Source organism: Kineococcus sp. R86509 (assembly GCF_042466365.1).
Lineage (GTDB): Bacteria > Actinomycetota > Actinomycetes > Actinomycetales > Kineococcaceae > Kineococcus.
Genome location: NZ_JAXHCE010000001.1, coordinates 571,946 through 629,616, shown reverse-complemented (window position 1 = coordinate 629,616; position 57,671 = coordinate 571,946). Strand labels below are relative to the sequence as shown.

The following is a 57,671-nucleotide window of genomic DNA, read 5'->3' as shown; positions in this document are numbered from 1 at the left end:
CTCACCGGCCTCGTCGGCCTGGCCGCCGGGATCGTCGTCGTCCGCCGCGCCGGGGAGAGGCCCCTCGTCCTCTTCGCGACGGCGCTGGCCGGGGCCGTCGCCGGTGCCCTGCTGGCCGCCGGCCTCGCCACCTCGCTGCCCCCCACGAACACCGAGAACGCCGCGCACGTCACCCTGCAGGCGTGGGTCGCGCTGCTCGTGCAGCCCTTCGTCGTCGCCGCCGTCGTGGCGCTGACCACGTTGGTCCAGTCCCTGCTCGACTGGACCCGGTCACCCTGACTGAGACCCCCTGAGTCGTACCGGCGGAGCCCGCACGCGGACGCGCCGCGGTCCTTGGCGCGGTTCTCAGGGCGGGCGTCCCGTCGCCGGAACCGTGGGGTAGTACATCGGCGTGACTGTCCGTGGTGTTTCACGACACGCCGGGATGAACGAGTGAGTTCCCCCGGACGGCTCAAGGGGGCCGAGATCACCCCCGAAGTACTAGGGCATGCCCCCCTTGTCCCGTCGTCTGCTCCTCGCCTTCGCCTCCACCGCCGTGTTCTCCTCCTTCGCCGCACCCGGCGCCGCGCAGGCGGCCACCCCTCGCCTCCGGCTCGGGCTCATGGGTGGTTTCGCGCCGGGCCAGTTGCGGGCGGTGGCGTCCGCGGGTGTCGAGCGCACGTTGCTCGAAGTTCGCTGGGACCTCGCGCAGCCCGCTGAGGGCCGCTTCGACCAGGACTACCTCGCGGGGATCCGCGACGAGGCCGTCGCCATGCGCGCCGCCGGCCTCACGGTGTCCCTGAACACCGGTCTCATGGACGCCCCGGCGTGGTTCCTCGCGAAACCCGGCGCGCGCTACAAGAACTCCGCCGGCCGTGAGTACACGGACCTGCCGATCCCGAACCTCGTCTTCGGCATCAAGCACCGTCCGTTCGTCCAGTCGTACCTGAACGGGTTGTTCGCGGCGATCGGCAAGGACTTCGACCTCGTGCGGGTCGGCGGTGGGATCATGGGTGAACTCAGCTACCCCTACGAGATCGCCGCCGACGGCAGCGCGCGCTACGACTGGTGGGCCTTCGACTCCGCCGCGATGACGCACAACCCGGTGAGGAACTGGCGACCGGGACAACCCTCCCCGAACCGGGAGGCGTCCCGGTTCCTCACCTGGTACCTGAACTCCCTGGTGACGTCGCAGAACTGGCAGATCTCCTCCCTCCGCAGGGCGGGTTACGCCGGCGACGTCGCCGTCCTGTACCCCTCGTACGGGATGCGCCCCGGTGACGCCGCGGCGGCCGCGGCCGGGAACCTCGCAGGAGGCACCAGTCCTGAGGTGAACGGCGAGATCCAGCGGGGTTACGACTTCGCCCGCCAGATCGCGGGGTTGAAGGACTCGCGCGCTGTCGTCTACGGCACGTGGGGTGATGATCCGCGTCCGGTGAGTTACCTGGCCGGCCTTGCGCGCAGGTACGGCCGGCGGATGATGGCGGAGAACGGCGGCGGGTGCGGCGTCGAAGCGATCTGCCGCGGCGTCCTCACCGCGGTCGAGAACGGCCTGGACACCTACTGGGTCGTCCGCGCCGGTGACGTCCTCGGTTCCGCCACCACGTCCGGTGCCTGGGAACGGTTGATCTCCACCTGGCGATCGGTCCGCTGACGGCGTTCGCCGTCCATCGCGAAAACCTCACTGCCAGTTGGGTTTTGATCACACAGCGAAACGAACTCAGGTTTCGACCTCTGGTCCTGGTGAAACACCTCCCCGCGTCCGAACCGCCCGCTAGGCTCCGCCCAGAAGCAGTTCGCAACCCGGTCGTCACGCCGTCGTGTCCGGTTGACCCGGTCACGGGTACACCGGACACGCACGTCGCCGACCACTTTCCGCTGTCGGGGGTGTTCTCGTGCGCCAGACTACCGACCCGGTCACGGGGATCCCACCGGACCCCGAGGCGGGTCAGGTGCACGGTCGGTTCCGTCGCCGTGATCCTCTGCTGGTCGCGGCCGTCTCAGCCCTCGCCGCCTCGAGCGCCCTCCTCTGGCGCCTCGGGCGCAGTCCCGACCTCCAGTACGACGAGGTCGTCTACACCGCAGCCGCCCGCAGCGTGGCGACGGACTGGCGGCTGACCTGGACGGGTGAACCGTTCTTCGTCCACCCCCCGTTGTCGTTCCTGGTGCAGGCGCTCGTCCTGCGCGTCACGGGTTCCGTCGGCTGGGTCCTCGACGACCAGATCGTCCTCGGCCGCCACGTCGCGGGGTTGTTCGCGGTGCTGGCCGTCGTCGGTGTCGCCCTGCTCGTCCACCGGTTCAGCGCCCCAGCGGGCCGCAACCGGGCCGTGGCACTGGCCGTCGTCGTGGCGATCGTGCTGGCCGTCGACCCGATCCTCGTCCGCTACGGGCGCCTGGCCCTCATCGAACCCTTCGCGTTGGCGGCGTCGGTGGGCCTGCTGCACGTCGCCGTCCGGGCCCCCGCCTGGCGGGCCCCGACGCACGTCGTGCTCGTCGGGATCGCCACCGGCCTGTGCCTGCTCTGCAAGGAGACGACGGTCTTCGTCGCCGTGACACCCCTGCTCGCCGCGGTCCTGCTGCGTCACCGGGTCCTGGTCCTGCGTTCCCTAGGCGGGCTCGGGGTGGGCCTGGCGGTCTGGGGCGTCTTCCCCGCGTGGGCGGCCCACCTGGGACTGGGTGGTGAGTTCTTCGACGTCAAGACGGCGACCCTGCGCCGCTTCCTGGGTCTGGTGCAGATCACCGGGTGGAACCGCCCCGGCGCCTCTCTCGCCGACGGGTTCCTCGGTCAGCTGGGGCAGTACGCCCCCACCTACGTCGTGCTGTTCACCGGGGGTCTGGCCATGGCCTGGCTCGCGGCCCACCGCGGTGGGCCGACGCACGCCTGGGTCCTGGCCTGGGTCCTCACCAGCGACGCGTTCGGCGCGTACACCGTCCTGCTCGGAACCCTCAACGAGCAGTTCTTCGTCTACGTCGTCCCCGCCTCGGTGGTGGCGACGGTGCTCGTGGCAGATTCGCTGACGAGGGGACGGGGACGGTCGATCGCGGTGGCGGCAGTGGCCTTGCTCGTCCTGCTGGGGACGTCCGGGGTCAGCTGGGCCCGGACGACCACCGGGGACGACCGGGCGGTGCGCAGCGTCGTGGCGTGGCTGGACGCCAACGAACCCGCCTGCGCGGCCGTCAACTCCACCGGCGACGCGGAGAAGTTCGCGATGACCGGTCGCACGGACCGCCCCGTCACCGAGTACGCCACCGGGGGCGCCGCGGCCAGCCACGGGGTGGAGCTCTTCCTGCTCTCGGACAAGGACACCCGCCTGCGCGCGGGCAACGCCGGGCCCGAACTGTCCGCCTGGGTCACCGCCCGCGGAACCCTGCTCACGGAGCACGCCAGCACCACCTACGGGCGGCTGCAGTTGTGGAGAGTGCCCCTCTCGGAGACCGATCCCACCGCCGGCGTGGAGACCGACGACGCCGGGGACTTCGTGGTGACGCAGGGGTCACGCTGCGCCGGGTTCGACGTGCCCGCCGGACCCGCGCCGCTCGCGGCGGCCTGGGAGGCGGCCGGCGGCCGCGCGGGTCCGGGTGAGCCGGTCACCCGCGCCTGGACGGACGCCACCGGGACCCACCAGGTGTTCACCGGGCTCGTGCTCACCGCGCCGGCCGACGGTTCGCCCGTCGCCGCCGAGCGACTGGTCCCCACGCTCGCCCGTGCCTCCGGCGCCGGGTGGGAGCGCGCCGGCCTGCCGCCGGTGGGAACCTCCGGGACCGGGTGGACCGTCCTCGACGGGCTCCCCGTCGACCTCGCAGCGGTCCTCGGACCGGCCGTGGGAGCGGTGTCGACCGCTGCCGACGGGACCGAACGGCAGGCTTTCGCGGCGGGCGTCGCGGAGCGCGCCGACGACGGCACCGTGCGCCTCGTCGACCTGTCCGCCTTCACCACCGCCGTCGGCAGCGGCCTGGTGGTCCCCGCCGCGGCCCTCGGGCCCGAGCCGGCGCCCGCCCTGCCGGACGCGTCGCCCGAGCCCCGGCGCGCCTCCGTGGAGTGGTTCGTCCCCGCCCTCGGCGTGGTCCTCGCCCTGTTGCTGGTCGTCCTGGCGCTGTCGGTGCGCCGACCGCGCGCCGCCGGCGGCCCGGTCCCCGTCGAGCACGTCCCGGGGGCCCGTCGGTCGGCGGACGACGTGGCCGGGTCGACCCCGCGGCCCGCGGCCCTGTCGCCGACCACGCGGTTGCGCACCCGGCACGTCCTGGCGCTGGCGGCCACGGGCACCGCGGTCCTCGCCGCCGCCGGGCTGGTCCGCGTCAGCGGTGTGCTCGCGACCCCCGTCTCCGACGTCCCTCCGCTCCCGGCGGCCACCGTCGTCGTGCCCGGTGTGGAGAGCAGCGGACGTCCCCGGGAGGACGACCTCGTCAACCTGCTCACCAGCTACGACGTCCGCGCTCTGGTGGCGCTGACTCCGGTGGGTACCCCGCAGGCAGCGACCGCGGAGCTGGCGGCCGCGGCCCGGAGCCTGGGCATGAGCTGGACCCGCATCTCGCTGACGCCTGACGGTGGCCTGCCGGCCGGCGTCGCCGAGGAGGTCCTGAGCGCCCGGGACGCCGCACGCACGCGGACGCCGGGTGCCGTGGTCCTCGTCTACGGTTCGGGCACCCAGGAACTCGACGACGGTTCCGGCGTCCTGCCGGACCTGAAGGCCGCCGTGCGCGCGGCGGAGGAGTCGTGACGATGCGCACGAGCAGCCGGCACCCGCAGGTCCACGCCACGGACCGACACGGACGGCGACGCCTCTTCGGCGGTCGCCCCGCGAACGACGCCCGCGTCGGTGCTGCCGAGGCCACCGGGGACGCGGGACTGCGGGTGCTGCACGTCGTCCGCCGTCCGGTCAGCATGCACGGCGGCGTCGAACGGGTCGTCGCGGGCCTCGTCCGCGAGATGGGCGCCGCCCGGCCCACCTGGTCCGTGCGGACGAGCTCGGCGTTCCGGCCGAACGAGCGCGTGTCCACGCTGCCCATCGTCTCCGACGTCGTGGCCGCGCTCCGGATCGCCGGGACGCTCCGGCGCTCCGACGCGGACGTGGCCTACGTGCACTGCCCGGAGTGCCTGTGGGTCAACGCGTTGCTGCGGGTCGTCGACCGCTGGAGGCACGCGGGCCGGCACCGGGGACCGAAGGTGGTCGCGGTCTGGCACGGGGCGGGACCCCGACGGTTCCTCGCGCTGCGCGGCCGGCGCTCGGTGAGCGCGCGCGTCCTCGCGGCGTGGGTCAGCCGTGCCGAGCGCGGAGCCCTGACGGTCGACAGCCATGTCGCCGTCCACCCGGAGGTCGTGGCCGACCTGCGTCACCACCACGGCCTCCGGGCTCCCGTCGTCGTCATCCGCAACGCCCTCGACCGCGACGTGGCGCGCCGTCTGGAGAACCTGCCCCGTCGGACCGGGCAGAGCCTCGGCCTGCGGGTCCTCTGGGCCGGCCAGACCGGCTACGCCAAGGGCCTGGACATCGCCCTGGCCGCCTTCGCCCACGCACGGGAGCGCGTACCGGGGCTGACCCTCGTCGTGGCGGGCCTGCGGGCGCCGGACTCCGCCGCCGTCGAGGGCGTCGAGTGGCTCGGCGTCGTCCCGCCGGCCGAGATGGCCGCCGTCTACGCAGGAGTCGACCTGATGCTCTTCCCCAGCCGGTACGAGAGCTTCGGCCTCGTCGTCGTGGAGGCCATGGGGGCGGGGCTTCCCGTGGTGGTCTCCACGGGTCTGCCCGGTGACATCGTCGTCGACGACCGCAACGGTCTCGTCGTGCAGGGCTGGGACCCGGCGGACTACGCCGCGGCCATGGTTCGGCTGGCGTCTGACCCGGCGGTGCGAGCGCGGATGGCGTCCCAGAACCGGGACGACGTGCGCCGCTTCGACCCGGCGGAGCGCGCCGAGGAGTTCGCCCGTGACTCCGAGCTCGTCGCGTCCACCGGCCCGGGCCAGCAGCGGTGAGCGCCGTGGTTCCACCGCGTCGCGCCACCGACCCCGACCGGCACGCGATCGACGCTCTCGTGGCGTCCCGTCCGACCTGCCTCGTGCTCTCACCGCACCTGGACGACGCCGTGTTCTCCACCGGTGGGCTGCTGCAACGCCTCGCCGCGGCCGGAGGTCCCGTCGTCGACGTCGTCACGGTGTTCACCCGTCCCGCTGCCGGACCCCGCACTCTGGCCGTCCGGCGCGCGTTGCGCGCGGACGGCGACCCTGATCCGGAGACCTGGTACGCCGCCCGGAGGGCGGAGGACCGCAGCGTCGTCACCTCCGTGGGCGCCCGGGCGGAACACCTCGGCCTCGTCGACGCCCCGTACCGGCAGCGGCGTTCGGGGGCGGCTCGGGCCGCGGGCCGCCTGCTGCCCGAACTGTCCGCGGTCTACCCCACCTACCGCTTCGACGCCGCCCGGGGCCGCCGCTCCCGCGCCGATCGTCCCCTGGAGGCTCACCTGCGCCGGAACCTGCTCTCGCGCCTGACGTCGCCGGGGGAGGAGGTGGACCTCCTGCTCGCCCCGCTCGGGGTCGGGTCTCACGTGGACCACGTCATCGTGCGCCGCGCCGCGCTCGACGTCGCCGCTCGGACGGGAACCCCCGTCGTCCTGTACGCCGACTACCCCTACGTCCTCGACGCCCCGGTGCGTCCGCCCGGGACGGGCTGGACCGCGCTCCGGCTTCCGGTGGCGACCGAGCAGAAGCGGCCGCTGGTCGAGGGGTACGGCTCGCAGTCCGGGCTGTTCGCCGGCCGGGCACCACGGATCGTCGACGAGGTCTTCCTCGTGCGCGACACCGACCTCGACACGAGGTGGTCGTGACCGCTGGGCGGCACCGGGCCGCCGGTCGCGGTGGGCTGTCCGCGGAACGGGGTGCGGCGGCGGGCAGCGTCATCCTCGTCCTCCGTTTCATCACCGGCTCCGTCCTCAACTACGCCTTCAACCTCGCGCTGGCGTGGCTGCTGGTCCCGGAGGAGTTCGGCACCGTCAGCGCGGCCCAGAACGTGATGCTCTTCGCCGCAGGAGCGCTCACCGCGGGGCTGCCCTGGGCGCTGACCGTCCGCCTCTCGGCGAGCGGGACGACCCCGTCCCAGGCCGCGGCGCTGCTGCGGACCGCCGTCCTGGGCAACGTCGTGATCGCCTCGGCCCTGGCCGGGGTCCTGGTGCTGACCCAGGTGAGCGGTCACCGCGTGCTGCCCACGGGGTCGGGTGCCATCGTCGTCGTCGTCGCGGCCGAGATCCTGCTGCTCGGTCTCAACGCCGTCATCGCCGGTGCCCTCCAGGGCACCAAGCGCTTCGGTGGCCTCGGTGGCATGCACGCGCTGGAGATCCTGGTCAAGGTCGTGGTGGCCACGGTTCTGGTCGCCGCCACCGGCTCCGGCGCGCTCGGTGTCGTGATCGGGTTCTTCGTCGGCAGCGTCACCGCCACCTGCGTGGGGTTGCGCGGTCTGCGCGGACTCCTCCCGGGCCGGGGGCCGCTCGCCCCCTGGCGGTCGGTGACGGCGGCCGGGCCGATCTGGGTCGCGACCGCCGGGTTCACCGTGCTGCTGACCGTCGACGTCCTCGGGCTGTCGTTCTTCGGCGGGGGAACGGTCGCGACGGCCACCGCCCTCGCCGCCTACCAGGTGTGCTCCACCCTGGCCCGTGCCCCCTACTTCGTCAGCGACGCGCTCGTCGACGCCGTCTTCCCGTTCATGGCTGCCGATCCCCGCGACGTGCGGGCGGTGCACGGCTGGTTCCTCGAGGCCGTCCGCTGGATCCCGGTCCTGCTGGTCCCGCTGCAACTGGTGCTGGTCCTCGTCCCGGAGCCCTTCCTGAGGTTGTTGTTCCCGGCTTCCTACGCCGCCTCCGCGACGGTGCTGCGGGTGCTCACGCTCGGCACGCTGGGCCTCCTGCTGACCAACGCCCTGGTCAAGGGTCTCTACGCGCGCGCCCACCAGTCGTCCGCGGCACGGGTCGTCGGGCCGGTCGTCGTCGTCGAGGTGGTGCTGCTGGCGTTCCTCGTCCCGCGCCACGCTGCGGTGGGGGCCGCCACCGCCTACGCGGTCTCCTGCTGGCTCGCGGTCCTCGGCCTCGCGCCCGCCTACCTGCGCGGCCTCGGCGGGGCGTTGGCGCGGGCCCGCGCCGTGCTCGCGGCGCGCTACCTCGCGAGCCTCGCGCCGGCGGTGCTGCTCCTGCTCCTCGCGTCCCGGCTGCCGGACGTCTTCGCCGTGGTGCTGGTCGCAGTGGCCATCTCGGTCCACGTGCTCTCGGCCCGCCGGTGGGCCTTCGTGCGCGACTCCGACCTCGCCCGCATCTCACCGACGCTCGTGACGTCCTGGCCGTTGCGGACCGGGAGGACCACCGCGTGACCGACATCGACAGCGACATCCACAGCGACATCCACAGTGACGTCGACGGTGACGTCGACGTGCGGCCGAGGACCGCGGGCGGGGAGGCAGAGCTGCCCCGGCCCGACCTGGATCTGCTCATGCTGACCCGCCGTCCCGTTCACGACCACGGCGGGGTCGAACGCGTCGTCCGCGGCCTCACCGAGGCGATCCCGCGGCTGCGCCCGGGCTGGACGATCGAGGTCGCCGCGGTGTTCCGCGGAGCTGGCCGTCTCGAAGGCTTCGACGGCCTCAGCGACGTCGTCTCCGCCCTGCGCATGGGCTGGACGGCTCGTCGCAGCCGTGCCGACGTCATCCTCGTGCACTGCCCGGAGTGCGTCTGGGGTCTGCGCCTGTTCGCCGGACGTCGCGCCCTGGAACGCACCGTGGTCGTGTGGCACGGAGCAGGACCGGTGCCGTACCTGGTGCTGCGACCCGAAGGCGACCGCCTCGCCAGGGGCCTGGCGTGGTTCCGCACCTCCGAGGAACGGCTGGCGCTGCCTCTGCGGCGCCACGTCGCCGTCCACCAGGTGGTGGTCGAGGAGCTGGCCGCGGCCTACGACCACCACGGGGACGTCGACGTCATCCCCAACGCCATGGACCTGCGCGGGCGGCCTCCGGTCCGGTCCGGTGCGGCCACGCGCCCCTTCACCGTCGCCTGGGTGGGTCAGGCGGACCTGCGCAAGGGTCTGGACGTCGCTCTGGACGCCGTGCGCCGACTGCGCACCCACGTCCCCGAGGCACGGCTGCTGGTGGCGGGTGTGCCCGCCGGACCGGCCGAGCCCGGGGTCGAGTGGCTCGGGGTGCTGCCGCCCGAGCAGGTGCCGCAGGTTTACGCGGCGGCGGACGTCTTCTGCTTCCCGACCCGTTACGAGAGCTACGGTCTCGTGGTCGTCGAGGCGATGGCGGCGGGTCTTCCCGTCGTCGTCTCCGACGCCGTACCGGCGGGGATCGTCACTCCCGCCAACGGGTGGGTGGTGCCCGGCCACGACGCGTCCCGCTACGCGGAGGTCCTGGTGCGCCTGGCCGAGGACCAGGACCTCCTCGACACCGTCTCGCGGCACAACGTCGTCGACGTCGAGCGGTTCAGCCTCGCCGCTGCGGCCGCGTCGTGGGTGGAACTGGTGGAGCGTGTGGTGGGTGAGGCGCGCTGATGAGGTCCGGACCGCACCCGTGGACGCCCGCGACGTCGTCCGGGGCGCTGACCCCCATCGCGCGCAGCAACTTCGTCACCGAGGCCTCCCACGTCGCGGCGGCCGCCAGTGCCGACCCCGCGTCGAGCGCACGGGCCCGCGCGGCGGCGTCGTCGAGTCGCCGCACCGCGGCGGCCAGCTCACCCGGTGACCGTGGGGTGAAGTAGCCGACGGCGTCGCCCGCGATCTCCCGGAACACCGGTACGTCGCTGGCCACGACGGGCACCCGGGCCGCCATGGCCTCGAGCAGGGGCAGTCCGAACCCCTCCACGAGGGAGGGGTAGACGAAGGCGTGCGCGTGGGAGTAGAGCGCCCGGAGTTGCTCCTCCGAGACGGACGAGAGGTGCAGGACCCGGTGCGCCACACCGAGTCCGGCGGCGACGGCGGGCACGGGATCGTCCCAGCGCGGATCCCCGCTGCCGACGAGCACGAGGTGGACGTCGTCGTCGAGCTCGGTCAACGCACGGACGGCGGTCTCGACGTCCTTGTGCGGCCGGCGTGCGCCGACGTGCAGGAGGTAGCGTGCGGGCACCCCGGCCGGGAGGTCGCTGACGGGGGACGGGGCCACGCCCAGCCGGGTGAAGGCCTCCTCCACCCCCCACCCGATGACGTGCTCGTCCGGCACCTGCACGCCGTAGCGGTGCGCGATCTCCCGCGCGGAGGCCGCGCTGGGAGTCAGCACCGAGACGCCGCCCGCCAGCACTGCGCGGGTGACGAGCGGGTAGAGCAGCCGCGTGCGCCGGTCGGGGGCGAACCCGGGGTCGGCTTCGATGATGCAGTCGTGGACGATCGTGAAGACGTCGGGGCGCGGGGTTCGCGTGCTTCGCGTGCTTCGAGCCCGGCCACCACCACGGCGCGGACCGATCGGGCCGGCCAGGTGGTAGGGGAGCAGGACGGCGTCCGCGGTGGTCCGGGAGAGCAGTCGCGGCCACGCCGCCCACTGACGCGGGGAGGTCAGCGGGTGGTCGAAGAGGAGGCGTCGGGCTCCGTTCGCTTCGATCGCCTCGGCCAGCGGGAAGCGCGTCGAGCGTTGCCGGGAGTGCACAAGCACCTCGACCTCGAGGTCCGGGGCCGCCTGCGGCAACGCACGGAGGATCGCCTGCGTCGTGCGCCCGATGCCGTGGTAGCGGTCGTCGAGCACGCGACCGTCGACCAGCAGGCGTCGCAGAGGCCTCCCGTTCACACGCCGTCCCTCTCGAGAACGACCCCTGAGATCGACTCCGCACGGAGCTGCGGCACGCGCCCGGCGGGGACGTCGCGCAGGTCGCGCAGGTCGACGACCCGCGGGGTCGTCCGGTGTGGAGAGAGGACGTCCTCGAGGGCCCGACGGAGATCGACTTCGGAGGGTTCCTGCGGGGACGAGGAGCGCAGGCACAGCACCGCCCGCCCACCCAGCGGCAGCAGCAGCGAGCCACCCTCCGTCTGACCGCCCCGGGCGTCCAGCAGGTGGGGTCGAACGGCCACGGGGGCCGTCCGTCCCCAGCCCAGGGTCATCGCCCGGCGGTGGCTGAGCACCCACCCGGCCACCCGCGCCGAGGCTTCGCGGCGTGGCCCCGTCGTGGCCACACGGCCGTGCGCGTCGAGACGTGCGCTCCACACGAGCGCGGAGCCGCGTCGCCCGGCCGGGAGCAGGACGAGGCTCGCGGTGCTCAGGCCCGTCTCCTCCAGGAGTCGGGGAAGGATCCGAGCCGGGTCGTCCCAGCGCGGTGGGAGCGAGCGTGCGGCGTGCCGCGCGGCCGTGGTGCCGGTCGACGTGAGCAGTGTCCGTTCGTAGGCCGCGGCCGTCTCACGGGCGGAGCCGGCGCCGATGGACTCCCCGAGGAGGGACCGGCGTGCGAGGTCGACCCGGTCGTGGTGCAGACCGAGCAGCGCGGCCCGCAACCCGTCGACGTCCCCGGGGGCGACCACGAGGCCGCTGCGGGAGGCGACCTCCCGGACTCCCGGGAGGTCGGACGCGACGGGTACGCAGCCGGCGGCCATCCCCTCGACGAGCACCAGACCGTACGCCTCGGCGGTGGTGGTCGACGGGAGCACGATGACGTCGTTCGCCGCGTACTCCGCCCACAGTTCCGCATCGGGCAGTCGTCCCCGCAACGAGACGTTCGTGAACCCCTCGGTCGCCAGTCGCCGCTCGATCTCCGGGCGCATGGCGCCGTCACCGACGACGTTGAGCAGCAGTCCGCTCTGTCCGGAGACTGCGTCGAGCAACACGTGGAGTCCCTTGTAGGGGCGCATCTGGCCCACGAACAGGACCCTGAGGGGTGCGTCGTCCCGCGCTGACGTGCGCGCCACGAGTTTTCCGTCGGTGGAGACACCCCAGGGGACGACGTGGACCGGGGCTCCACCCTCGATCCCGATCTTCTCCCGGTAGGCGTCCGAACTGACGACGACCGCGTCGGAGAACCCGGCCAGGCGGCGGGTCAGCCGGTTGTACACCGCGCAGGGGAGAGCGAGTCCGGGGATGTTGAGGTCCGAGTGGTGGGTGTAGACCACGGCGGGGCGGTCGCCACCCAGCGTCGCGGCGAGCAGCAGGAACACGTCGCTGAGGGTCGGGACCGGACCGTGCACGTTGACGACGTCGAAGCTCCGCAGGTGTCGGCGCACCGCCGGCCAGGACCCCGCGAACCCGGAGAACCGGAACTCCCGGCGGACCCAGCGGGGGAAGTCGTCCCGGCTGACGACGTCGACCTGGTGGCCGAGGTCGGTCAGCCCGCGACGCAGTTCGGCGACGGTGGTGGAGATGCCGCTGATGACCGGGGGAGCCTCGGAGGTGAGGACGAGGACCCGCAGTGCGGTCGTCGCGGCCGGGACCGGTCGTGCGACCTCATCAGAAACCCCGCCGGTGCTGCGGGGGAGGGGAACCCGGGCGGACGGTTCCCGAGACGCGCGGGACGTCGCCGAACCCGGGGAACCGGGTCGTCGGCCCAGGCGGAGCGTGGCGACGTGCCGGAGGAACCGCCGGCCCTCGCTCAGCGATGACTTCGACGTACCGTCGGCCCGAGGGGCGAAGGTGTAGGGGACGTCGCTCACCCGGGCCCTCGGCGCCCGCACGAGGATCTCCAGTAGGATCTTGTACCCCTCCGGTCGGAGTTCGACGTTGCGCAGGATGCGCGCGTCGAGGGCGAAGAAGCCTCCGAGCGGATCCGTCGTCGTGCGGGTACCGGGAAACGTCACGTGGGTGAACTGCCGGCAACCACGGGAGACCGCGGCGCGGTAGCGACCGTCGAGTCCCTCGGCGGAACCGCCAGCGCTGTAACGGGTCCCGACGACGACGTCCGCGGTTCCCGCGAGGAGGGGAGCCAGCAGGTGCGGTACCGCGGCCGGCGGGTGCTGAAGGTCGGCGTCCATGACGAGAAGGCGGGATGAGCGTGCGGATCGAAAACCCAGCAGGACCGCCCCGCCCAGGCCACCTTCTCGTTCCGAGGGGTTGCGGTGCAGGACGCGGACCCGCGGGTCGGCGTCCGCGAGTTCCTGCAGAACGGCAACCGTTTCGTCGTCGGAGTCGTCGACGAAGAGGATCTCCCAATCCACGTCACGCAGTGCGACGGAGAGTTCGGTGATCAGTCGTCCGACGTTCGAACCCTCGTGGCGACAGGGCACGACGACGCTGACCTGTGGCAACGGCGAGGGCATGGCTGGAGAGTAACCATCCCGGAGCATCCTGTGGCATCAGTTGGTGCTTTTGAAGGTCTTTCCGACGCGCGGAAGAAGAGTTTCTCCGTCCTTCATGACTCGCTGTTCGCCACCCTCATCGCAGAGTCATGAAACTCCGGGGTTCAGCGTGCGAGAACGTCGAGCACTCCCGGCCACCGACCGTTTCCGCGCTCGAACAGGTCGGCGGCCCGGACGAGGTAGAAGGCCTCCAGTCCCAGGCGCCCCGCCGCGGACAACGCCGCCCGGACCTCCCGTTCCGACGCGCCCCCCGCGTTCTCCGCCATCACGCCACGTCGGGAGCGGCGGGCCAGATCGCTCAGGTGCTCGAGCACCGGAACGTTCTCGCCCCACGTCCCGTAGACGACGGTGTCGGCGTCGGACAGTCCCCCGACGAGCCGAGCGAAGTCCAGCCCCCGCTGCACCTCGCCGTTCACCTCCGGGGACGTCGTGCCGGCGAGGCCGGTCGCCGCCGCGGCTCCGGCGTCACCGGGCCGCATCCCGAAGGACGGGTAGAGCATCGCGATGCGTCCACGAACACCCGCCCGGCGCAGCGCGGTGAGCTGCCAGGTCTGGAACCCCACGAGTTCGTCGAGGTACCAGTCGAGGAACTCCGCCGCGTCCTCGGTCCGGGCGGCCGCGTCCGGTGCGCCGGGGGTGAAGTCAGGGACCGGGCACCTCCTGCGCGCCTCGGGGTCGAAGCACCAGTAGGCGTTGCGCCACCGACCGGAGGCGGTCCGCTGCCCCGGGTAGGCGATCTCGCCCCACACCGAACCACCGGCCCGCACCAGGTCGAAGTCGTCCCCGAGGCGTCGGAACAGACCCGACAGGTACTCCTCGCAGAGTTCCCGCACCCGGGAGCCGAACACCGCGTTCGGTACGGGGTGGTCGTCGTAGAGGATCCCGGCCTGGTCCACCCACCGGCTTCCCGGCAGGTCCAGGACCCAGTCCGGGCCGTCCATCGTCCCGGTGTTCAGGGCCACGCTGAACCCGGCGGTGCGCCACGCCGTCGCCGTGGTGGCCAGGCGCTCCAGGTACGCCTCGTCCCAGACCCCGGCAGCGGGCTGAGCGCTGGACCACGACGCCTCGAGCAGCAGTCGGCGGACCCCGCGGCGGTGCATGACCTCCAGCTGGGGCTCGGAGTAGGGTCCGGCCACGCCGACCCGGCCGGACGGGAACCGGAGGCTGCGGCCACTGGTCGGACCCACGTCACCGCCCAGCACGGCTGCGGCCGTGACGGACACCAGACCGCCCAGGACCAGTGCGGAACGGCGTGACGGTGAGGTGCCCGGGCGCGTCACCCGGCCAGGTTCGCACGGTGTCGGGCGGACCGCCGTCACCGCGCGATCGCCGCGAACGTCCCGTCCGTCGTCGTGACCAGGTCCGCAGGAGCCAGCTCCACCTGCAGCCCACGCCGTCCGGCGCTCACGAGGACCGTCTCGTACGACTTCGCGCTCTCGTCCACGAACGTGGCCAGAGCGGTCTTCTGCCCCAGTGGGCTGATCCCGCCGACGACGTAGCCGCTGCTGCGCTGCGCCCGGCCCGGATCGGCCATGACGGCCTTCTTGCCGCCGGCCGCGCTCGCGAGCGCCTTGAGGTCCAGCATCCCGGCGACGGGCACCACGGCGCAGATCAGTCGGCCGTCGACGTCGGCGAGCAGCGTCTTGAAGACCCGGTGCTCGTCGACGTCGATCCCGGCGGCCTGCAGGGCGCGGACGGCCTCGTCCCCGAAACCGTCGTGCGCCTCGTGGTCGTAGGGGTGCAGGGTGTGTACGACTCCGCGCTCGATCAGCAGCCTGAGCGCGGGCGTGCCGGTGTCGGCGTTCTTCCTGGCCACGGCGCCGGAGTCAGTTGGGGTTCGCGGGGAGGTCGGGCAGTTCCGTCGCGGGAACCGCGCCGAAGGTCTCGACCAACGCGATCTCCTGCTTCAGCACGGCGAGTTCGGTGCGCAGCCGGGTCGCGGTGTCAGGTGCCTCGAGGAGGGCCTGGCGCTGGTCCAGGGACAGGACCATCGCGGCCGCCACCAGGTAGGACATGACGCGCGGGTCCTCCGGGGCTTCGGCGCCGCCGATGTCCAGCACCTCGCGGTACTCCTCGAAGCGGCGGGCGACGGCCGCCGAGAGCAGCTGCAGACCGCCCTCGTCCTCGTCGTCCTCGGTGTCGTCGTCCCCGAACGGCTCGACGAGCCCCGTCAGGTACGGCGTCCCCGCGGACTCGTCGATCCCGACGACCTTGAACCGGCTGGCGCCGACGGTGACCAGCTCGTAGCGGCCGTCCTCGGTCTCGGTCACCTCGCGCAGCAGGGCGACGCAGCCCACCTCGTGCAGGGCCTGCGCGTTGCCCTCGCCGACCTCGTGCCCCGCCTTGATCGCCACGACCCCGAAACCGCGGACGGCGTCCTCGTCCTCGGCGCCCGCCACCAGGTCCTGCACGAGCAGCCGGTAGCGGGGTTCGAAGACGTTCAGGGGCAGCACGAGTCCGGGGAAGAGGACGCTTCCCAGCGGGAACAGCGGAAGACGTTGCGGCACGCGGCCACCCTACGGCCCACGCGCTCTAGACTGACCCACCGTGACGCCCCCCCTGCTGGCCCGCACCGACCTGCGCGGAACGACCCTCGACGCCATGGCGCTGCGGTCGATCGTCCCGCGCGCCGACGTCGACGTGGCCGCCGCCATCGCGACCGTCGCCCCGATCTGCGAGGACGTGCGCACCCGCGGCGTCCCTGCCCTCCTCGAGCTCACCGAACGCTTCGACGGCGTCGCCATCACCGACGTCCGGGTCCCGGCCCGGGCCCTGACCGACGCGCTGGCGGCCCTCGACCCGCAGGTGCGGGCCGGGCTGGAGGAGTCGATCCGGCGGGCGCGGCTCGTGCACGACGACCAGCGCCGCACCGACACCACGACGCAGGTCGCGCCCGGCGGCACCGTCACCGAACGCTGGATCCCCGTCGGGCGGGTCGGGCTCTACGTCCCGGGCGGGCGCGCGGTCTACCCCTCCAGCGTGGTCATGAACGTCGTCCCGGCCCAGGCCGCCGGGGTCGCCTCCATCGCCGTCACCACCCCGGCGCAGAAGGAGTTTGGCGGCTCCGCGCACCCGACGATCCTGGCCGCCTGCGCGCTGCTGGGCGTCGAGGAGGTCTACACCGTGGGTGGGGCCCAGGCCATCGCGATGTTCGCCTACGGCGCCCGTGACGCCGAGGGGACCGTCGTCGTCGCGCCCGTGGACGTCGTCACCGGTCCGGGCAACATCTACGTCGCCTCCGCCAAGCGCTACGTCCAGGGCGTCGTCGGCATCGACTCCGAGGCCGGCCCCACCGAGATCGCCGTCCTCGCCGACGACACCGCCGACCCCGTGCACGTCGCCGCCGACCTGGTCAGCCAGGCCGAGCACGACCCGATGGCCGCCGCCGTCCTGATCACCCCGTCGGTGGCGCTCGCGGACGCCGTCGACGTCGAGCTGGAGAAGCGGGTCGCCGCGACGAAGCACTCCGGCCGCATCGAGGAGGCGCTGCGGGGCAGGCAGTCCGGGATCGTCCTGGTCGACTCCCTCGACGACGGCCTCGCCGTCGTCGACGGCTACGCCGCCGAGCACCTCGAGGTCCAGACCGCCGACTCCCGCGCGGTCGCGGCCCGGGTCCGCAACGCCGGGGCCGTCTTCGTGGGGGCGCACTCGCCGGTGTCGCTGGGCGACTACTGCGCCGGCTCCAACCACGTCCTGCCGACCGGGGGGACGGCGATGCACGCCGGGGGCCTGAGCGTGCAGACCTTCCTCCGCCCTGTCCACGTCATCGACTACGACGAGGCGGCGTTGCGCGAGGTCGCCCCGCACGTCGTGGCGCTCGCGGAGTCCGAGGACCTGCCGGCCCACGGCGAAGCGGTGACGGCTCGGTTCGGCGCATGAGCGAGGAACCGGGTTTCGACTTCGACGCGGAGTTCGAGAAGGCCTTCGGCCCGAAGAAGCCGGTCCGTTCGGTCCTGGTGGCCCCCGTGGCCAACGCGAGGAAGCTGGCCGAGGTCTGCACGATCGCGAAGGTCAACGCGTTCGTCGTCCCCGTGAAGGGCCTCGGGTGCGTCCTCGTGACCGAGGACCCGGGCACGGGGGAGGCCGACGCGCAGACGCTGTCCGGCGTGCTCCAGGGGGCCGAGATCGTGCTGCTCACCGTCGGCGAGGACTCGATCGAGGGACAGACCTGGGTCGGCGGTCAGCGCGGCGACGACCCGAAACCCGGTCTGCTGCTGTCGGTCTGGCCCGACGTCGTGCAGCAGCTCGTGCTCGGCCGCCTCGACCCCGCCGAGGCGGCGGGTGCCGCCGCCGGGGGTGAGGGCAGCCGGATCGGCGCGTTCTGGAAGCTGTTCCGCGGCAAGAACGACGACCAGACCCCCGACGCCGGCACCCCCGACGCCCCCGGCTGACCCGGCGCCCCGGTCAGAGCAGCTGACGCAGGTTCGCCTTCGCCAGGTCGAACAGCTCGTCGCCGCGGCCGGAGAGGACCGTCCGGATGGCGTAGAGCGTGAAGCCCTTCGCCTGCTCCGCGGTGACGCTCGGCGGCATCGACAGTTCCTGCCGCTCGGTCACGACGTCGACGAGCGCGGGCCCGTCGTGGGCGAAGGCGGCCTCCAGCGCCCCGGCGAGGTCGTCGGCCTTCTCGACCCGCTGGGCGTGCAGGCCGATCGCGCGGGCCACGTCGGCGAGGTTCGGGTTCTCCAGGCCCGTGCCGTAGGTGACGAACCCGGCCGCCTTCATCTCGAGCTCGACGAAGTTCAGCGAGGAGTTGTTCAGGACGACGACCTTCACCGGCAGCCGGTTCTGGACCAGGGTGATGAGCTCGCCGAGCAGCATGGTCAGCCCGCCGTCACCGGCCAGCGCGACGACCTGGCGGTCCGGGAACGCGGACTGCACGCCGATGGCGTGCGGCAGGGCGTTGGCCATCGTGCCGTGGTTGAAGGACCCGATGAGCCGGCGCCGGCCGTTCATCGTGAGGTAGCGCGCGGCCCACACGACGGGGGAGCCGACGTCGGGGATGAAGACGGCGTCGTCGGTGGCGAGCTCGTCGACGAGGCGCGCGAGGTACTGCGGGTGGATCGGTCCGCGTCCGGGCGTGGCGAGCTCGTCGAGCTTGTCCCGGGTGGCCGCGTAGTGCTTGCGGGCCTCGTTGAGGTGGCCGCGGTCGCTCTTGCGGACGATGCGGGGCAGCAGGGCGGCCGCGGTGTCGCGGACGGTCCCGACCAGGGCGAGGTCGAGGGGAACCCGCTTGCCGAGCTGCTCACCTCGGACGTCGACCTGGATCACCGTGGCGTGCTGGGGGAAGAACTGCTGGTAGGGGAAGTCGGTCCCCAGCATCAGCAGGGTGTCGCAGTCCTCCATCGCCCGGTACCCCGAGGCGTAGCCCAGCAACCCGGTCATGCCGACGTCGTAGGGGTTGTCGTGCTCGACGAACTCCTTGCCGCGGAAGGAGTGCACGATCGGGGCACCGAGGGCGTCGGCCAGGGCCAGCAGTTCCGCGTGCGCTCCTTCGGCTCCCGCGCCGGCGAGGATGGTCACCTTCACGGCGGCGTTCAGCAGGGTCGCGGCCTCGGTGAGTTCGGTGTCGCTGGGGCGCACCACGGGGTCGGTGCGGCGGATCGTCGCGATGCGGTCCTGGGTGGAACGGGCCAGCAGGATCTCGCCGGGGACGACCACGACGGCCACGCCGCGCTTCTCGACGGCCTGCCGCATCGCGATCTCGAGGACGCGGGGGAGCTGCTCGGCGGAGGAGACGAGTTCGGAGTAGACGCTGCACTCGCGGAACAGTTCCTGCGGGTGGGTCTCCTGGAAGTACCCGCTGCCGATCTCCGAGCCCGGGATGTGGGCGGCGATGGCCAGCACGGGGACCCGGCTGCGCTGGGCGTCGAACAGGCCGTTGATGAGGTGCAGGTTCCCGGGACCGCAACTGCCCGCGCAGACGGCGAGCTCGCCCGTGGTGTGCGCGTCGGCCGCGGCGGCGAAGGCGGCGGCCTCCTCGTGGCGGACGTGGACCCAGTCCAGCGTCCCGTCACGGCGCAGCGCGTCGGTGAGGCCGTTGAGGGAGTCGCCCGGCAGTCCGTAGACGCGGCGGACGCCGTGGGCCTTGAGGGTGGCGACGAGGTGCTGTGCGACGGTGGCCATGTCCGTTACTGTACGACTTGTTCACCAATGGTGCTGAGGGAGGACCACGTGGCCAGACCGCGCAGCGAGGAGACCCGACGAGCCGCTCTCGAAGCGGCTGTCGACCTGGTCGCCGAAGGGGGGCTCGCGGCCGCGACGTTCTCGGCCATCGCCGCCCGGGCCGGCGTCAGCCGCGTGACGGTCTACAAGTGGTGGGACTCCCCGGCCGCGATCGTCCTCGACGCGCTCCTCGAAGGGACCGCCGACTCGGTGCAGCACCCCGCGGCGGCGAGCGCGCGCGACGCGCTGGCCCACCAGATGCACGGGCTGGTCGCGCTGCTGACCGACGACGGCCGGACGGGCGCCGCGCTGCGCGCCGTCACGGCCCAGGTCGCGGCGGAGCCCGGACTGCGTCTCGACCTCGTCGAGCACTGGCTGGGTCCGCGCCGGGCGGTCGCCGCCGCGCTGTTGCGTCGGGGCCAGGCCGCGGGTGAGGTGCGTCCCGGGATCGACGTCGAGGCCGCCGTCGACGTCCTCTTCGCGCCGCTCTACCACCGGCTCCTCTTCGGGCACGGTCGCGTCGACGACGCGCTGGTCGACCACGTCCTCGACCTCTTCGGCGGGTTCTGCTGACGTCCCGTCCGCGCGCGGATGCGAACGTTCCCAGATTGCTCGGCGCGGGCCCTTCCGTGTGAGGGCGCGGGTGACCTAGCGTTTCCCCGTCACGACCCGATGAAGCGTCCCCGGAGGAAACACTCCCGTGCCCCACATGAACGTGGCCGTGCTCGGTTGCTGGCACGTCCACGCCAAGGACTACGCCCGCTCCGCAGCGGCCCACCCCGACACCACGCTGATCGCCGCGTGGGACCACGACCCCGAACTCGGCCAGGCCCTCGCCGCCGACTTCGGGATCGAGTACACCGACGACCTCGACGCGCTGCTCGCCCGTGACGACGTCCACGCGGTGACGGTCACCACCGAGACCACCCGGCACACCGAGGTGATCGGCAAGGCGCTCGCCGCCGGCAAGCACGTGTTCACCGAGAAGCTGCTCGCCCCCACGGTGCAGGAGTGCGAACAGCTGGTCGCGCAGGCCGCCGAAGCCGGTCTCGCCCTCGTCGTCTCGCTGCCCCGGCTCTCGCAGGGCTACACCCTCGCCGTGCGCGACGTCGTCGCCTCCGGCGAGCTCGGTGAGGTGACCTACGCCCGGGTGCGGCTCTCGCACGACGGCGCGGTGCACGGCGGGAACCCCGGCTGGTTGCCGGACCGGTTCTTCGACCCGGCCCCCAGCGTCGGCGGTGCGCTCACCGACCTCGGGTGCCACCCGGTCTACCTCACCCAGCTCCTCCTCGGCGATGACCCGGAGATCGTCCGCGCCGTGTACGGCAACGTCACCGGCCGCCAGGTCGAGGACCACGCCGTGGTGACCCTCGGCTACGACACCGGAGCCCTCGGCGTCATCGAGGCCGGCTTCGTGAGCGACGACGCCTTCACCATCGACGTGCACGGCACCGAGGGCAGCGTCCACTACACCGACGACGGCGGCGGCCGGCTGTGGCGCCGCCGTCCCGACGGTGCCACCGAGGAACTGACCGTTCCCGCCGACTCCCCGGAACCGTTCTCGCAGTGGGTCTCCCACGCGAGCGACGCGACGGTGGCGCAGGAGAACCTGCACCGTGCCGTGGAACTCACCCGGCTCGTCGTGCGGTCCAACGAAGCAGCATCCGCACCCCAGGGAGAAGCACTGTGAGCGACGTCGTCAAGGTCGGCCTGATCGGTGGCGGCGGGATCACCCGCGCCCACGTGAAGGGCTACCGCGCGCACGCCGAGAAGATCGTCGTGACCGCGGTCGCCGACGTCGTCGAGGAGGCCGCCACCACCCGCGCCGCGGAACTGTCCGCCCAGCCCTACACCGACTACCGCGAGATGCTCGCGAGCGCCGACATCGACGCCGTCGACATCTGCCTCCCGCACCACCTGCACGCCGACGCGATCGTCGCCGCGGCCGAGGCCGGCAAGCACGTCCTGTGCGAGAAGCCGCTGTGCCTCACCGTGGAGGAGGCGAAGCGGGTGGCCGAGGCGATCCGCGCCAACCAGATCACGTTGATGTGCGCGCACAACCAGCTGTTCTTCCCCTCCGTCGCGAAGGCGAAGGAACTCCTGGACGCAGGGACCCTCGGCACGGTCTACGAGGTGCGCACGACCGACAGCTTCCACAACGACTTCGACCCCTCCAACATGGGGTGGCGCGCCTCGGCCAAGACCAGCGGTGGCGGCGAGCTCATCGACACCGGCTACCACCCGACGTACCTGCTGCTGCACCTGGCCAACGCCCAGCCGGTCGAGGCCACCGCGTTCCTCTCGACGCACCGGCTGAAGTTCATGGAGGGCGAGGACTCCGCCCAGGTGCTGGTCCGCTTCGAGAACGGCGTCGTCGGCCAGATGGTCACCAGCTGGGCCTACGACCCGGCCCCCGGCACCGAGAAGTTCTCCGTCGTCGGCGAGCTCGGCTCCCTCACGGGTACTTCGAACTCCGTCACCTACCGGCTGCGCTCGGGCGAGGAGGAGACCTTCGAGTTCGCCGAGGTCGACGCGTTCGTCACCGAGATCGGTGACTTCGCCGACTGCCTGCGCGAGGGCCGGCGCCCCATCCACACCGAGGTCGAGGGCATCGCCGTGCTCGGCGTCCTGCTCGCGGCCTACGAGGGCGCCCGCACCGGCACCATCGCCAAGGTCATGACGATCTGACCCCTCCGACCCGCGATCTCGCTGGGACTCCCGGCAGGATCGCGGGTCGTCGGTGGGTGTGCGCCGCCGACGGGGGGCGACGACCTGCTCTCCCGGTCTGGGAGACTGGCGCGCGTGACCGACACGACCGACCGCACCAGCCGGGCGACCACCCTGGCCGACCTCCCGCTGCGCGAGGACCTCCGCGGCGAGCACCCCTACGGTGCGCCGCAGCTGGACGTGCCGGTCGTGCTCAACGTCAACGAGAACCCCTACCCGGTCGCGCCGGAGATCGTCGCCGACATCGCGGCGGCCGTCGCGCAGGCCGCCTCGGGGCTGAACCGCTACCCGGACCGCGAGTTCCTCGACCTGCGCGCCGACCTCGCCGCGTTCCTGCGGACGGAGTCGGGTGCGGAGCTGGAACCCGAGCAGGTCTGGGCCGCGAACGGTTCCAACGAGGTGATGCTGCACGTCCTGCAGGCCTTCGGCGGTCCGGGCCGGCGCGCGCTGAGCTTCGCGCCGACGTACTCGATGTACCCCGAGTACGCGCGCGACACCCAGACCACCTGGGTCGTGGGGCAGCGCACGGACGCCTTCACCGTCGACGTCGAGCACGCGCGGGCGATGGTCCGGGAACACCGCCCCTCCGTCGTGCTGCTCGCCAGTCCGAACAACCCGACGGGCACGGCGTTGCCGCTGTCGACGATCGAGGCCGTGCTCGAGGAGTGCTCCCGGTTGTCCCAGGGTGCCGTCGTCGTCGTGGACGAGGCCTACGGCGAGTTCCGCCGCGCCGGCACCCCGAGTGCGCTGGACCTGTTGCCCCGCCACGGGAACCTCGCCGTGAGCCGGACGATGAGCAAGGCGTTCTCCCTGGCGGGGGCTCGCGTCGGGTACCTCGCGTCCTCGGTCGCGTTCGTCGACGCGCTGCGGATCGTCCGGTTGCCCTACCACCTCTCGGCGATCACCCAGGCGACGGCGCGGGCGGCGCTCAAGCACTCGCAGCGGTTGCTGTCGACGGTGGACGAGCTCCGGCAGCGCCGGGACGAGACCGTGCAGTGGTTGCGCGACAGCGGTTTCGACGTCGCCGACTCGGACGCGAACTTCGTCCTGTTCGGTCGCTTCGAGGACCGGCACGCGGTCTGGCAGGGTCTGCTGGAGCGCGGGGTCCTCATCCGCGAGACCGGCCCCGCCGGCTGGCTGCGGGTCAGCATCGGCACGGCCGACGAGATGCAGCAGTTCCGAACCGCCCTCCAGGAAGTGGTGTCCCAGTGAGCCGCACGGCCCGCATCGAACGCAGCACCAGCGAGTCCAGCGTGCTGGTCGAACTCGACCTCGACGGCAGCGGCAGGACGGAGATCGCCACCACGGTGCCGTTCTTCGACCACATGCTCACCGCCCTGGGCAAGCACTCGCTGATGGACCTCACCGTGGTGGCCAAGGGCGACACCCACATCGACGTCCACCACACCGTCGAGGACACCGCCATCGTGCTGGGGCAGGCGTTCCGGCAGGCGCTGGGGGACAAGGCCGGGATCCGCCGCTTCGCCGACGCCACGGTGCCCCTCGACGAGGCGCTCGCCCACGTCGTCGTCGACGTCTCCGGCCGCCCGTACTGCGTGCACACCGGGGAACCCGAGGGGCAGGAGTACCACCTCATCGGCGGGCACTTCACGGGGTCCCTGACCCGGCACGTGCTGGAGAGCTTCGCGTTCCACGCCCAGATCTGCCTGCACGTCCGCGTCCTCGCCGGTCGCGACCCGCACCACGTCGTCGAGGCCCAGTTCAAGGCCCTGGCCCGCGCGCTGCGCTACGCCGTCGAACCCGATCCCCGGGTCCAGGGCGTCCCGTCGACGAAGGGCGCCCTGTGACGCAGAAGGTCGTCGTCCTCGACTACGGGTTCGGCAACGTCCGCTCCGCCGTCCGTGCGCTGGAACGGGTCGGTGCCGACGTCGAACTGACCTCCGACCGGAAGGCGGCGTTGGAGGCCGACGGCCTCCTCGTCCCCGGCGTCGGCGCGTTCGCGGCCGTGAACCAGGGGCTGCAGGCCATCGGTGGTGACTCCATCGTCGACCGCCGCCTCGCCGGTGGCCGCCCGGTGCTGGGGATCTGCGTCGGTCTGCAGGTCATGTTCGAGACCTCCACCGAACCCGGCGAAGGAGTCCCCGACGGTCTGGGTCAGTGGCCCGGCACCGTCGAACGTCTCCCCGCCGACGTGGTGCCGCACATGGGCTGGAGCACCGTGGAACCCCCGGCGGGTTCCCGGCTCTTCGCGGGCGTCGAGGACGAGCGGTTCTACTTCGTGCACTCCTACGCCGTGCAGCGCTTCGAGATGCTCGACACCACGGCGGGCCGGGTTCCGCTGCCGCAGATCACCTGGGCCGAGCACGGCGCGCGGTTCGTCGCCGCGGTCGAGAACGGTGCCCTGACCGCCACGCAGTTCCACCCGGAGAAGTCCGGGGACGCCGGCGCGCAACTGCTGCGCAACTGGGTGGACTCCCTGACCTGAGGTCGTCCCCCGACCTGCGCTGGCGGCATGCGCACCCGCACCGTCACCACCCCCGACGGATGGTCTGGACGGTGCAGGTGCGCTTCCTGCCGCGCCGGCGGTTCCTGACCCGACGCATCGCCCGCCGGCGGTGGCGCCGCAGGTCTCGCGACCTGGACGTCAGCGGCCTGGGCGACCTCGTGCCGGACGGCGGTGGCCAGGGCGGTTCGGGGCACTCCGGTGGCCTGGACCTCGACGGGTTCGACGAGGGCGTGGCCATCGCGCTGGTCGTCGTGGGGTTCGTGCTGGCCGTCCTGCTGCGCTGGCTGCTGGTGATCCCCCTGCTGCTGCTCGTGGTGGACGTCGTCGTGGTCGTGGCGCTCCTCGTCGCGGGTGTGCTGGCCCGGGTCGTCCTGCGTCGACCCTGGGAGGTCGTGGCGGGGCACCCGGGCGGTGAGCGGGCCGTCGTCACCACCGTGCTCGGGTGGCGGGCCGCGCTGCGCCGGCGCGACGTCGTGGCGGGCCGGCTGGCCAAGGGGGCCCCGGTGGACGCGGTCACCGCCGTCCGCGCTCCCCGCACCCCGAGCGCCTCGTAGACTCGCCCTCCGTGACCAGCGAGAACACCCTCCCCTCCAGCGCCCGGCTGGAACTCCTGCCCGCCGTCGACGTCGCCGACGGCCAGGCCGTCCGCCTCGTGCAGGGGGAGGCGGGCAGCGAGACCTTCTACGGCGCACCGCTCGACGCCGCGCTCGCGTGGCAGCAGGCCGGCGCCGAGTGGGTCCACCTGGTGGACCTGGACGCTGCCTTCGGGCGCGGTTCGAACCGGGAACTCCTCGCCGAGGTCGTCGGCCGTCTCGACGTCGCCGTCGAACTCTCCGGGGGCATCCGCGACGACGCCTCCCTCGAGGCCGCGCTGGCCACCGGCTGCCGACGGGTCAACCTCGGCACCGCGGCGCTGGAGAACCCCGCCTGGACCCGCGCCGCCATCGCCCGCCACGGGGACCGGATCGCCGTCGGTCTCGACGTCCGGGGCACGACGCTGGCCGCCCGCGGGTGGACCCGCGAGGGTGGTGACCTGTGGGAGGTCCTCGAGCGCCTCGACGCCGACGGCTGCGCCCGCTACGTGCTGACCGACGTCACCAAGGACGGGACGTTGCGCGGTCCGAACGTCGAGCTCCTGCGCGAGTTCTGCGGCCGGACGCAGGCCCCCGTCGTGGCCTCCGGGGGCGTCTCGAGCCTCGAGGACCTGCGGGTGCTGCGCGACCTCGTCGGCCTCGGCGTCGAGGGGGCCATCGTCGGCAAGGCGCTCTACGCCGGGAACTTCACCCTGCCCCAGGCGCTCGACGTGGCGGGTCGGCCCTGAGCGCATCGCCGGACCCCGGCGCCACGGACTCCGCGGGAGTCCCGTGGGCGGGACGGACCCTGCAGCCCAACGCCTTCGCCACCGACGACGGCCGTCGCGCCCCGGCCCTGGCCGCTGCGCTGGCGGCCTGGTCCGCACGGGGCGAGGACCCGTCGGCCCGGGTGCGCGCCGAACGCGACGTGGTCGCCGCGCTGTCCGGGAGTCGGGTCTTCGCCCCCGTCGTCGCCCAGCTCGGGGAACTCGACGCCCACGGTGGGGACAAGAGCGCGGACATGGCGCTGGCGTTGCTGACCCAGCCCGACGGCCGCCGCGGGCTGCCGCTGTTCACCGACCTCACGGCCCTGACGACCTGGCGTGCCGACGCGCGTCCGGTGCCGGTGCCCGCCGAGCAGGCCGCGTTGTCGGGGGTCCAGGAGGAGTGCGACGTGCTCGTCCTCGACCCGGCGGGTCCGGTCCGCTTCGTGGTGCGCCGCAGTGCGTTCTGGGCGCTGGCCCGGGGTTCGGCGTGGGTTCCGGCGCCGTTGGACCCCGAGGTCGGGGCGGCGGTCGCCGACGCGGTGCGGGGTCTCGACGCGGTCCGCGCGACCCGCTGCGAACCCGGTGCCGGCGCGGAGCTGCGGGTCGTCCTCGGGGTCCGGCCCGGGCTCGGCCGGGACGCCCTCGACGAGCTCCTGCACGTCGTGGGGGAGCGGCTCGCGACCGGCGTCGTCGCCGACCGCGCGGAGTCCGTGGAGTTCCAGGTCCTCCCCGCCTGAGACCGACCGCAGCGGTGGTCCCGTCGCACGCGACGGGACCACCGCTGCGGTCGGTCTCAGGAGGCGACGGGCGTCCCGGGGCCGTCGGCGGGGGCGTCGGCCGCCTCCTGCGCCTGGGCGTCCGCGGCGACGGTGGCCTGGCGCGCCTTGATGGTGCTGTAGGCGCCGACACCGGCCGCCCCCAGGGCCAGGACGGTCGTCCACCCCTTGTTGAAGGCGTGACCCGAGGCCCCGTCGACGCTGAACCGGCCGGGCCCGCCCACGGCCAGCGCGACGGAGGCCAGCCCGAGCACCGCCGGGTACTCGAAGCCGCCGGAGGTGGCGAAGAACCCGTTGGGCTTGTGCACGAAGACCGCTGCGGCCATCGCGGCCGCCGCGGCGGCGCCGCCGACGGGGGTGGCCAGGCCGAGCGCGAGCAGCGCTCCGCCACCGGCCTCGGACGCGCCGGCCAGGACGGCGTTGCGCTTGCCGGGGCGGAAGCCCATGGCGTGCATGGCGCCCGCGGTGCCTTCGATGCCGCCGCCGCCGAACGCGCCGAACAGCTTCTGGGCGCCGTGGGCGACCAGCGTGCCGCCGATTCCGAGTCGCAGGGCCAGCAGGCCGAGGTCGTTCGATGCCACGAGGGGTCCTCCAGGTTCTTGCCGGTTCAAGGTCGTGGCCATTCGACCACCGCCCGGTCGGACGGGCGACGGCGGGTGCGGTGGAACCGTCGGGACCGGGTCGTGACCGGCTGGCACAGTGCAGGACGTGTCTTCCGCTCCACCCACCGGCTCATCCCGCGTCCCGGCGCTGCTCCGCGCGTTCTCGCCCTACGGCGAGGTCCTGCGGACCCGTGGTGTCCTCCCGCTCGAACTCGTCGGGTCCCTCGGCCGGGTCCCGGCGCTCGCGGCGGGGATCGTCTGCGTCCTGCACGTCGTGCAGACCCTGGGCCTCGGCTACGGCCCGGCCGGGCTGGTGGGGGCGACGGCGACCATCGGCACGGCCGTCAGCTCGCCGTGGCGGGGCTGGGTGGTGGACCGCTACGGCCTGCGGCGGGCCCTGCTGCCGACGGTCGTGGCCCAGGCCGCCTGCTGGTCGGTGGCGCCGTTCCTGCCCTACCAGGGGCTGCTGGTGGCCGCCTTCGTCTCGGGCGCGCTGGGACCGCCGGTGTTCACCGTGGTCCGCCAGTCCCTCGCCGTGCTCGTGGCGCCGGAGCGCCGCCGCACGGCCTTCTCCCTCGACGCGGTGCTGGTGGAGTTCTCCTTCATGGTCGGCCCCGCCGCCGGCACGGCCATCGCGCTGACCTCCTCCACGACGGCGGCGATGCTCTGCATCGGTGCGGCGCAGGTGGTCTCGGCGTCGGCGATGTTCGCGCTGAACCCGCCGCTGCGCAGCCCCGGGGGCGACGTGGAGGCGGAGGGCGCAGCCACGGTCGCGTCGGGACGGGTCTGGACCTCCGCCCTGCTGCTCGCGATGGCCTGCGCCTTCGCCGCCGACCTGGTGCTCTCGGCCACCGACCTCGCCGTCGTCGCCCAGCTGCGCGAGGAGGGCGCGGTCCGCTGGACCGGACTGGTGCTGGCGGTCTGGGCCGCGGGCTCGGTGGTGGGTGGACTGGTCCACGGGGCGCTGCCGCGCTCGGTGCCCCCGTGGCTGCTGGTGGCCTGCCTCGGTGCGGCGACGGCCCCGCTCGTCCTCGTGCACGGGCCGGTCGGTCTGGCGGTCGGGACCTTCGTCGCCGGGTTGTTCTGCGCCCCGGTGATCAGCGCGACGGTCGACCTCGTCGTGCACGGGGTCCACGAGTCGGTCCGCGGCCGGGCGATGGGGTGGCACGCCGCGGCCACCACGGTCGGGGCGGCGGTCGGGGCCCCGTTCGCGGGCGCCGTCAGCGACGCCGCCGGTCCGGGCACCCCGTTCCTCGTCGTCGGTGCCCTGGGGGTCTGCGCGGGAGCGGCGACCGCCGTGGTCGCCGCCCGCGTGCAGCTCAGACCACGCTTCCCGTGAGCCGCTCGCCGGGGCCCTTGCCGGGCTCGTCGGGAACCGCGGAGGCCTCCCGGAAGGCGAGCTGCAGCGAGCGCAGCCCGTCGCGCAGGGACCGCGCGTGCTGGCCGCCGACGTCCGGGGCGGACGTGATGACGAGCCCGGCGAGGGCGGTGATGAGGATGCGGGCCTCGGCGAGGTCGAGGTGGTCCTCCGCGTCCTGCCCTTCGGCCAGTCCGCACTTCACGGCGGCGGCGCTCATGAGGTGCACGGCAGCGGTCGTGATGATCTCGGCGGCGGGGACGTCGGCGATGTCGCGGGCGGCCACCGCGCCGGTTTCGTCGCGATCGTCACCTGGAGTCGTGTCAGCTTGCATGCTGATACCCTGACAGGCGACCGACCGGCACACGTCACCGGTCCACGACCTGCGGGGCTTCGACGCTCCCAGGCTGCGGACCGGTCTCGCAGGGCCGGCACGTGAAGCGGAGGCCTCCTCCCACCCCCGGTGCTCACCGCGCCGAGGGTCCCGGTCCGCGCTCCTCCTCGGAGGGGCGCCGTGCTCCTCTCCGGAGGAGCGCAGCGACGCCCGTCGTCGTCGTGTCCTCGTGGGCACGCCGTGGACGTCCGGGTGTCGTCGGAACCGGCAAGGCCTCCGTCTCACGTCCGAGCACGGGGGCCTTCCTCGTGTCCGGCGGCCCCACGACGACGAAGGAGCAGCACATCAGCGAGCCCCGCATCAACGACCGCATCCGTGTTCCCGAGGTGCGGCTCGTGGGCCCCAACGGTGAACAGGTCGGCATCGTGCGCGTCGAGGACGCGCTGCGGCTGGCGGACGAAGCAGGCCTCGACCTGGTCGAGGTCGCTCCCACGGCGCGACCGCCGGTCTGCAAGCTCATGGACTTCGGCAAGTTCAAGTACGAGTCCGACATGAAGGCCCGCGAAGCCCGCAAGAACCAGTCGAACACGATCCTCAAGGAGATCCGTTTCCGGCTCAAGATCGACCCGCACGACTACGCCACCAAGAAGGGGCACGTCGAGCGGTTCCTCAAGGCCGGGGACAAGGTCAAGGTCATGATCATGTTCCGCGGACGTGAGCAGTCCCGCCCCGAGATGGGCTTCCGGCTGCTGCAGCGCCTCGCGGAGGACGTCGCCGAACTGGGCGGGGTGGAGAGCTCGCCGCGCCAGGACGGCCGCAACATGGTGATGGTCATCGGGCCGCACAAGAAGAAGGCCGAGGCCAAGGCGGAAGCCAAGGCCGAGGAGAAGCGCCGCAAGGACTCCGAGGACGCCGCGGTCGCCGAGGAGGCTCCCACGGAGCAGTCGCAGCCCGCCGCCGAGCCGGAGACCGCCACGCAGCCGGAGACGGTGGCCGAGGTCGCACCGGACGAGACGGCCGCGACCGCGTCCTGACGTCGAGGCCCGCGGGACCGTGAGGTTCCGCGGGCACCCGCCAGACACGCCGGGGGACACCCCGGCACGAACACAGGAGAAGACGTGCCCAAGAACAAGACCCACTCCGGCGCCAAGAAGCGTTTCCGCATCACCGGCACCGGGAAGGTCATGCGCGAGCAGGCCAACAAGCGCCACCTGCTCGAGGTCAAGTCGAGCAAGCGGACCCGTCGCCTCTCGGTCGACCAGGTCGTCTCGCCCGCGGACGTGAAGAAGATCAAGAAGCTCCTCGGCCGCTGAGCCTGCAGACCTGACGCGAGGCCGGTCCACCGACCGGCACCGCGACGACCCCGACCACCGCGGGCGCGCGACCTGAGCACACGACGTGAACAGGTCCCGCCGCCGCCCGCGAACCGACCAGCTAGGAGTACCCCGTGGCACGCGTGAAGCGCGCAGTCAACGCCCAGAAGAAGCGTCGTACCGTCCTCGAGCAGGCCAGCGGCTACCGCGGCCAGCGCTCGCGGCTGTACCGCAAGGCGAAGGAGCAGGTCACCCACTCCCTCGTCTACGCCTACCGCGACCGCAAGGCGCGCAAGGGCGACTTCCGTCGTCTCTGGATCCAGCGCATCAACGCTGCGGCGCGCGCCGACGGCATGACGTACAACCGCTTCATCCAGGGCCTCAAGGCCGCTGAGATCGAGGTCGACCGTCGCATGCTGGCCGAGCTCGCCGTCTCCGACCCGGCCGCCTTCAGCGCGCTGGTGACGACCGCCAAGGCTGCGCTCCCGGTCGCCCCTGTGGCCGCCGAGGGCACCGCGGCCTGAGCACGCCGAACGACTGAGCACCCTGAACGACTGAGCACCTTGAACGACACCGAACGCCCGGCCGTGGCGCACCTGGACCTCCCCCTCCTCTCGAACCCTCGAGCGGAGCGGGTGAAGGCCGTGCGCGCACTGACCGGGCGTTCGGCGCGTCAACGGCACGGCCGGTTCCTCGCCGAGGGTCCGCAGTCCGTCCGCGAGGCCGTCGCCGCGGGCGCCGCCCTCGAGCTCTACGCCAGCGACGACGCCGCCCGGCGCTACCCGGAGATCCTCGCCGGAGCTCCGTCGCGGACCTGGCTCGTGACCGACGAGGTCCTGGCCGCGATGACCGACACGGTCACCCCGCAGGGCCTCGTGGCCGTCTGCCCCACCACCGCCACCACCCTGGACGAGGTCCTCGCGACCCAGCCGCGGCTCGTCGCCGTCCTCGACCGGGTCCAGGACCCGGGCAACGCGGGCACCGTCCTGCGGGCCGCCGACGCGGCCGGCGCCGACGCCGTCGTCCTCACCCAGGGCAGCGTCGACCCGTTCAACCCCAAGTGCGTCCGCTCGACGGCCGGCAGCCTCTTCCACCTCCCCGTGGTCGTCGGCGTACCGCTCGCCGACGTCGTGACGGCTCTGCAGCGCAACGGATCCACCGTGCTCGCCGCCGACGGCGGAGGCGAGGCGGACCTCGACGACCTGGCCGACGCCGCGGCCACGGGCAGCACCGGGACGGTCGACCTGCGGCGCCGGACGGCCTGGGTCTTCGGCAACGAGGCGGCCGGCCTCGACGACGCCGGGCGGGCCCTCGCCGACGCCGTCGTCCGGGTGCCGTTGCACGGGCGCGCCGAGAGCCTCAACCTCGCGACGGCTGCCGTCGTCTGCCTCTACGCGAGCGCACGGGCCCAGCGGCGCGACGGCGCGAACCGCCCGGGCTGAGGCGGTCCGACGGCGCTGGGCTGGTGCCTGGTCCCGCATGCCCTAATGTCGCACCGTGCCCGAGGCGAGGGGGAGCGCCGAGGCCGCGCAGTCGGCCCCGCTCCTCACCCTGCCCGTGGACCGCCCGCCGCTGACGCTGGACGACCTCCCCGACGCCATCGTGATCATCGACGGTGACGGCGCGACGGCCGACCTGAACACCGCCGCCGAGCGGCTCCTCGGCCGCTCCCGGGCCGAGCTCGTCGGGACACCGTTGCGCCGGGCGCTGCCCCTGCAGGACACCTCGGGTCGTCGCTGGTGGGACGTCCTGCGCGGCGGTGACCTCCCCGGGGGCGTCACCGCCGGCGGGCACGGGGAACGCCTCCTGCTGTTGCCGGGCGGTACCGAACTGCTGGTCACGGCCCGCTTCCACCGCGCCGAGGACGGTTCCCTCGACCGCGCCGTCCTCGCCCTGCGGACCCCGGACGAACGCCGGCGCGCGGAGACGGACACCACCAGCCTCATCGCGACCGTCGCCCACGAACTCCGCTCGCCCCTCACCTCGGTGAAGCAGTTCACCGCCAGCCTGCTGCGTCGCTGGGACCGCTTCAGCGACGAGCAGAAGCGGCTGATGCTGCAGACGGTCCAGGCCGACGCCGAGCGCGTCAGCCGCCTGGTGGGGGACCTCCTCGACGTCGCCCGCGTCGACGCCGGCCGCCTCACGGTGCACCGCCGCCCGATGGACCTCGCGACGCTCGTGCGCGAGCACGTCGACCGGTTGCGGATGGCCGGCTACGACGACGAACGGTTCGTCCTGACCGTGGCCGCCGACCTGCCCGAACTGTGGGCCGACCCGGACCGGATGGCCCAGGTCGTGACGAACCTCGTCGACAACGCGGTCCGCCACGGCGCCGGCACGGTCGTGGTCGACGTCTCGGTCCTCACCGCGGCGCAGGCCGCGGCGGCCGGTGACGGTCTGGGTGAGGCCCTCGTGCTCGTCGTCGACGACGCGGGCGACGGCATCCCGGTGGAGAACCGCCCCTACGTGTTCTCGAAGTTCTGGCACGGCGGTGGGCGCAGCGGCACCGGGTTGGGCCTCTACGTCACCCGGGGGCTCGTCGAGGCGCACGGCGGTGACATCGACGTCTCCTCCGCCCCCACCGGCGGTGCGCGCTTCACCGTCCGCCTCCCCGCGGGGGAGCCGCCCACGGTGTGACCCGTCGCGGGCGCATCTGGGAGGATCGGGGCGCGCGGGCCACCCCGCGAGGCAGCCCCGCCCGACGCACCGCACGACCCGAGTGAGGAACGCTCCACGATGGCGCAGCACGAGTCGCCCGACCAGCACCCCGACTCCCAGCCCGGCGAGCCGTCGCCGGTGTCCGAGGCGGCGGTGCAGACCGCGCTGCACGCCGCTCTGGCCGCCGTGGCCGCGGCCGCCGACCTCGACGAGCTGAAGGCCGCGAGGCTCGCCCACGCGGGCGACCGCAGTCCACTGGCCCTGGCCAACCGCGAGATCGGTGTCCTGCCCGGCCCCGAGAAGGCCGCGGCCGGCAAACGCGTCGGTCAGGCGCGCGGGCAGCTGAACAAGGCCCTCGCGGCGCGGACGGAGGTGCTCGAGACCGAGCACACCGAACGTGTCCTGCGCGAGGAGGTCGTCGACGTCACGCTGCCCTCGCCGCGTCCCGACGGTGGGGCCCGTCACCCCCTGCCCCTGCTGATGGACCGCGTCGCCGACGTCTTCACGGCGATGGGCTGGGAGGTCGCCGAAGGTCCCGAGATCGAGGCGGAGTGGTTCAACTTCGACGCCCTGAACTTCGACTCCGACCACCCCGCCCGCCAGATGCAGGACACCTTCTTCGTCGCCGACGAGAAGGGGGGCGCGGCGTCGGGACTCGTGCTGCGCACCCACACCTCACCGGTGCAGGCGCGCTCGCTGCTCACCCGCGGTGTCCCGCTGTACGTCGTGTGCCCGGGCAAGGTGTTCCGCACCGACGAGCTCGACGCGACCCACACCCCGGTGTTCCACCAGCTCGAGGGCATCGCCATCGACGAGGGCCTGACCATGGCCAACCTCAAGGGCACCCTCGACACCTTCGCCCGCGCGATGTTCGGTGACGCCGTGGAGACCCGCTGGCGGCCGGCGTTCTTCCCGTTCACCGAACCCAGCGCCGAACTGGACCTGCGCTTCTCCCTCGGCCGCGACGCCGAACGGGGCTGGATCGAGTGGGGCGGCTGCGGCATGGTCAACCCGAACGTGCTGCGGGCCGCGGGGATCGACCCCGACCGCTACCAGGGTTTCGCCTTCGGGATGGGCATCGAGCGGACGTTGATGTTCCGCAGCGGAGCGACGGACATGCGCGACATGGTGGAGGGTGACGTGCGGTTCAGCCGGGCGTTCGGTGTGGAGGACCTGTCGACGTCGGGGGTCGCCTCCGCAGTGGCAGGCGGTGCCGATCCGGGCACCGCGACGGGGGAGGAGGACCTCTGATGCGGATCCCGCTGAGCTGGCTCGCCGAGCACGTGGACCTGGAACCGGGCGCCACGGGGGTGGACGTCGCGGCGTCCCTCGTCCGGGTCGGGTTGGAGGAGGAGGGGCTGCACACCGCCGGCGTCACCGGTCCCCTCGTCGTCGGCCGGGTCCTGGACCTCGTCGGGGAGCCGCAGAAGAACGGCAAGACGATCAACTGGTGCCACCTCGACGTGGGCCCCGAGCACAACGGACCCGAGGGCCACCGCGGGATCGTCTGCGGTGCGCACAACTTCGTCGAGGGTGACTTCGTGGTCGCCGCGCTGCCGGGGGCCGTCCTGCCCGGCGACTTCGCCATCGCTGCGCGCAAGACCTACGGCCACGTCTCCGACGGGATGATCTGCTCCTCGAAGGAACTCGGCCTCGGGACCGACCACGACGGCATCATCGTGCTCACCGACCTCCTGCCCGGGGTCGAGATGACGCCCGGCCAGGACGCACTCGCCCTGCTCGGCCTCGGTGAGGAGACCGTCGAGGTCAACGTCACCCCCGACCGCGGGTACTGCTTCAGCATCCGCGGCATCGCCCGGGAGTACGCCCACGGCACCCGCCGACCGGTCGGGAAGGTCCTGCGCGACCCCGTCGACGTGCAGGTCCCGGCCCCCACCGCCGACGGGTACCCCGTCCGCCTGGCCGACGACGCCCCGCTGCGGGGTGCGCAGGGCTGCGACCGGTTCGTCGCCCGCACCGTCCGGGGGGTCGATCCGAGCGCCCCGTCGCCGCGGTTCGTGAGCGACCGGCTGCGTCAGGCCGGGATGCGCCCCGTCTCCCTGGCCGTCGACGTCACGAACTACGTGATGCTCGCGACCGGTCAGCCCCTGCACGCCTACGACCTCGACGCCCTGCAGGGTCAGATCGTCGTCCGCCGGGCCCGCGCGGGCGAGAAGCTCACCACCCTCGACGACGTCGAGCGCACCCTCGACCCCGAGGACCTGCTCATCACCGACGAGGTGGTCGGGGACCCCTCGACGTCACGCGTGCTCAGCATCGCCGGCGTCATGGGCGGGGCCTCGACCGAGGTCTCCGGCAAGACCGTGAACGTGCTCCTCGAGGCGGCCCACTTCGCGGCGGTCAGCATCGCGCGCAGCGCCCGTCGTCACCGGGTGCCCTCCGAGGCCGCCAAGCGCAACGAGCGGGGGACCGACCCGACGATCTGCGCCCGGGCCGCCGAGCTCGCCGTCCGCCTCCTCGTCGAGCACGGCGGCGGCACGGCGGACGTGGCGGTCACCGACGTCAGCGAACCCGCTGCGCCGCAACCGATCACGATGGATGTCGGGTTCCCCGAGCGCATCGTCGGGGTCCACTACACCCCGGACGAGGTCGTGGGTCACCTCACCGAGATCGGCTGCGACGTCACCGTCGACGGCTCGACGCTGACGGTGCTGGCGCCGCCGTGGCGTCCCGACCTCGTCGGCCGGGTCCACCTCGTCGAGGAGGTCGCCCGCCTCGGCGGGTACGACGCCATCCCCTCGGTCCTGCCCGCGGCTCCCGCCGGCACGGGACTGACGTCGACCCAGCGGGCCCGGCGGTCCCTGGCCCGGGCGCTCGCGGACGACGGTTTCGTCGAGGTGCTGACGTACCCGTTCGTCGCGCCGGCCGTCCACGACGCCCAGCACCTCCCGGCCGACGACCCGCGCCGCGTCGCACTCCGGCTGGCGAACCCGCTCTCCGAGCAGCAGCCGCTGATGCGGACCAGCCTCCTCGACTCGCTGCCGGAGACCTTGCGCCGCAACGTGTCCCGCGGGCTGCGTGACCTGGCGCTGTTCGAGGTCGGATCCGTCACCCACCCGCTGCCGGGCGCCGGTCGGGCCGAGGTCCTCGGGGTCGAGCGACGTCCCACCGACGAGGAACTGGCCCGCGTCCAGCGGGCCGTCCCGCCGCAGCCGCTCCACGTGGCCGGGATCCTCACCGGGGCGCGTCGTCATCCCGGCGCGGTGGGCGACGGCTTCGCCCGCACCGCGGAACCGGCCGGGTGGGCCGACGCGGTCGACGCCGCACGCACCGTCGCGGCCTCCATCGGGGTCGTCGTGAGCGTCGAGGCGGCCGAGCACGCCCCCTGGCACCCGGGTCGTTGCGCGCGGATCGTCACGGCGCAGGGTCACACCGTCGGCCACGCGGGGGAGTTGCACCCGAAGGTCGTCGCCGCGCTGGAACTGCCGGCCCGGGCGGCCGCGTTCGAACTGGACCTCGACGTGCTGCTCGACCAGGTCGGCGCGAGCCTGCAGGTCGAGTCCCTGTCCGGCTACCCGGCCGCCACGCAGGACGTCGCCCTCGTCGTGGACTCCGCGGTGCCCGCCGGGGCCGTGCAGGCGGCGTTGCGCGCCGGCGCGGGCCCGTTGCTCGAGGACGTCCACCTCTTCGACGTCTACACGGGTGCCCAGGTCGGTGAAGGTCGCAAGTCCCTCGCCTTCGCCCTGCGGTTCCGCGCCCCGGACCGGACGCTGACCGCCGAGGAGGCCAGCGCCGCGCGGGACACCGCCGTCGCGGAGGCCGCCGCCCGCACGGGGGCGACGCAGCGTGTCTGACGTCCAGCCCGTCCGGGCCCTCGTGACCGGTGCTACCCAGGGCATCGGCCGCGAGATCGCCCTGGGCTTGGCCGCGGCCGGGTTCGTCGTGGGGGTGACCGGGCGCACCGCCCGGTCGCTCGACGAACTGGTCGAGGAGATCACCGCCGCCGGGGGCTGGGCCGTCGCGACGGCCTTCGACGTGAGCGACGCCGCGGCGGTCGCGCACGGCGTCCGCGCCCTCGAGCACGAACTCGGCGGGTTCGACCTGCTCGTGCAGTCCCACGGCCGCATCGAGCAGGACGAGGTCCCGCCCTGGGAAGCCGACCTCGCCCAGGTCCGCGCGGTCCTGGAGACCAACGTCCTCGGCGCCTTCCACGTCGTGCGGGCCGTCGTCCCGGGGATGGTCGCGCGGCGCAGCGGTCGCGTCGTGGACCTGAGCTCCGGCTCAGCCTCCAAGGACGGCGGGACCCACGCCGCCTACGGGGCCAGCAAGGCCGCCCTGTTCCGGCTCGGCGGAGCGCTCGCCGCGGCGGGTGCGGAGCACGGGCTGCGGGCGTTCGAGCTCTCGCCCGGGGTGGTGCGCACCGCGATGTCGACGAGCATGGCCCAGCACGCCGAACGGACGGAGTGGACCGACCCCGCCGACGTCGTCGCCATGGTCCTGGCGATCGCCCGGGGCGAGCTCGACGCGTGGACGGGGCGCTTCCTGCGCGTCGGTGTCGACACCCCGGGGTCGTTGCTGGCGGCTCAGGCGACCCGCACCCCGAACGCGCGCCGGCTGACCGTCGCGCCCTACGGCCCGGACGATCCCCTCGCCTGAGGCCGTCACGCAATGCATGCCTACCCGAGACGGTGTATGTTCATGCACATGGAACCGGGGAAACGACTGTCGGTCGCCGTCGCAGGGGCCAGCGGCTACGCCGGTGGCGAGGTCCTGCGCGTGCTGCTGAACCACCCGAACGTCGAGATCGGCGCGCTCACCGGTGCCTCGAACGCCGGAACGCGGCTGGGGGAGCTGCAGCCGCACCTGCTGCCCCTCGCCGACCGCGTCCTGCAGCCGACGACCCCCGAGGTCCTCGCCGGCCACGACGTCGTCTTCCTCGGCCTGCCCCACGGCACCTCCGCCGCCGTCGCCGCCGACCTCGGTGACGACGTGGTCGTGGTGGACCTGGGGGCCGACCACCGCCTCCTCGACGCCACGCAGTGGGAGCGGTTCTACGGCGGGACCCACGCCGGCAGCTGGCCCTACGGTCTCCCGGAGCTCCCGCTCGCGGGCGGTGGCCGTCAACGGCAGAACCTGGCCGGGGTCACGCGCATCGCAGTGCCCGGTTGCTACCCGACCGCGGTCACCCTGGCCCTCGCCCCGGGTTTCGCCGCCGGTCTGCTCGACCCCGCCGACGTCGTCGTCGTCGCGGCGTCGGGGACCTCCGGTGCGGGCAAGAGCCTCAAACCCCACCTGCTCGGTTCCGAGGTCATGGGGTCCATGAGTCCCTACGGCGTCGGCGGCGGTCACCGCCACACCCCCGAGATCGAGCAGAACCTCGGCCTCGCCGGCGGTGGCGCCGTGCAGGTCTCCTTCACCCCGACGCTGGCGCCGATGTCGCGGGGCATCCTGGCCACCTGCACCGCACGCCTGGCCCCCGGGGTCGCCGCGGGCGACGTCCGTGCCGCGTGGGAGGCGGCCTACGCCGCAGAACCCTTCGTGCACCTGCTCCCCGAGGGGCAGTGGCCGTCCACGGCCATGGTCCTGGGGGGCAACGCGTGCGCCCTGCAACTCGCCGTCGACGAGCACGCGGGTCGTGTGCTCGTCGTCGCGGCCATCGACAACCTCGTCAAGGGAACCGCCGGAGGAGCCGTGCAATCGGTGAACATCGCCCTGGGCCTGCCCGAGCACGCCGGGCTCACCACCGTGGGGGTCGCCCCGTGAGCGTCACCGCCGCAGCAGGTTTCCGGGCGGCCGGGGTCACGGCCGGTCTGAAGACCTCAGGCCGTCCCGACCTCGCCCTCGTCGTCAACGACGGCCCGCTCGACGCGGGTGCCGCCGTCTACACCTCCAACCGGTGCAAGGCCCACCCGGTGCTCTGGAGCGAACGCGCCAGTGCCGACGGCCACCTCAAGGCGGTGGTCCTCAACTCCGGCGGTGCGAACTGCTTCACCGGCCCGAACGGTTTCCAGACCACGCACGCCACCGCGGAACTCGTGGGTGAACTCGTCGGGTCCGGTGCCGGCGACGTCGTCGTCTGCTCGACCGGTCTGATCGGCGTGGCACTGCCGCGGCAGAAGGTCCTCGACGGTGTCCGCACCGCGTTCGCGGACCTCTCCACCGAGGGCGGGACGGCGGCCGCGACGGCCATCATGACGACGGACACCGTGTCCAAGCAGGCCATCGAGACCGGCGTCGGACCGCAGGGCGACTCCTTCGTCGTCGGCGGCATGGCCAAGGGGGCGGGCATGCTCGCCCCTGGGTTGGCGACCATGCTCGTGGTCCTGACCACCGACGCCGCCGTGGAACCCGCCGACCTGGACCGGGCGCTGCGGGCGGCGACCCGCACGACGTTCGACCGCGTGGACTCCGACGGGTGCATGTCCACCAACGACACCGTCGTGCTGCTCGCCAGCGGCGCCGGCGGCGTCACCCCCGAACCCGCGGAGTTCGACGAGGTCGTCCGCCGGGTCTGCGCGGACCTGGCCCGCATGCTCGTCGGCGACGCCGAGGGCGCGGACCACGACATCGCCATCGAGGTCGTCGGCGCGGCCGAGGAGGCCGAGGCCGTCGAGGTCGCCCGCTCCGTCGCCCGGAACAACCTGTTCAAGGCCGCGGTGTTCGGCAAGGACCCGAACTGGGGCCGCGTCATGGCGGCCGTCGGGACGACGTCGGCGCAGTTCGACCCCCAGGCCCTGGACGTGAGCCTCAACGGGGTCGCGGTCTGCGTCGGGGGGACCCCCCACGCCGACCCGGCGACGGTCGACCTCGAACCCCGCGAGGTCCGGGTCGTGATCGACCTGCACGCGGGTTCCGAGACGGCGACGGTGTGGACGAACGACCTCACCCACGCCTACGTCCACGAGAACAGCGCGTACAGCTCGTGAGCGAGCCCGTCGACCTCGACGACCTCACCGCCACCGACAAGGCGAGCGTCCTCGTCGAAGCCCTGCCGTGGCTGCAGAAGTGGCACGGCGCCCTCGTCGTCCTGAAGTACGGCGGCAACGCCATGGTGGACGACGACCTCAAACGCGCCTTCGCCGAGGACGTGGTGTTCCTGCGCACAGCCGGGTTGCGTCCCGTGGTCGTGCACGGCGGTGGTCCGCAGATCTCGACCATGCTCGACCGGTTGCAGATCCACAGCGAGTTCCGCGGCGGCCTGCGGGTCACCACGCCCGAGGCGATGGACGTCGTCCGGATGGTCCTCACGGGTCAGGTGGGGCGGGAACTCGTCGGTCTGCTGAACTCCCACGGTCCGCTGGCCGTCGGGTTGTCCGGGGAGGACGCGGGGTTGCTGCGGGCGAAGCGGCGGCACGCGATCGTCGACGGTGAACCCGTCGACGTCGGACTGGTCGGCGACGTCGTCGGGGTCGACCCGCGTGCGGTCGTCGACCTGCTCGACGCCGGTCGCATCCCGGTCATCTCGACGATCGCCCCCGAGGTCGACGACGAGGGGAACCTGCTGCACGGGCAGGTCCTCAACGTGAACGCCGACACCGCGGCCTCGGCCATCGCCGTCGCGCTGGGCGCGCAGAAGTTCGTGGTCATGACCGACGTGGCCGGGTTGTACCGGGACTGGCCCGACCGGAACTCGCTCGTCCGCGAGATCGCGGCGGCGGAACTCGCAGAACTGCTGCCGTCCCTGGAGTCGGGGATGGTCCCGAAGATGGAGGCCTGTCTGCGCGCGGTGCGCGGCGGGGTCCCCCGTGCCACGGTCATCGACGGCCGGACGGCGCACTCGGTCCTGCTGGAGGTCTTCACGACCTCCGGCAACGGCACGATGGTCGTGCCGTGAACCCCCAGGGAGTTGACGTGGATCTCGCGACGGCGGCGGATGCCCTGCCGGTCACCGAAGGCACCGGCGACGCGTGGCTGCAGCGCTACTCGACGTCGGTCATGCAGACGTTCGGCACCCCGCAGCGCGTCCTCGTCCGCGGCGAGGGCTGCCACGTCTGGGACGCCGACGGGAACAAGTACCTCGACCTCCTCGGGGGCATCGCGACGAACGTCCTCGGGCACGCGCACCCGCTGCTGGTCGCGGCGGTCACGGCGCAGCTGACCACGCTGGGGCACGTCTCCAACTTCTTCGCCAGTGCACCGCAGGTCGTCCTCGCGGAACGTCTCCTGGACGTCTCGCGCGCCCCGCAGGGTTCCGCGGTGTTCTTCGCGAACTCGGGCACCGAGGCCAACGAGGCCGCCTTCAAGATGGCCCGCCGCACCGGCCGCACGAAGATCGTCTCGACCCTGGGTGCGTTCCACGGCCGCACCATGGGCGCGCTGGCCCTCACCGCCAAGGAGTCCTACCGGGCGCCTTTCGAACCGCTGCCCGGCGGCGTCGAGTTCGTCCCCTACGGCGACGTCGGCGCGCTCGGTCGCGCCGTCGACGGCGCCACGGCCGCGGTGTTCCTCGAACCCCTGCAGGGCGAGAACGGTGTCGTCCCCGCGCCGGACGGGTACCTGGCCGCGGCGCGGCGCATCACCGCCGAGCACGGGGCCCTCCTCGTCCTCGACGAGGTGCAGACGGGCATCGCCCGCACCGGTCACTGGTTCGCGCACCAGAACCCCCGCCACGAGGGCGTCGTCCCCGACGTCATGACGCTGGCCAAGGGACTCGGCGGTGGGATCCCGATCGGGGCCGTCGTCGCGTTCGGCCCGGCGAACGCCGCACTCCTCGGCGCCGGCCAGCACGGTTCGACGTTCGGCGGGAACCCGGTCGCCTCGGCCGCCGGTCTCGCCGTCCTGCACGCCGTCGAACGCGACGGGCTGCTCGAGAACGCCGACGCCGTCGGTCGCCACCTGCGCGACGCCGTCACCGCTCTCGGCCATCCCCTGGTCGAGGGAGTGCGCGGTGAGGGCCTGCTGCTGGGGATCGCCCTGACACAACCCCTCGGCGCTCACGTCGTGGCGGCCGCGCTGGCCCGGGGGTTCATCGTCAACTCCGCCCGACCGGACACGATCCGCCTCGCCCCCCCGCTCGTCCTCACCACGGCGCAGGCCGACACGTTCGTCGCCGCCCTGCCCGAGATCCTCGACACCGCAGCCACGAACGGAGCCTCCTCGTGACCGTCCGGCACTTCCTCGCCGACGACGACCTCAGCCCGGCCGAACAGGCCGAGGTGCTGGCCCTCGCCGCCCGCCTGAAGGCCGATCGCTTCGCCGAGAAACCCCTCGCCGGCCCGCAGACCGTCGCGTTGCTCTTCGACAAGCCGTCGACCCGGACGCGCGTCTCCTTCAGCGTCGGCGTCGCCGACCTCGGCGGCGTCCCGCTCGTCGTCGACGCCGCGGGGTCGCAGCTCGGGCGCGGTGAACCCGTCGCCGACACAGCCAGGGTCCTGGAACGCCAGGTCGCCGCGATCGTGTGGCGTACGTTCTCGCAGGCGGACCTCGAGGAGATGGCCGCGCACTCCGGGGTACCGGTCGTGAACTCCCTCACCGACGACTACCACCCGTGCCAGATCCTCGCCGACCTGCAGACCGTGATCGAGCGCAAGGGCGCCCTCGCGGGGCTGACCCTGGCCTACGTGGGGGACGGGGCCAACAACATGGCCCACTCCTACGCCCTGGGTGGGGCCACCGCCGGGATGCACGTCCGGATCGGCACGCCCGGCTCGGACCTGCCGAACCCCGAGATCATCGCCCGGGCCCAGGCCGTCGCCGCGACCACGGGCGGGTCCGTCACCGTGACGACCTCGGCCGAGGAGGCCGTCGCCGCCGCCGACGTCGTCGCCACCGACACCTGGATCTCGATGGGGCAGGAGGGGCAGGAGTTCGAACGGTTCCGGCCCTTCTCGCTGACCTCGGACCTGCTGAGCGGGGCGGAGGACGACGCGATCGTGCTGCACTGCCTGCCCGCCTACCGCGGGAAGGAGATCGACGCCGCGGTCATCGACGGTCCGCAGTCGGTCGTCTGGGACGAGGCCGAGAACCGCCTCCACGCCCAGAAGGCGCTGCTCGTCTGGCTGCTCGCGAACTCCCGATGACCTCTCCCACCGGCGCCGGCGCGGGGACGAAGGCCTTCCGGCACGACCGGATCGCCTCCCTGCTGGGTCGGCTGCCCGTGCGCTCCCAGACCGAGCTGGCGACCCACCTCGCCGAGGAGGGGGTGGCCGTCACCCAGGCCACCCTGTCCCGCGACCTCGTCGAACTCGGTGCGGTCAAGGTGCGCGACGGTGACCGCGGCCTCGTCTACGCCCTGCCCGCCGAGGGCGGGGACCGCACCCCCCGCAGCGGCATCGGCCAGGAGGTCCTGGACGCCCGGCTCGCCCGCTGGTGCGAGGAACTCCTGGTGAGTGCGGAGGCCTCCGCGAACCTCGTCGTCCTGCGGACCCCGCCGGGGGCCGCGCAGTTCCTGGCGAGCGCGATCGACCACTCGGTGATCCCGACCGTGCTGGGCACGATCGCCGGGGACGACACGGTGCTGGTCATCTCCCGTGACCCGCTCGGGGGCGACGCCGTCGCCGCCCGCTTCCTGGCGCTGGCCCGCCGGGACAGTTCCACCCCCGAAGACCCCGAGAGCGAAGTGGACGTGTGATGTCGGACGAGAACCAGCATGGTGAGAAGGGTCTGTGGGGCGCTCGGTTCGCCAGCGGTCCCGCCGCGGCGATGGCGGCGCTGTCGAAGTCCACCCACTTCGACTTCCGCCTCGCCCGTTACGACCTCGCCGGGTCGCGGGCCCACGCCCGCGTCCTGCACATGGCGGGCCTCCTCGACGACGACGTCCTCACGGCGTTGCTCGCGGGGCTCGACGCGTTGGAGGCCGACGTCGTCTCCGGCGCGTTCGTCCCCGCCGAGGAGGACGAGGACGTGCACTCCGCCCTGGAACGCGCCCTCGTGGAACGCGTCGGTGGCGACGTCGGTGGTCGGCTGCGCGCGGGACGGTCCCGCAACGACCAGATCGCCACGTTGCTGCGCATGTTCCTGCGCGACCACGCGAAGCTCATCGCGGGGCTGGTGCTCGACGTCGTCGAGGCGTTGCTCACCCAGGCCGCGGCGCACCCGGGGGCTGCGATGCCGGGTCGCACGCACCTGCAGCACGCGCAGCCGGTCCTGCTGGGGCACCACCTGATGGCCCACGCGTGGCCGTTGTTGCGCGACGTGGAGCGGTTGCGCGACTGGGACGCCCGAGCCGCGATCTCGCCCTACGGTTCCGGCGCCCTCGCGGGTTCCTCGCTCGGGCTGGACCCGGTCGCCGTGGCCCGTGAACTCGGGTTCACCCGCAGCGTCGAGAACTCCATCGACGGGACCGCCTCGCGCGACGTCGCGGCCGAGTTCGCCTTCGTCGCCGCCATGATCGGCGTCGACCTCTCGCGCATCTCCGAGGAGGTCATCGCGTGGGCGACCAAGGAGTTCTCCTTCGTCACCCTGGACGACGCGTGGTCGACGGGGTCGAGCATCATGCCGCAGAAGAAGAACCCCGACGTCGCCGAACTCGCCCGCGGCAAGGCGGGTCGGCTCATCGGTGACCTGACGGGTCTGATGGCGACCCTCAAGGGGCTGCCGCTGGCCTACAACCGGGACCTGCAGGAGGACAAGGAACCCGTCTTCGACGCGGTCGACACCCTCGAGGTCCTTCTGCCCGCCGTCGCCGGGATGATCGCCACCCTGCACTTCCACACCGAACGGATGGCGTCGCTGGCGCCGCAGGGATTCGCGCTCGCGACCGACATCGCGGAATGGCTCGTCCGCCAGGGGGTGCCCTTCCGCGACGCGCACCAGATCTCCGGGGCGTGCGTGCGCCGCTGCGAGGAGCTGTCCGCGGAACTCGGCCGCAGCGTCGAGCTCTGGGACCTGTCGGTCGAGGACCTCGCGGCGATCTCTGCCCACCTGACCCCCGAGGTCAAGGACGTCCTGTCGACGGAGGGGTCGTTGTCCTCCCGGGACGGGATCGGTGGCACCGCTCCCATTCGGGTGGCGGAGCAGCTCGAGGCCGCGCAGGACGCACTCGCGGGACACCTGGCGTGGGCACGTCCCTGAGGCTCCCGCGGGAGTTCTACGACCGGGCCGTCACCGAGGTGGCGCGCGACCTGCTGGGCTGCGTCGTGCGCCACGCGACGCCCGCCGGCGTCGTCGGTGTCCGGTTGTCGGAGGTCGAGGCCTACGCGGGGGAGTCCGACCCCGGGTCGCACGCCTTCCGCGGTCGCACCCCCCGTACGCAGGTCATGTTCGGGCCGCCCGGGCACGCCTACGTCTACTTCTCCTACGGCATGCACTGGTGCATGAACCTCGTCTGCGCGGGGGAGGGCACGGCGTCGGCGGTGCTGTTGCGGGCCGGCGAGGTCGTGGAGGGCGTGGAGCTGGCCCGCTCGCGCCGGGTGAGCGCCAAGCGTGACGTCGACCTGGCCCGCGGACCGGCCCGGCTCACCCAGGCGCTCGGGGTGGATCGCGTCCAGAACGGCCTCGACATCTGCGGTGCGGGGGAGCTGGAGGTCCTCCGTGGCACTGCGGTCGACGACGTCGACGTCGTGTGGGGACCCCGCGTCGGGGTGGCCGGTGCGGGGGCCCCGACCCCCTGGCGCGTTTCTCTCTCGAACGACCGCACCGTCTCCGACTACCGTGTCGGCGGGCGACGGTCGCCCGGGCCCCGGAAGTCGGGGCGCAGGACCTGAGGAGCCGACGAGTCGTGAGCGACGTCTGGGACGAACTGCAGTGGCGGGGCCTGGTGGCGCAGTCCACCGACGAGGCCGCGCTGCAGGAAGCGCTGCGGACGGGACCGCTCACCTACTACGTGGGCTTCGACCCGACGGCGGCGAGCCTGCACGTCGGCCACCTCGTGCAGGTTCTGACGGCGAGGCGTCTGCAGCAGGCGGGGCACCACCCACTGATCCTCGTGGGCGGGGCCACCGGCCTGGTGGGGGATCCGCGTCCTTCGGCCGAGCGCACGATGAACGACCCGTCGGTGGTCGCCGGGTGGGTGACGGGCCTCCAGGGCCAGATCGCGCCCTTCCTCGACTTCGACGGCCCCGCGGCCGCGACGATGGTGAACAACCTCGACTGGACCGGACCCATGTCGGCCATCGAGTTCCTCCGCGACGTGGGCAAGCACTTCAGCGTCAACCGCATGCTCGACCGGGAGGCGGTGAGCAAGCGGCTCGCGACGACGGGGATCAGCTTCACCGAGTTCAGCTACGTCCTGCTGCAGAGCAACGACTTCCTCCAGCTGCACCGTCGCCACGGCTGCGCGCTGCAGCTCGGTGGTTCGGACCAGTGGGGCAACATCACCGCCGGCTGCGAGCTGGTGCGTCGGGTGGACCAGCAGACGGTGCACGCCCTGGCGACCCCGCTGCTCACCAAGGCGGACGGGACGAAGTTCGGCAAGACGGAGTCCGGCGCGGTCTGGCTCGACCCCGACCTGACGTCGCCGTACGCTTTCTACCAGTTCTGGCTCAACGCCGAGGACGCCAAGGTCGTGGACTACCTGAAGGCGTTCAGCTTCCGCTCCCGCGAGGAGATCGAGGAGCTGGGTCGACAGGTCGTCGAGAACCCCCGGGCCAGGACGGCGCAGCGTGCGCTGGCCCACGAGGTCACGGCACTCGTCCACGGTGAGGCGGCCGCCGTCGCCGTCGAGGACGCCTCGGCAGCGTTGTTCGGCGGCTCCGAGCTGGACGGGATCGACGAGCGCATCCTGCGGGGTGCCCTCGAGGAGCTGCCGACGGCGACGCCGGCCGACCGGGACGTGCGCCTGGCGCAGCTCTTCGCCGACACCGGCCTCGCACCCAGCCTCGGCGGTGCCCGCCGGACCATCGGGGAGGGTGGCGCGTACGTGAACAACACCAAGCTGACCGACCCCGAGGCGACGCTGGCGGACGTGGAGCTCCTCCACGGCCGCTACGCGGTGCTGCGGCGGGGGAAGAAGACCCTCGCTGCGGTGGCGCTTCTGTTGCCGCAGTAGGCGAGTGGCTGTCGGGGCGATGCGGATTTGCCCTTCGCCCCGACAGCCGCGTACTGTTCCTCATGTCGCCCCGACGGGGCGGAAAACCGGAGCCTGTGAGCTTGGGTGGTCCGCGTCTGGTGGGTGGCGCCGGAAGCCTTGACGGTAATTGGGTTGCAGTTTGGCCTGGTTGGTGGTTAAGGTGGGAAAGTTGCCCCTCTTCGGGTGGCCCTCTGTGTGGGGGTTGTTGCGGGTGGGTGTGTCCGGTTCTTGAGAACTCAACAGTGTGCCAAAAATGTTGATGCCATATATGTATCAACCCCCAATTCGACTGTCACTGCGCTGCGTTTTCTGCGTGGGTGGGTGATGGTTTGGGGTTCCTTTGGGATTGATCTCCGCCTCTTTCACGCCAGTGGGGGGTGGGGTTTTCGAGTCCAAGGGTCAACTATGAAGTGCTAAAGATCTTGGCTGTGCTGCTGCTTTTGGTGGTGGTGTGGTCGTAGGTTTTTCGACGGAGAGTTTGATCCTGGCTCAGGACGAACGCTGGCGGCGTGCTTAACACATGCAAGTCGAACGGTGAAGCCCTTCGGGGTGGATCAGTGGCGAACGGGTGAGTAACACGTGAGCAACCTGCCCCTGGCTCTGGGACAACCACTGGAAACGGTGGCTAATACCGGATACGACCTGCCTCGGCATCGAGTGTGGGTGGAAAGTTTTTCGGCTGGGGATGGGCTCGCGGCCTATCAGCTTGTTGGTGGGGTAATGGCCTACCAAGGCGACGACGGGTAGCCGGCCTGAGAGGGCGACCGGCCACACTGGGACTGAGACACGGCCCAGACTCCTACGGGAGGCAGCAGTGGGGAATATTGCACAATGGGCGAAAGCCTGATGCAGCGACGCCGCGTGAGGGATGACGGCCTTCGGGTTGTAAACCTCTTTCAGCTCCGAAGAAGCGAAAGTGACGGTAGGAGCAGAAGAAGCACCGGCTAACTACGTGCCAGCAGCCGCGGTAATACGTAGGGTGCAAGCGTTGTCCGGAATTATTGGGCGTAAAGAGCTCGTAGGCGGTGTGTCGCGTCTGCTGTGAAAACTCAGGGCTCAACTCTGAGCTTGCAGTGGGTACGGGCACACTAGAGTGCTGTAGGGGAGACTGGAATTCCTGGTGTAGCGGTGAAATGCGCAGATATCAGGAGGAACACCGGTGGCGAAGGCGGGTCTCTGGGCAGTTACTGACGCTGAGGAGCGAAAGCATGGGGAGCGAACAGGATTAGATACCCTGGTAGTCCATGCCGTAAACGTTGGGCGCTAGGTGTGGGGTCCATTCCACGGATTCCGTGCCGCAGCTAACGCATTAAGCGCCCCGCCTGGGGAGTACGGCCGCAAGGCTAAAACTCAAAGGAATTGACGGGGGCCCGCACAAGCGGCGGAGCATGCGGATTAATTCGATGCAACGCGAAGAACCTTACCAAGGCTTGACATGCGCGGTGGAATCCCAGAGATGGGGTGTCATTTAGTTGGTCGCGTACAGGTGGTGCATGGTTGTCGTCAGCTCGTGTCGTGAGATGTTGGGTTAAGTCCCGCAACGAGCGCAACCCTCGTTCCATGTTGCCAGCACGTTATGGTGGGGACTCATGGGAGACTGCCGGGGTCAACTCGGAGGAAGGTGGGGATGACGTCAAATCATCATGCCCCTTATGTCTTGGGCTTCACGCATGCTACAATGGCCAGTACAGAGGGCTGCGATACCGTGAGGTGGAGCGAATCCCAAAAAGCTGGTCTCAGTTCGGATCGGGGTCTGCAACTCGACCCCGTGAAGTCGGAGTCGCTAGTAATCGCAGATCAGCAACGCTGCGGTGAATACGTTCCCGGGCCTTGTACACACCGCCCGTCACGTCATGAAAGTCGGTAACACCCGAAGCCGGTGGCCCAACCCGTAAGGGGGGGAGCTGTCGAAGGTGGGACTGGCGATTGGGACGAAGTCGTAACAAGGTAGCCGTACCGGAAGGTGCGGCTGGATCACCTCCTTTCTAAGGAGCATCAACCCCGTCACTGAGTTGAATCTCAGGTCTCAGGCCTCCTTCGTGGGGTATGAGGTGTGGTGGGGATGGGCCAGTTTCGTCGGCGTATGTTCGACGGCTGGTGCTCAAGGGTGGAACATCAACACGGCATCTCTTCGACGTCTCGCGTCGCTAGTACCTCAGGTTTCGGTCTGGGTGGAACGTGGGGTGGGGGTCGGGGGGTGTCTGGCGCACTGTTGGGTCCTGAGGGACCGGCCGGCTGGCGTGCTTTCGGGCATGGCTGGTGGTTGGTGTCTTGGTCTGGGCCTGCCCTGATCGTTCACATCGGCTCGAGAGTTTTCTCGGGTGTCTGGTGTCGGTCTCTACGGGGTGGGTGCGGGTTGTCTGTTGAGAACTGCACAGTGGACGCGAGCATCAAGTAGCGCTCCTTTGAGGGGCGTGAAAGTAGTGATGTTCGTCGAGTGATAATCCTCTGATGAGCGGGCTGTCATCTCACTTCGGTGGGTGGTGGTCCGTACTGTCTTTGTGGTTTGGGTTTTTATTGCAGTTTCGCCTTGACCTGCATGTCTGCTCTACTGCTGTTGTCCTGCTTTCGGGTGGGTTGGTGGTGGTGGGTGGTGTGTGGTGGTCAAGTGTGTAAGGGCGCATGGTGGATGCCTTGGCATCAGGAGCCGATGAAGGACGTGGGAGCCTGCGATAAGCCTCGGGGAGTTGGCAACCGAATGTTGATCCGAGGGTGTCCGAATGGGGAAACCCGGCCGTCGTCATGGGCGGTCACCCGCACCTGAATGTATAGGGTGTGTGGAGGGAACGTGGGGAAGTGAAACATCTCAGTACCCACAGGAAGAGAAAATAAATAATGATTCCGTGAGTAGTGGCGAGCGAAAGCGGATGAGGCTAAACCAGTTCCGTGTGATACCTGGTAGGGGTTGCGGGGTTGGGGTTGTGGGAGTGTTCTGGACTGGGCTACCACCTGGTCGGGGAGTGAGAAAGTCGTGGTGTAGCCGAAGGGCCTGGGATGGTCCGGCGTAGTGGGTGAGACCCCCGTAGGCGAAACATTGCGGCCTCCTTGGGAGCATGTCCCGAGTAGCACGGGGCTCGTGGAATCTCGTGTGAATCTGCCAGGACCACCTGGTAAGCCTAAATACTTCCTGATGACCGATAGCGGACAAGTACCGTGAGGGAATGGTGAAAAGCACCCCGGGAGGGGAGTGAAATAGTACCTGAAACCGTGTGCCTACAATCCGTCGGAGCAGGCTTGTACCTGTGACGGCGTGCCTTTTGAAGAATGAGCCTGCGAGTTAGTGGTGCGTGGCGAGGTTAACCCGTGTGGGGTAGCCGTAGCGAAAGCGAGTCCGAATAGGGCGTCCTATAGTCGCGTGCTCTAGACCCGAAGCGGAGTGATCTACCCATGGCCAGGTTGAAGCGCGGGTAAGACCGCGTGGAGGACCGAACCCACCAGGGTTGAAAACCTGGGGGATGAGCTGTGGGTAGGGGTGAAAGGCCAATCAAACTCCGTGATAGCTGGTTCTCCCCGAAATGCATTTAGGTGCAGCGTCACGTGTTTCTTGCCGGAGGTAGAGCTACTGGATGGCTAATGGGCCCCACCGGGTTACTGACGTCAGCCAAACTCCGAATGCCGGTAAGTGAGAGCGTGGCAGTGAGACTGCGGGGGATAAGCTTCGTAGTCGAGAGGGAAACAGCCCAGATCATCAGCTAAGGCCCCTAAGCGTGTGCTAAGTGGGAAAGGATGTGGAGTTGCGCAGACAACCAGGAGGTTGGCTTAGAAGCAGCCACCCTTGAAAGAGTGCGTAATAGCTCACTGGTCAAGTGATTCCGCGCCGACAATGTAGCGGGGCTCAAGTACACCGCCGAAGCTGTGGCATTCACATATTAATCTCTCTCAATCAGGTCTGCTGTCCTTGTGGTGGTGGGTGGTGGTTGTGGGCAGGTGTGTGGATGGGTAGGGGAGCGTCGTGTGTGGGGTGAAGCAGCCTGGTGATGGGTTGTGGACTGCACGCGAGTGAGAATGCAGGCATGAGTAGCGAATGACGGGTGAGAAACCCGTCCGCCGATTGACCAAGGGTTCCAGGGCTAGGTTCATCCGCCCTGGGTAAGTCGGGACCTAAGGCGAGGCCGACAGGCGTAGTCGATGGACAACGGGTTGATATTCCCGTACCGGCGTAGAACCGTCCATGGTGAGGCCGGGGATGCTAAGCACCCTAAGCCGTCACTGCCTTCGGGTGGTGGTTGGTGGAGCGTGTGATCCGATCCGGTAGTAGTCAAGCGTATTAACAGGGGTGACGCAGGAGGGTAGCTTCCGCGTGGCGATGGTTGTCCACGTCCAAGGGTGTAGGGCGAGGTGTTGGTAAATCCGCACTTCTGACTTCAATGTCGTGTCTGAGACCTGATGGTGACCCTTTCGGGGGGAAGTAGGGTGATCCCATGCTGCCTAGAAAAGCCTCGGCGCGAGGTTCGAGCCGCCCGTACCCTAAACCGACTCAGGTGGTCAGGTAGAGAATACCGAGGCGTTCGAGTGAATCGTGGTTAAGGAACTCGGCAAAATGCCCCCGTAACTTCGGGAGAAGGGGGGCCTGAGACGTGAAGCTCCTTGCGGGCTAGCGTTTGAGGGCCGCAGAGACCAGGGGGAAGCGACTGTTTACTAAAAACACAGGTCCGTGCGAAGTCGCAAGACGATGTATACGGACTGACGCCTGCCCGGTGCTGGAACGTTAAGGGGACCGGTTACCCACGCAAGTGGGGACGCTGAGAACTTAAGCGCCAGTAAACGGCGGTGGTAACTATAACCATCCTAAGGTAGCGAAATTCCTTGTCGGGTAAGTTCCGACCTGCACGAATGGCGTAACGACTTCCCCGCTGTCTCAACCGCGAACTCGGCGAAATTGCACTACGAGTAAAGATGCTCGTTACGCGCAGCAGGACGGAAAGACCCCGGGACCTTCACTATAGTTTGGTATTGGTGTTCGGGACGGCTTGTGTAGGATAGGTGGGAGACTGTGAAGCGGTCACGCTAGTGATGGTGGAGTCATCGTTGAAATACCACTCTGGTCGTTCTGGATGTCTAACTTCGGTCCGTGATCCGGATCAGGGACAGTGCCTGATGGGTAGTTTAACTGGGGCGGTTGCCTCCTAAAGAGTAACGGAGGCGCCCAAAGGTTCCCTCAGCCTGGTTGGCAATCAGGTGTTGAGTGTAAGTGCACAAGGGAGCTTGACTGTGAGACCGACAGGTCGAGCAGGGACGAAAGTCGGGACTAGTGATCCGGCCGTGGAGTGTGGAATCGCGGTCGCTCAACGGATAAAAGGTACCCCGGGGATAACAGGCTGATCTTGCCCAAGAGTCCATATCGACGGCATGGTTTGGCACCTCGATGTCGGCTCGTCGCATCCTGGGGCTGGAGTAGGTCCCAAGGGTTGGGCTGTTCGCCCATTAAAGCGGTACGCGAGCTGGGTTTAGAACGTCGTGAGACAGTTCGGTCCCTATCCGCTGCGCGCGTTGGAAACTTGAGAAGGGCTGTCCCTAGTACGAGAGGACCGGGACGGACGAACCTCTGGTGTGCCAGTTGTTCCGCCAGGAGCATGGCTGGTTGGCTACGTTCGGAAGGGATAACCGCTGAAGGCATCTAAGCGGGAAGCCTGCTTCGAGATGAGGTTTCCGTGCCCTGTTGAAGGGGTGGGAGGCTCCCTGTAGATCACGGGGTTGATAGGCCGGGTGTGGAAGCAGCGACGAGAGAGCTGTGGAGCTGACCGGTACTAATAAGCCGATCACTTGTCTACCACGCACCAGCTGCCGCCACTTGATGAGTGGTGGGTTGGTGGGTCGGGGCGAGTGTGATAACAATCCAACTAACGATTTCACTGCTGTTGTGGTGTTCGCGTCCATTGTGTGGTTCTCGGGAGAGAACTCGAACACACGCTCCAGTCCCATTCGTGGGGGTGGGGGGGTGTGGTTTGATCCTGGCCTTTGTGGTCCGGTGGTCATAGCGGTGGGGAAACGCCCGGTCTCATTCCGAACCCGGAAGCTAAGCCCACCTGCGCCGATGGTACTGCTCGGGAGACTGGGTGGGAGAGTAGGTCACCGCCGGCCACTCACCTTTGGTGATAAGTGTGTGGGGAGCAACCCTTGTGTGGGTTGCTCCCCACACGTGTTTCTGCCCCGTTTCAGGCTGGAACAGCCGATCCTGCGCAGTTCTCAGCGCAAGCGCAGGACGGTCCCCGCGAGGGGCTTGGGGCGGAAGGACGTCGTCTTCCTCCCGAGGCTGCTGCCTCCGTGGACGAGCTCTTGGAGGGCCGGCACCCGGGGTTTGGGGAGGAAGACCCCGGCGCGGTCGCCGAGGGTCGACCAGATCGCGCCGGCGTCGGGTCGGTAGCGCACGTCGGAGTTGCCCGTGCCGAACCCCCGCACGACCGTGTCGACCCACGCGCCACTCCCGACCGTCGTCCCGGTGGCGGGCGGGCACTCGACCACGACGCTGGCTCCGTCACAGACCACCAGAGCCTGCTCGAATCCCAGGGCGTCCACGATGAGGGCGACTCCTGCGGCGTTCTTCACCACGACGTCGCGTCGTCGGGGGGCTCGTCGAAGCACCTCCTGAGCGGCTGCCCGCGGCAGGACCCGGTGCAGCGCGCGGAGGTCGACCGGTTCGATCGCGTCGTCGGCGACCGCGACCAGCAACGAGTGCGGAGTCCCGTCGCGTTGCGCGGCTCGGAGGACTGCCGCGTGGCGGTGGTGCCCGTCAGCGATGAGGAACCGGTGCGTTGCCGACGCCGCGGTGAGTTCCGTCAGCACGTCTGGATCGTCGAGCTGCCAGACCTCCACGTGGCACCGGTCGTTCTCCGCGACCTCGACCCGCCAACCGAGCGAGGCCGGGTCGGTCCAGGACAACGGCCAGGGATGCCTGTCGACCACGAGGACGGGCTCGGAATCCACACCCGTCGTCTCCAGCCGTTCCAGCCTCGCGGTGACGGCCTGCTCGAAGACGCCCTCGTGCGGATGCACGCGGTCGTCGTACGCGGACACGTCGAGTTGCCCCATCAGGAAGTGCTGCACACGTCCGTCCTGCTCCTGGCGGACGACGTAGAAGCTGGGTTCGTCCTGGACCAGCGCTCCCTCGTCCAACCACCGTTGCACGGCGCGGCCGGGGCCGGCGTCGTACTCGGGGCGTTCCAGGTGGGTCACGACGTAGCGCGAGGACGCCAACAGAGCTGTCCGCGTGCTGCGGTCCAGTTCGGTGTGCGGTGGGGCCAGCAGTGAGGCGAGCGGGCCAGCGACGACCGGGTCGTAGCGCAGGCCGGGGAACGGCCGGAGCAGAGGACCTGGTGACTCGGCTGGTCGCGACGGTGATCCTGGTCGGGCACGCGTTCCCGTGCGTGCGTCCTCCACCCGTCGCATCCTACGGTCGGAGCAGTCGTCGACCGTTCCACCCCTGATCGCGAGGAGGTCCACCGTGTCCCATAGCTCTCCCGAGGGAGACGGAGACCGCTCGAGCGGGCGTCCCAGTGGGGGGACCTACGAGTGGCTCCACCGCGGTCTGGCCTTGCTCGCAGCCGGTGAAGCCGCGGCGGCGGCGACGTTGCTGGCCCGGGCCCACGGCGAGGAACCGAGCTCGACCGGAGTCCTGGAGGCCCTGGCCAGGGCCCAGTACGACTCCGGTGACGTGGCAGGAGCGGCGCAGTCCTTCCGGGACCTCGCGGTCGCCCGGCCGGCCGACGACTACGCTCACTTCGGGCTGGGTCTCTGCCTCAGCCGCCTCGGACGGTTCGGCCTCGCAGCCGAACACCTGGCCATGGCGCACGCCATGCGTCCAGACCGTCCGGAGTACGCCGACCGCCTTCGACAGGTCCGCGCCACGATCGCGGCGCGCCAGATCCCGGGGAGTCCGTGAGCACCACCCTGTCCGCCAGCACCGGTTCCCTCCTCGACGACCACGACGTCCTGTTGCTCGACCTCGACGGTGTCGTCTACGTCGGGCCGGACGCCGTTCCGCACGCCGTCTCCGCGCTCGAGGTCGCCGTCGCGGCGGGACTCCGGCTGGGGTTCATCACCAACAACGCCTCCCGCACCCCGGCGACCGTCGCGGGCCACCTGCGCGACCTCGGCGTCCCTGCCGCCGATGAGGACGTCGTCAACTCCGCGCAGGCCGCCGCCGACCACCTGGCCGCCGAACTGCCTCCCGGGTCGGCGGTGCTGCTCGTCGGGGGCACCGGACTGCGCGTGGCGCTGGAGGACGTGGGACTGCGCCCCACCGAGAACCGCACCGAGGCCGTCGCCGTCGTCCAGGGGTTCTCCCCGGACCTGAGCTGGGCCCAGCTCGCCGAAGCGACCCACGCGGTCCGCTCGGGTCTGCCGTGGGTCGCGACGAACCTCGACGCGACGGTGCCGACCCCGGGAGGCCCCGCACCGGGCAACGGGCTGCTGGTGGACCTCGTCGCCCGCGCAGCGGGGCGGGGCCCGGACGTCGTCTGCGGCAAGCCGGAGCGCGCCCTCTTCGACGCGGCCGTGCAGCGGTTGGGGGCGAAGAACGCCCTCGTCGTCGGGGACCGCCTGGACACCGACCTGCAGGGAGCGCGCACCGCCGGCCTCCCCGGTCTGCTCGTCCTCACCGGCGTGACCGGGGTCGGGGAACTCCTCGCGGCGAAACCGCACGAGCGACCCGGGCACGTCAGCCACGACCTGCGGGGCCTCGCCGACGTCCACCCCGCGGTGGAGGTCGTGCAGCGCCCCCACGGAGTCCTCGCGACCTGTCGTGACGCGCGGGTCGAGGTCGATCGTGGGTCGCTGGTCGTCCGCGCCGGGGAGGTCGGTCCGGACGGGCTCGACGTGCTGCGGGCGGCTGCCGCAGCCGTCTGGGCCGGCGTGGACGGGGGGCTGGACGTCGACCTCGCCGCCGCGGTCGAGGCGCTCGACGGACTGGTCGAACAGCCGGTCGAACGCGCGGCTGTGGACGACGTCCCCGAGCGCGTCGGACCGGGCTTGTAGCGTGGCGCCCGTGATGAACCCCGAGGACGTTTGCAGCCAGGCGCCGAAGCCCGGTCCGTCCCCGCGCTCGACTTCCCACGACGAGGCGCTCGACCACGCCCTCGCCCGGCTCGACGGCCTCGAGGCCGTCAGCGTCCACGACCACGTGGACGTCTACACCGCCGTCGACCTCGCCCTGCGCGAGCGGTTGGCTGCGACGGAGGGATGACGGTGGCCGTCCGCAGGCTCCGCCTCGACGCGGAACTGGTGCGTCGAGGTCTGGCCAGGTCGCGTGAGCACGCGAGCGAACTGGTGACCGCGGGTCGCGTGCGCGTCGGCGGCGCGACCGCGGCCAAACCCGCGACCCAGGTCGACGTCGCCGCCGCGATCCTCGTCGAGGAGGTCACGGCCGAGGACGAGTACGTCTCCCGGGGTGCCCACAAGCTCGTGGGCGCCCTCGACGCGTTCGCCGTCGACGTCACCGGGCGTCGCTGTCTCGACGCCGGGGCCAGCACCGGCGGTTTCACCGACGTCCTGCTCCGGCGGGGCGCCGGGCACGTCGTCGCGGTCGACGTCGGCTACGGCCAGATCGCCTGGTCGCTGCGCACCGACGACCGCGTGACGGTCGTGGAGCGCACCAACGTCCGCACCCTCGAACCCGAGGTCGTCGCTCCGGCGCCCTCGCTGGTCGTCGCCGACCTGTCCTTCATCTCCCTGACGCTCGTCCTGCCCGCGCTGGTGCGGTGCGTCACTCCCGAGGCGGAACACGTGCTCATGGTCAAACCGCAGTTCGAAGTCGGCCGCGACGCGCTCGGCGCGGGAGGTGTGGTCCGCAGCGCTGAGCTGCGTGCCGGCGCGGTCCGGACGGTCGCGGCGGCCGCGGCCACCCTCGGCCTGGGGGTGCGCGGCGTCGCCGCGAGCCCGCTCCCCGGCCCCTCCGGCAACGTCGAGTACTTCCTGCACCTGGGTGCGGGTGCGCCTGCCCTGGATGAGGACGACCTCGCCCGGGCGATCGCCGAGGGCCCCCAGGCGGGGTTGTCGTGACCGGGCGACAGGCTGTCGTCCCGGCGGCGGAGCGTTCCGTCCTGGTGCTCGCCCACACCGGTCGCTCCGAGGCGGTGTCCGCGCTGACCAAGGTGGTGCACCGCTTCCACGAGGCGGGGATCCGCACCCTGATGACCCCGGACGAGGCGTCGGCGTTGAGCGTCGACGACCGCGCGCTGGTCGAGGAGTGCGACCTCGAGGGTGCCGTCCTCGGGGCCGAGATGGTCATCGTCCTGGGCGGGGACGGCACGATCCTGCGGGCCGCCGAGCTCGTCCGCGGCACCGACACGACACTGCTCGGGGTCAACCTCGGCCACGTCGGCTTCCTCGCGGAGGCCGAACGCGAGGAGATCGTCGGGACCGTCACGCGGGTCGTCGCGGCCGACTATCGCGTCGAGGAGCGCATGACCCTCGACGTGCAGGTCGTCCTCGACGGTCAGGTCGTGGCCTCCTCGTGGGCGGTGAACGAGGTCTCGGTCGAGAAGGCCAACCGCGAGCGGATGCTGGAGCTCGTCGTCGACGTCGACGGTCGACCACTGAGCACGTTCGGCGCCGACGGGGTCATCGCAGCGACACCGACGGGCTCGACCGCCTACGCGTTCTCCGCCGGGGGCCCCGTGGTCTGGCCCGAGGTCGAGGCGCTGCTCGTCGTCCCGATCAGCGCGCACGCCCTCTTCGCCCGGCCGCTGGTCATCGCCCCCACCTCCGTCGTGGGGATCGAGGTCCTGCAGGGGATGGGTGACGGCGGGGTCCTGTGGTGCGACGGTCGACGGACGTTCGCGGCCCCGGCCGGTGCACGCGTCGAGGTCCGTCGCTCGCCCCAG

50 protein-coding genes and 3 rRNA genes (2 of these 53 running past the window's edge) are annotated in these 57,671 nt (G+C 71.5%); 44 read left to right on the top strand and 9 right to left on the bottom strand.

What is annotated here, in order from left to right:
* The 7 genes from SJY07_RS03065 to SJY07_RS03035 all read left to right on the top strand — a co-directional run.
* Window positions 1–279, top strand: partial view of a hypothetical protein gene (locus SJY07_RS03065; protein WP_380156951.1) — the 3' portion only. 201 nt of this gene lie to the left of the window's left edge; only the last 279 of its 480 coding nucleotides appear in the window; the start codon falls outside the window, past its left edge; the stop codon is at window positions 277–279.
* 208 nt (window positions 280–487) lie between these two features.
* Window positions 488–1,633, top strand: a complete 1,146-nt coding sequence (locus SJY07_RS03060; protein ID WP_380156949.1) for a hypothetical protein — start codon at window positions 488–490, stop codon at window positions 1,631–1,633.
* 241 nt (window positions 1,634–1,874) lie between these two features.
* Window positions 1,875–4,697 carry a hypothetical protein gene (locus tag SJY07_RS03055; RefSeq protein ID WP_380156947.1) on the top strand — a complete coding sequence of 941 codons (2,823 nt, stop codon included), beginning with the start codon at window positions 1,875–1,877 and terminating at the stop codon, window positions 4,695–4,697.
* A 2-nt stretch (window positions 4,698–4,699) separates the two neighbouring features.
* Window positions 4,700–5,947 carry a glycosyltransferase family 4 protein gene (locus tag SJY07_RS03050; protein WP_380156945.1) on the top strand — a complete coding sequence of 416 codons (1,248 nt, stop codon included), beginning with the start codon at window positions 4,700–4,702 and terminating at the stop codon, window positions 5,945–5,947.
* Window positions 5,948–5,952: 5 nt separating this feature from the next.
* On the top strand, window positions 5,953–6,795 hold the full coding sequence (locus SJY07_RS03045) for a PIG-L deacetylase family protein (RefSeq protein ID WP_380156943.1): 843 nt from the start codon (window positions 5,953–5,955) through the stop codon (window positions 6,793–6,795).
* Window positions 6,792–8,324: an oligosaccharide flippase family protein gene (locus SJY07_RS03040; RefSeq protein WP_380156941.1), complete on the top strand. Its 1,533-nt coding sequence runs from the start codon at window positions 6,792–6,794 to the stop codon at window positions 8,322–8,324. Before SJY07_RS03045 ends, SJY07_RS03040 begins: the two co-directional genes overlap by 4 nt.
* A complete protein-coding gene (locus tag SJY07_RS03035) occupies window positions 8,321–9,496 on the top strand; it encodes a glycosyltransferase family 4 protein (RefSeq protein WP_380156939.1) in 1,176 nt (391 codons plus the stop codon). Before SJY07_RS03040 ends, SJY07_RS03035 begins: the two co-directional genes overlap by 4 nt.
* On the opposite strand, the gene SJY07_RS03030 is transcribed toward SJY07_RS03035, so the two are convergent.
* The 5 genes from SJY07_RS03030 to SJY07_RS03010 all read right to left on the bottom strand — a co-directional run bounded on the left by SJY07_RS03030 (window position 9,429) and on the right by SJY07_RS03010 (window position 15,714).
* A complete protein-coding gene (locus SJY07_RS03030) occupies window positions 9,429–10,718 on the bottom strand; it encodes a glycosyltransferase family 4 protein (protein ID WP_380156937.1) in 1,290 nt (429 codons plus the stop codon). The two genes, SJY07_RS03035 and SJY07_RS03030, sit on opposite strands and share 68 nt — an antisense overlap.
* On the bottom strand, window positions 10,715–13,168 hold the full coding sequence (locus tag SJY07_RS03025; protein ID WP_380156935.1) for a glycosyltransferase: 2,454 nt from the start codon (window positions 13,166–13,168) through the stop codon (window positions 10,715–10,717). Before SJY07_RS03025 ends, SJY07_RS03030 begins: the two co-directional genes overlap by 4 nt.
* Before the next feature lie 143 nt (window positions 13,169–13,311).
* The gene (locus SJY07_RS03020) at window positions 13,312–14,487 is read right to left on the bottom strand and encodes a hypothetical protein (protein ID WP_380156933.1); all 1,176 of its coding nucleotides are present in this window, start codon (window positions 14,485–14,487) and stop codon (window positions 13,312–13,314) included.
* 35 nt (window positions 14,488–14,522) lie between these two features.
* Window positions 14,523–15,023, bottom strand: coding sequence for a Cys-tRNA(Pro) deacylase (ybaK, locus tag SJY07_RS03015; protein ID WP_380156931.1), 501 nt, complete (start codon window positions 15,021–15,023; stop codon window positions 14,523–14,525).
* 10 nt (window positions 15,024–15,033) lie between these two features.
* Complete coding sequence (locus SJY07_RS03010; RefSeq protein ID WP_328295709.1) at window positions 15,034–15,714, bottom strand: LON peptidase substrate-binding domain-containing protein; 681 nt, start codon at window positions 15,712–15,714, stop codon at window positions 15,034–15,036.
* Window positions 15,715–15,766: 52 nt separating this feature from the next.
* On the opposite strand from SJY07_RS03010, the gene hisD reads away from it, so the two are divergent.
* Window positions 15,767–17,086 (top strand): histidinol dehydrogenase, encoded by a 1,320-nt coding sequence (gene hisD, locus SJY07_RS03005; protein WP_380162127.1) that lies wholly within the window; start codon window positions 15,767–15,769, stop codon window positions 17,084–17,086.
* Window positions 17,083–17,598 (top strand): hypothetical protein, encoded by a 516-nt coding sequence (locus SJY07_RS03000; protein WP_380156929.1) that lies wholly within the window; start codon window positions 17,083–17,085, stop codon window positions 17,596–17,598. Before hisD ends, SJY07_RS03000 begins: the two co-directional genes overlap by 4 nt.
* Before the next feature lie 13 nt (window positions 17,599–17,611).
* Here the strand turns inward: SJY07_RS03000 and poxB are convergent, their stop codons facing one another.
* Window positions 17,612–19,330, bottom strand: a complete 1,719-nt coding sequence (poxB, locus tag SJY07_RS02995; RefSeq protein WP_380156927.1) for a ubiquinone-dependent pyruvate dehydrogenase — start codon at window positions 19,328–19,330, stop codon at window positions 17,612–17,614.
* A 48-nt stretch (window positions 19,331–19,378) separates the two neighbouring features.
* On the opposite strand from poxB, the gene SJY07_RS02990 reads away from it, so the two are divergent.
* The 9 genes from SJY07_RS02990 (at window position 19,379) to SJY07_RS02950 (ending at window position 26,639) form a co-directional block, all read left to right on the top strand.
* The gene (locus SJY07_RS02990) at window positions 19,379–19,942 is read left to right on the top strand and encodes a TetR-like C-terminal domain-containing protein (RefSeq protein WP_328295714.1); all 564 of its coding nucleotides are present in this window, start codon (window positions 19,379–19,381) and stop codon (window positions 19,940–19,942) included.
* A gap of 136 nt (window positions 19,943–20,078) precedes the next feature.
* Window positions 20,079–21,059 carry a Gfo/Idh/MocA family protein gene (locus tag SJY07_RS02985; protein WP_380162125.1) on the top strand — a complete coding sequence of 327 codons (981 nt, stop codon included), beginning with the start codon at window positions 20,079–20,081 and terminating at the stop codon, window positions 21,057–21,059.
* Entirely contained in the window at window positions 21,056–22,057 is a 1,002-nt protein-coding gene (locus tag SJY07_RS02980; RefSeq protein WP_328295715.1) for a Gfo/Idh/MocA family oxidoreductase, read from the top strand. Before SJY07_RS02985 ends, SJY07_RS02980 begins: the two co-directional genes overlap by 4 nt.
* 114 nt (window positions 22,058–22,171) lie before the next feature.
* Entirely contained in the window at window positions 22,172–23,308 is a 1,137-nt protein-coding gene (locus SJY07_RS02975) for a histidinol-phosphate transaminase (RefSeq protein ID WP_380156924.1), read from the top strand.
* A complete protein-coding gene (hisB, locus tag SJY07_RS02970) occupies window positions 23,305–23,904 on the top strand; it encodes an imidazoleglycerol-phosphate dehydratase HisB (RefSeq protein WP_328295717.1) in 600 nt (199 codons plus the stop codon). The genes SJY07_RS02975 and hisB overlap by 4 nt, the downstream gene beginning before the upstream one ends.
* Window positions 23,901–24,542, top strand: coding sequence for an imidazole glycerol phosphate synthase subunit HisH (gene hisH, locus SJY07_RS02965; protein ID WP_328295718.1), 642 nt, complete (start codon window positions 23,901–23,903; stop codon window positions 24,540–24,542). Before hisB ends, hisH begins: the two co-directional genes overlap by 4 nt.
* A 59-nt stretch (window positions 24,543–24,601) precedes the next feature.
* Window positions 24,602–25,117: a hypothetical protein gene (locus SJY07_RS02960; RefSeq protein WP_380156922.1), complete on the top strand. Its 516-nt coding sequence runs from the start codon at window positions 24,602–24,604 to the stop codon at window positions 25,115–25,117.
* 11 nt (window positions 25,118–25,128) lie between these two features.
* The gene (gene priA, locus SJY07_RS02955; RefSeq protein WP_380156920.1) at window positions 25,129–25,884 is read left to right on the top strand and encodes a bifunctional 1-(5-phosphoribosyl)-5-((5-phosphoribosylamino)methylideneamino)imidazole-4-carboxamide isomerase/phosphoribosylanthranilate isomerase PriA; all 756 of its coding nucleotides are present in this window, start codon (window positions 25,129–25,131) and stop codon (window positions 25,882–25,884) included.
* Complete coding sequence (locus SJY07_RS02950; RefSeq protein WP_380162123.1) at window positions 25,881–26,639, top strand: SseB family protein; 759 nt, start codon at window positions 25,881–25,883, stop codon at window positions 26,637–26,639. Before priA ends, SJY07_RS02950 begins: the two co-directional genes overlap by 4 nt.
* A gap of 56 nt (window positions 26,640–26,695) precedes the next feature.
* Here SJY07_RS02950 and SJY07_RS02945 read toward each other — a convergent pair whose 3' ends face one another.
* The gene (locus SJY07_RS02945; RefSeq protein ID WP_380156918.1) at window positions 26,696–27,301 is read right to left on the bottom strand and encodes a DoxX family protein; all 606 of its coding nucleotides are present in this window, start codon (window positions 27,299–27,301) and stop codon (window positions 26,696–26,698) included.
* An 85-nt stretch (window positions 27,302–27,386) separates the two neighbouring features.
* Between SJY07_RS02945 and SJY07_RS02940 the strand changes: the two genes are divergently transcribed.
* Entirely contained in the window at window positions 27,387–28,619 is a 1,233-nt protein-coding gene (locus SJY07_RS02940) for an MFS transporter (RefSeq protein WP_328295722.1), read from the top strand.
* Here SJY07_RS02940 and SJY07_RS02935 read toward each other — a convergent pair.
* On the bottom strand, window positions 28,600–28,971 hold the full coding sequence (locus SJY07_RS02935; protein WP_328295723.1) for a DUF1844 domain-containing protein: 372 nt from the start codon (window positions 28,969–28,971) through the stop codon (window positions 28,600–28,602). The two genes, SJY07_RS02940 and SJY07_RS02935, sit on opposite strands and share 20 nt — an antisense overlap.
* Window positions 28,972–29,315: 344 nt before the next feature.
* Here SJY07_RS02935 and infC point away from each other — a divergent pair, with 344 nt between their 5' ends.
* The 20 genes from infC (at window position 29,316) to rrf (ending at window position 52,932) form a co-directional block, all read left to right on the top strand.
* Window positions 29,316–30,005, top strand: coding sequence for a translation initiation factor IF-3 (gene infC / locus SJY07_RS02930; protein ID WP_380162121.1), 690 nt, complete (start codon window positions 29,316–29,318; stop codon window positions 30,003–30,005).
* Between the two features lie 84 nt (window positions 30,006–30,089).
* Window positions 30,090–30,284, top strand: a complete 195-nt coding sequence (gene rpmI, locus SJY07_RS02925) for a 50S ribosomal protein L35 (protein WP_328295725.1) — start codon at window positions 30,090–30,092, stop codon at window positions 30,282–30,284.
* 134 nt (window positions 30,285–30,418) lie between these two features.
* A complete protein-coding gene (rplT, locus tag SJY07_RS02920) occupies window positions 30,419–30,808 on the top strand; it encodes a 50S ribosomal protein L20 (RefSeq protein WP_328295726.1) in 390 nt (129 codons plus the stop codon).
* Between the two features lie 39 nt (window positions 30,809–30,847).
* Window positions 30,848–31,726, top strand: coding sequence for an RNA methyltransferase (locus SJY07_RS02915; protein ID WP_328295727.1), 879 nt, complete (start codon window positions 30,848–30,850; stop codon window positions 31,724–31,726).
* A gap of 55 nt (window positions 31,727–31,781) precedes the next feature.
* The gene (locus tag SJY07_RS02910; RefSeq protein WP_380156914.1) at window positions 31,782–32,921 is read left to right on the top strand and encodes an ATP-binding protein; all 1,140 of its coding nucleotides are present in this window, start codon (window positions 31,782–31,784) and stop codon (window positions 32,919–32,921) included.
* A 99-nt stretch (window positions 32,922–33,020) separates the two neighbouring features.
* Window positions 33,021–34,193 (top strand): phenylalanine--tRNA ligase subunit alpha, encoded by a 1,173-nt coding sequence (gene pheS / locus SJY07_RS02905; protein ID WP_380156912.1) that lies wholly within the window; start codon window positions 33,021–33,023, stop codon window positions 34,191–34,193.
* Complete coding sequence (pheT, locus tag SJY07_RS02900; protein ID WP_380156910.1) at window positions 34,193–36,757, top strand: phenylalanine--tRNA ligase subunit beta; 2,565 nt, start codon at window positions 34,193–34,195, stop codon at window positions 36,755–36,757. Before pheS ends, pheT begins: the two co-directional genes overlap by 1 nt.
* The gene (locus tag SJY07_RS02895; protein WP_380156909.1) at window positions 36,750–37,559 is read left to right on the top strand and encodes an SDR family NAD(P)-dependent oxidoreductase; all 810 of its coding nucleotides are present in this window, start codon (window positions 36,750–36,752) and stop codon (window positions 37,557–37,559) included. The genes pheT and SJY07_RS02895 overlap by 8 nt, the downstream gene beginning before the upstream one ends.
* A 48-nt stretch (window positions 37,560–37,607) precedes the next feature.
* Entirely contained in the window at window positions 37,608–38,666 is a 1,059-nt protein-coding gene (gene argC, locus SJY07_RS02890) for an N-acetyl-gamma-glutamyl-phosphate reductase (RefSeq protein WP_380162119.1), read from the top strand.
* Window positions 38,663–39,829 carry a bifunctional glutamate N-acetyltransferase/amino-acid acetyltransferase ArgJ gene (argJ, locus tag SJY07_RS02885; protein ID WP_380156907.1) on the top strand — a complete coding sequence of 389 codons (1,167 nt, stop codon included), beginning with the start codon at window positions 38,663–38,665 and terminating at the stop codon, window positions 39,827–39,829. Before argC ends, argJ begins: the two co-directional genes overlap by 4 nt.
* Entirely contained in the window at window positions 39,826–40,737 is a 912-nt protein-coding gene (argB, locus tag SJY07_RS02880; RefSeq protein WP_380156906.1) for an acetylglutamate kinase, read from the top strand. Before argJ ends, argB begins: the two co-directional genes overlap by 4 nt.
* Before the next feature lie 17 nt (window positions 40,738–40,754).
* Complete coding sequence (locus SJY07_RS02875) at window positions 40,755–42,005, top strand: acetylornithine transaminase (RefSeq protein WP_380156904.1); 1,251 nt, start codon at window positions 40,755–40,757, stop codon at window positions 42,003–42,005.
* Window positions 42,002–42,922: an ornithine carbamoyltransferase gene (gene argF / locus SJY07_RS02870; protein WP_380156902.1), complete on the top strand. Its 921-nt coding sequence runs from the start codon at window positions 42,002–42,004 to the stop codon at window positions 42,920–42,922. The genes SJY07_RS02875 and argF overlap by 4 nt, the downstream gene beginning before the upstream one ends.
* A complete protein-coding gene (locus tag SJY07_RS02865) occupies window positions 42,919–43,473 on the top strand; it encodes an arginine repressor (protein WP_328295737.1) in 555 nt (184 codons plus the stop codon). The genes argF and SJY07_RS02865 overlap by 4 nt, the downstream gene beginning before the upstream one ends.
* Window positions 43,473–44,915, top strand: a complete 1,443-nt coding sequence (gene argH, locus SJY07_RS02860) for an argininosuccinate lyase (protein WP_380156899.1) — start codon at window positions 43,473–43,475, stop codon at window positions 44,913–44,915. Before SJY07_RS02865 ends, argH begins: the two co-directional genes overlap by 1 nt.
* A complete protein-coding gene (locus SJY07_RS02855; protein ID WP_380156897.1) occupies window positions 44,900–45,547 on the top strand; it encodes a DNA-3-methyladenine glycosylase in 648 nt (215 codons plus the stop codon). Before argH ends, SJY07_RS02855 begins: the two co-directional genes overlap by 16 nt.
* Before the next feature lie 14 nt (window positions 45,548–45,561).
* Entirely contained in the window at window positions 45,562–46,830 is a 1,269-nt protein-coding gene (gene tyrS / locus SJY07_RS02850) for a tyrosine--tRNA ligase (RefSeq protein ID WP_380156895.1), read from the top strand.
* 487 nt (window positions 46,831–47,317) lie between these two features.
* Window positions 47,318–48,836 (top strand): 16S ribosomal RNA (locus SJY07_RS02845).
* Between the two features lie 617 nt (window positions 48,837–49,453).
* Window positions 49,454–52,622, top strand: a 23S ribosomal RNA gene (locus tag SJY07_RS02840).
* A gap of 193 nt (window positions 52,623–52,815) precedes the next feature.
* Window positions 52,816–52,932: ribosomal RNA gene (gene rrf / locus SJY07_RS02835) — 5S ribosomal RNA — on the top strand.
* Together the 16S, 23S and 5S rRNA genes form the textbook arrangement of a ribosomal RNA operon.
* A gap of 105 nt (window positions 52,933–53,037) precedes the next feature.
* Here the strand turns inward: rrf and SJY07_RS02830 are convergent.
* On the bottom strand, window positions 53,038–54,237 hold the full coding sequence (locus tag SJY07_RS02830; protein ID WP_380156894.1) for a DUF1015 family protein: 1,200 nt from the start codon (window positions 54,235–54,237) through the stop codon (window positions 53,038–53,040).
* Window positions 54,238–54,382: 145 nt separating this feature from the next.
* Between SJY07_RS02830 and SJY07_RS02825 the strand changes: the two genes are divergently transcribed.
* The 5 genes in view from SJY07_RS02825 to SJY07_RS02805 are tightly spaced (at most 10 nt apart) and all read left to right on the top strand, a layout consistent with a single transcriptional unit that may run on beyond the window.
* Complete coding sequence (locus SJY07_RS02825) at window positions 54,383–54,730, top strand: tetratricopeptide repeat protein (protein WP_328295742.1); 348 nt, start codon at window positions 54,383–54,385, stop codon at window positions 54,728–54,730.
* Window positions 54,727–55,824, top strand: a complete 1,098-nt coding sequence (locus SJY07_RS02820; RefSeq protein WP_380156893.1) for an HAD-IIA family hydrolase — start codon at window positions 54,727–54,729, stop codon at window positions 55,822–55,824. The genes SJY07_RS02825 and SJY07_RS02820 overlap by 4 nt, the downstream gene beginning before the upstream one ends.
* Window positions 55,825–55,834: 10 nt before the next feature.
* A complete protein-coding gene (locus tag SJY07_RS02815; RefSeq protein ID WP_380156892.1) occupies window positions 55,835–56,032 on the top strand; it encodes a hypothetical protein in 198 nt (65 codons plus the stop codon).
* Between the two features lie 2 nt (window positions 56,033–56,034).
* The gene (locus tag SJY07_RS02810) at window positions 56,035–56,847 is read left to right on the top strand and encodes a TlyA family RNA methyltransferase (protein ID WP_380156891.1); all 813 of its coding nucleotides are present in this window, start codon (window positions 56,035–56,037) and stop codon (window positions 56,845–56,847) included.
* Window positions 56,844–57,671: the 5' portion of an NAD kinase gene (locus SJY07_RS02805; protein WP_380156890.1), read on the top strand. It continues 111 nt past the right edge of the window; only the first 828 of its 939 coding nucleotides appear in the window; it begins with the start codon at window positions 56,844–56,846; the stop codon falls past the right edge of the window. Before SJY07_RS02810 ends, SJY07_RS02805 begins: the two co-directional genes overlap by 4 nt.

What these genes read in the sequence shown, in the direction of transcription:
- SJY07_RS03060 (WP_380156949.1), top strand. Translation starts at nt 488, where the DNA reads ATGCCCCCCTTGTCCCGTCGTCTGCTCCTCGCCTTCGCCTCCACCGCC.
- SJY07_RS03050 (WP_380156945.1), top strand. Translation starts at nt 4,700, where the DNA reads ATGCGCACGAGCAGCCGGCACCCGCAGGTCCACGCCACGGACCGACAC.
- SJY07_RS03025 (WP_380156935.1), bottom strand. Translation starts at nt 13,168, where the DNA reads ATGCCCTCGCCGTTGCCACAGGTCAGCGTCGTCGTGCCCTGTCGCCAC.
- SJY07_RS03000 (WP_380156929.1), top strand. Translation starts at nt 17,083, where the DNA reads ATGAGCGAGGAACCGGGTTTCGACTTCGACGCGGAGTTCGAGAAGGCC.
- poxB (WP_380156927.1), bottom strand. Translation starts at nt 19,330, where the DNA reads ATGGCCACCGTCGCACAGCACCTCGTCGCCACCCTCAAGGCCCACGGC.
- SJY07_RS02985 (WP_380162125.1), top strand. Translation starts at nt 20,079, where the DNA reads ATGAACGTGGCCGTGCTCGGTTGCTGGCACGTCCACGCCAAGGACTAC.
- SJY07_RS02960 (WP_380156922.1), top strand. Translation starts at nt 24,602, where the DNA reads ATGGTCTGGACGGTGCAGGTGCGCTTCCTGCCGCGCCGGCGGTTCCTG.
- SJY07_RS02945 (WP_380156918.1), bottom strand. Translation starts at nt 27,301, where the DNA reads ATGGCCACGACCTTGAACCGGCAAGAACCTGGAGGACCCCTCGTGGCA.
- SJY07_RS02935 (WP_328295723.1), bottom strand. Translation starts at nt 28,971, where the DNA reads ATGCAAGCTGACACGACTCCAGGTGACGATCGCGACGAAACCGGCGCG.
- pheS (WP_380156912.1), top strand. Translation starts at nt 33,021, where the DNA reads ATGGCGCAGCACGAGTCGCCCGACCAGCACCCCGACTCCCAGCCCGGC.
- pheT (WP_380156910.1), top strand. Translation starts at nt 34,193, where the DNA reads ATGCGGATCCCGCTGAGCTGGCTCGCCGAGCACGTGGACCTGGAACCG.
- argC (WP_380162119.1), top strand. Translation starts at nt 37,608, where the DNA reads ATGGAACCGGGGAAACGACTGTCGGTCGCCGTCGCAGGGGCCAGCGGC.
- SJY07_RS02865 (WP_328295737.1), top strand. Translation starts at nt 42,919, where the DNA reads ATGACCTCTCCCACCGGCGCCGGCGCGGGGACGAAGGCCTTCCGGCAC.
- argH (WP_380156899.1), top strand. Translation starts at nt 43,473, where the DNA reads ATGTCGGACGAGAACCAGCATGGTGAGAAGGGTCTGTGGGGCGCTCGG.
- SJY07_RS02830 (WP_380156894.1), bottom strand. Translation starts at nt 54,237, where the DNA reads ATGCGACGGGTGGAGGACGCACGCACGGGAACGCGTGCCCGACCAGGA.